At 72.6% G+C, this 57,003-nt stretch carries 51 protein-coding genes, 1 pseudogene and 1 riboswitch (2 of these 53 running past the window's edge); of the genes and pseudogenes, 36 read left to right on the plus strand and 16 right to left on the minus strand.

From position 1 onward, the window contains the following. The 5 genes from ACEZDE_RS26795 to ACEZDE_RS26815 all read left to right on the plus strand — a co-directional run. Positions 1-385: the 3' end of a L,D-transpeptidase gene (locus ACEZDE_RS26795; protein WP_380541034.1), read on the plus strand. 830 nt of this gene lie to the left of the window's left edge; 385 of the gene's 1,215 nt are visible here — the last part of the coding sequence; its start codon lies off the left edge, out of view; it ends in the stop codon at positions 383-385. 129 nt (positions 386-514) lie between these two features. Beyond that, positions 515-1,843 carry a L,D-transpeptidase gene (locus ACEZDE_RS26800; protein ID WP_380541037.1) on the plus strand — a complete coding sequence of 443 codons (1,329 nt, stop codon included), beginning with the start codon at positions 515-517 and terminating at the stop codon, positions 1,841-1,843. 170 nt (positions 1,844-2,013) lie between these two features. Further along, positions 2,014-2,787 (plus strand): enoyl-CoA hydratase/isomerase family protein, encoded by a 774-nt coding sequence (locus ACEZDE_RS26805; RefSeq protein WP_380541040.1) that lies wholly within the window; start codon positions 2,014-2,016, stop codon positions 2,785-2,787. Positions 2,788-3,027: 240 nt separating this feature from the next. After that, on the plus strand, positions 3,028-3,621 hold the full coding sequence (locus tag ACEZDE_RS26810) for an ATP-binding protein (protein ID WP_380541043.1): 594 nt from the start codon (positions 3,028-3,030) through the stop codon (positions 3,619-3,621). Positions 3,622-4,003: 382 nt separating this feature from the next. Next, complete coding sequence (locus ACEZDE_RS26815) at positions 4,004-4,573, plus strand: GNAT family N-acetyltransferase (protein WP_380541046.1); 570 nt, start codon at positions 4,004-4,006, stop codon at positions 4,571-4,573. Positions 4,574-4,624: 51 nt separating this feature from the next. Here the strand turns inward: ACEZDE_RS26815 and ACEZDE_RS26820 are convergent, their stop codons facing one another. Beyond that, on the minus strand, positions 4,625-4,999 hold the full coding sequence (locus tag ACEZDE_RS26820; protein WP_380541049.1) for a MazG-like family protein: 375 nt from the start codon (positions 4,997-4,999) through the stop codon (positions 4,625-4,627). A gap of 130 nt (positions 5,000-5,129) precedes the next feature. After that, a complete protein-coding gene (locus tag ACEZDE_RS26825) occupies positions 5,130-5,390 on the minus strand; it encodes a hypothetical protein (protein ID WP_380541052.1) in 261 nt (86 codons plus the stop codon). Between the two features lie 138 nt (positions 5,391-5,528). Here ACEZDE_RS26825 and ACEZDE_RS26830 point away from each other — a divergent pair, with 138 nt between their 5' ends. Beyond that, on the plus strand, positions 5,529-6,527 hold the full coding sequence (locus ACEZDE_RS26830; RefSeq protein WP_380541055.1) for a carbohydrate kinase family protein: 999 nt from the start codon (positions 5,529-5,531) through the stop codon (positions 6,525-6,527). Positions 6,528-6,561: 34 nt separating this feature from the next. Here the strand turns inward: ACEZDE_RS26830 and ACEZDE_RS26835 are convergent, their stop codons facing one another. Continuing rightward, a complete protein-coding gene (locus tag ACEZDE_RS26835) occupies positions 6,562-7,572 on the minus strand; it encodes a helix-turn-helix transcriptional regulator (RefSeq protein WP_380541058.1) in 1,011 nt (336 codons plus the stop codon). A 209-nt stretch (positions 7,573-7,781) separates the two neighbouring features. On the opposite strand from ACEZDE_RS26835, the gene ACEZDE_RS26840 reads away from it, so the two are divergent. Together ACEZDE_RS26840 and ACEZDE_RS26845 are read left to right on the plus strand one after the other, a co-directional pair. Further along, a complete protein-coding gene (locus ACEZDE_RS26840; RefSeq protein WP_380541061.1) occupies positions 7,782-7,958 on the plus strand; it encodes a hypothetical protein in 177 nt (58 codons plus the stop codon). 221 nt (positions 7,959-8,179) lie between these two features. Next, positions 8,180-8,845, plus strand: a complete 666-nt coding sequence (locus tag ACEZDE_RS26845; RefSeq protein WP_380541064.1) for a peptidoglycan-binding domain-containing protein — start codon at positions 8,180-8,182, stop codon at positions 8,843-8,845. Positions 8,846-9,110: 265 nt separating this feature from the next. On the opposite strand, the gene ACEZDE_RS26850 is transcribed toward ACEZDE_RS26845, so the two are convergent. The 3 genes from ACEZDE_RS26850 to ACEZDE_RS26860 form a co-directional block, all read right to left on the minus strand. Continuing rightward, positions 9,111-9,761: a GNAT family N-acetyltransferase gene (locus ACEZDE_RS26850; RefSeq protein WP_380541067.1), complete on the minus strand. Its 651-nt coding sequence runs from the start codon at positions 9,759-9,761 to the stop codon at positions 9,111-9,113. A gap of 98 nt (positions 9,762-9,859) precedes the next feature. Continuing rightward, entirely contained in the window at positions 9,860-10,069 is a 210-nt protein-coding gene (locus tag ACEZDE_RS26855; protein WP_380541070.1) for an MmcQ/YjbR family DNA-binding protein, read from the minus strand. Positions 10,070-10,316: 247 nt separating this feature from the next. Continuing rightward, positions 10,317-11,168, minus strand: coding sequence for a DUF1206 domain-containing protein (locus tag ACEZDE_RS26860; protein ID WP_380541073.1), 852 nt, complete (start codon positions 11,166-11,168; stop codon positions 10,317-10,319). A gap of 179 nt (positions 11,169-11,347) precedes the next feature. Between ACEZDE_RS26860 and ACEZDE_RS26865 the strand changes: the two genes are divergently transcribed. Further along, entirely contained in the window at positions 11,348-12,844 is a 1,497-nt protein-coding gene (locus ACEZDE_RS26865) for a phosphatase PAP2 family protein (protein WP_380541076.1), read from the plus strand. 226 nt (positions 12,845-13,070) lie between these two features. Here ACEZDE_RS26865 and ACEZDE_RS26870 read toward each other — a convergent pair whose 3' ends face one another. Together ACEZDE_RS26870 and ACEZDE_RS26875 are read right to left on the minus strand one after the other, a co-directional pair. Next, positions 13,071-13,529: a type II toxin-antitoxin system VapC family toxin gene (locus ACEZDE_RS26870; protein ID WP_380541079.1), complete on the minus strand. Its 459-nt coding sequence runs from the start codon at positions 13,527-13,529 to the stop codon at positions 13,071-13,073. Further along, complete coding sequence (locus tag ACEZDE_RS26875; protein ID WP_380541082.1) at positions 13,519-13,788, minus strand: type II toxin-antitoxin system Phd/YefM family antitoxin; 270 nt, start codon at positions 13,786-13,788, stop codon at positions 13,519-13,521. The genes ACEZDE_RS26870 and ACEZDE_RS26875 overlap by 11 nt, the downstream gene beginning before the upstream one ends. A 300-nt stretch (positions 13,789-14,088) precedes the next feature. Between ACEZDE_RS26875 and ACEZDE_RS26880 the strand changes: the two genes are divergently transcribed. Next, positions 14,089-14,256 carry a hypothetical protein gene (locus ACEZDE_RS26880; protein WP_380541084.1) on the plus strand — a complete coding sequence of 56 codons (168 nt, stop codon included), beginning with the start codon at positions 14,089-14,091 and terminating at the stop codon, positions 14,254-14,256. Between the two features lie 43 nt (positions 14,257-14,299). Here the strand turns inward: ACEZDE_RS26880 and ACEZDE_RS26885 are convergent, their stop codons facing one another. The 4 genes from ACEZDE_RS26885 to gcvT all read right to left on the minus strand — a co-directional run bounded on the left by ACEZDE_RS26885 (position 14,300) and on the right by gcvT (position 18,860). Beyond that, the gene (locus ACEZDE_RS26885; protein ID WP_380541087.1) at positions 14,300-15,667 is read right to left on the minus strand and encodes an L-serine ammonia-lyase; all 1,368 of its coding nucleotides are present in this window, start codon (positions 15,665-15,667) and stop codon (positions 14,300-14,302) included. Between the two features lie 231 nt (positions 15,668-15,898). Next, positions 15,899-17,167: a serine hydroxymethyltransferase gene (gene glyA / locus ACEZDE_RS26890; protein WP_380541090.1), complete on the minus strand. Its 1,269-nt coding sequence runs from the start codon at positions 17,165-17,167 to the stop codon at positions 15,899-15,901. Between the two features lie 28 nt (positions 17,168-17,195). Continuing rightward, positions 17,196-17,573 (minus strand): glycine cleavage system protein GcvH, encoded by a 378-nt coding sequence (gcvH, locus tag ACEZDE_RS26895; RefSeq protein WP_380541093.1) that lies wholly within the window; start codon positions 17,571-17,573, stop codon positions 17,196-17,198. A gap of 150 nt (positions 17,574-17,723) precedes the next feature. After that, positions 17,724-18,860, minus strand: a complete 1,137-nt coding sequence (gene gcvT, locus ACEZDE_RS26900) for a glycine cleavage system aminomethyltransferase GcvT (RefSeq protein WP_380541096.1) — start codon at positions 18,858-18,860, stop codon at positions 17,724-17,726. Between the two features lie 199 nt (positions 18,861-19,059). Next, a riboswitch (glycine riboswitch) is annotated at positions 19,060-19,174 on the minus strand. Positions 19,175-19,353: 179 nt separating this feature from the next. On the opposite strand from gcvT, the gene ACEZDE_RS26905 reads away from it, so the two are divergent. From ACEZDE_RS26905 to ACEZDE_RS26940, 8 genes are all read left to right on the plus strand, one after another. After that, a complete protein-coding gene (locus tag ACEZDE_RS26905; protein WP_380541099.1) occupies positions 19,354-20,151 on the plus strand; it encodes an enhanced serine sensitivity protein SseB in 798 nt (265 codons plus the stop codon). Between the two features lie 49 nt (positions 20,152-20,200). Continuing rightward, positions 20,201-20,950 (plus strand): enhanced serine sensitivity protein SseB C-terminal domain-containing protein, encoded by a 750-nt coding sequence (locus ACEZDE_RS26910; protein ID WP_380541102.1) that lies wholly within the window; start codon positions 20,201-20,203, stop codon positions 20,948-20,950. A 511-nt stretch (positions 20,951-21,461) separates the two neighbouring features. After that, positions 21,462-22,463, plus strand: a complete 1,002-nt coding sequence (locus tag ACEZDE_RS26915; RefSeq protein ID WP_380541105.1) for an ABC transporter permease — start codon at positions 21,462-21,464, stop codon at positions 22,461-22,463. 87 nt (positions 22,464-22,550) lie between these two features. Beyond that, positions 22,551-24,317 (plus strand): ABC transporter substrate-binding protein, encoded by a 1,767-nt coding sequence (locus ACEZDE_RS26920; protein ID WP_380541108.1) that lies wholly within the window; start codon positions 22,551-22,553, stop codon positions 24,315-24,317. Positions 24,318-24,423: 106 nt separating this feature from the next. Further along, the gene (locus tag ACEZDE_RS26925) at positions 24,424-25,425 is read left to right on the plus strand and encodes an ABC transporter permease (RefSeq protein ID WP_380541111.1); all 1,002 of its coding nucleotides are present in this window, start codon (positions 24,424-24,426) and stop codon (positions 25,423-25,425) included. Further along, positions 25,422-26,534, plus strand: a complete 1,113-nt coding sequence (locus tag ACEZDE_RS26930) for an ABC transporter ATP-binding protein (protein ID WP_380541114.1) — start codon at positions 25,422-25,424, stop codon at positions 26,532-26,534. The genes ACEZDE_RS26925 and ACEZDE_RS26930 overlap by 4 nt, the downstream gene beginning before the upstream one ends. A gap of 124 nt (positions 26,535-26,658) precedes the next feature. Beyond that, positions 26,659-27,741 carry an ABC transporter ATP-binding protein gene (locus ACEZDE_RS26935; RefSeq protein ID WP_380541117.1) on the plus strand — a complete coding sequence of 361 codons (1,083 nt, stop codon included), beginning with the start codon at positions 26,659-26,661 and terminating at the stop codon, positions 27,739-27,741. An 87-nt stretch (positions 27,742-27,828) separates the two neighbouring features. Beyond that, complete coding sequence (locus ACEZDE_RS26940; RefSeq protein ID WP_380541120.1) at positions 27,829-28,491, plus strand: trimeric intracellular cation channel family protein; 663 nt, start codon at positions 27,829-27,831, stop codon at positions 28,489-28,491. Between the two features lie 24 nt (positions 28,492-28,515). On the opposite strand, the gene ACEZDE_RS26945 is transcribed toward ACEZDE_RS26940, so the two are convergent. Beyond that, a complete protein-coding gene (locus tag ACEZDE_RS26945) occupies positions 28,516-29,265 on the minus strand; it encodes an IclR family transcriptional regulator (protein WP_380541123.1) in 750 nt (249 codons plus the stop codon). A gap of 99 nt (positions 29,266-29,364) precedes the next feature. Here ACEZDE_RS26945 and ACEZDE_RS26950 point away from each other — a divergent pair, with 99 nt between their 5' ends. Genes ACEZDE_RS26950 through ACEZDE_RS26960 form a run of 3 tightly spaced genes read left to right on the plus strand, consistent with a single transcriptional unit; the run spans position 29,365 to position 32,308 of the window. Beyond that, complete coding sequence (locus ACEZDE_RS26950) at positions 29,365-30,543, plus strand: cysteine desulfurase family protein (protein ID WP_380541125.1); 1,179 nt, start codon at positions 29,365-29,367, stop codon at positions 30,541-30,543. 34 nt (positions 30,544-30,577) lie between these two features. Next, the gene (mnmA, locus tag ACEZDE_RS26955) at positions 30,578-31,732 is read left to right on the plus strand and encodes a tRNA 2-thiouridine(34) synthase MnmA (protein ID WP_380541127.1); all 1,155 of its coding nucleotides are present in this window, start codon (positions 30,578-30,580) and stop codon (positions 31,730-31,732) included. A gap of 51 nt (positions 31,733-31,783) precedes the next feature. Beyond that, a complete protein-coding gene (locus tag ACEZDE_RS26960; RefSeq protein ID WP_380541130.1) occupies positions 31,784-32,308 on the plus strand; it encodes an LOG family protein in 525 nt (174 codons plus the stop codon). 70 nt (positions 32,309-32,378) lie between these two features. Here the strand turns inward: ACEZDE_RS26960 and ACEZDE_RS26965 are convergent, their stop codons facing one another. Then, positions 32,379-34,601: an NAD-binding protein gene (locus tag ACEZDE_RS26965; RefSeq protein ID WP_380541133.1), complete on the minus strand. Its 2,223-nt coding sequence runs from the start codon at positions 34,599-34,601 to the stop codon at positions 32,379-32,381. Between the two features lie 52 nt (positions 34,602-34,653). Here ACEZDE_RS26965 and ACEZDE_RS26970 point away from each other — a divergent pair, with 52 nt between their 5' ends. Continuing rightward, the gene (locus ACEZDE_RS26970) at positions 34,654-35,343 is read left to right on the plus strand and encodes an SDR family oxidoreductase (protein WP_380541135.1); all 690 of its coding nucleotides are present in this window, start codon (positions 34,654-34,656) and stop codon (positions 35,341-35,343) included. Positions 35,344-35,400: 57 nt separating this feature from the next. On the opposite strand, the gene ACEZDE_RS26975 is transcribed toward ACEZDE_RS26970, so the two are convergent. Then, complete coding sequence (locus tag ACEZDE_RS26975) at positions 35,401-36,219, minus strand: ABC transporter permease (RefSeq protein ID WP_380541139.1); 819 nt, start codon at positions 36,217-36,219, stop codon at positions 35,401-35,403. Continuing rightward, on the minus strand, positions 36,209-37,147 hold the full coding sequence (locus tag ACEZDE_RS26980; RefSeq protein ID WP_380541142.1) for an ABC transporter ATP-binding protein: 939 nt from the start codon (positions 37,145-37,147) through the stop codon (positions 36,209-36,211). The genes ACEZDE_RS26975 and ACEZDE_RS26980 overlap by 11 nt, the downstream gene beginning before the upstream one ends. Before the next feature lie 54 nt (positions 37,148-37,201). On the opposite strand from ACEZDE_RS26980, the gene ACEZDE_RS26985 reads away from it, so the two are divergent. From ACEZDE_RS26985 to ACEZDE_RS27050, 14 genes and pseudogenes are all read left to right on the plus strand, one after another. Next, positions 37,202-37,885 carry a TetR/AcrR family transcriptional regulator gene (locus ACEZDE_RS26985; protein ID WP_380541145.1) on the plus strand — a complete coding sequence of 228 codons (684 nt, stop codon included), beginning with the start codon at positions 37,202-37,204 and terminating at the stop codon, positions 37,883-37,885. Between the two features lie 73 nt (positions 37,886-37,958). Continuing rightward, positions 37,959-38,963 carry a methionine synthase gene (locus ACEZDE_RS26990; RefSeq protein WP_380541203.1) on the plus strand — a complete coding sequence of 335 codons (1,005 nt, stop codon included), beginning with the start codon at positions 37,959-37,961 and terminating at the stop codon, positions 38,961-38,963. 15 nt (positions 38,964-38,978) lie between these two features. Then, on the plus strand, positions 38,979-41,210 hold the full coding sequence (gene ligA / locus ACEZDE_RS26995; RefSeq protein ID WP_380541148.1) for an NAD-dependent DNA ligase LigA: 2,232 nt from the start codon (positions 38,979-38,981) through the stop codon (positions 41,208-41,210). Positions 41,211-41,484: 274 nt separating this feature from the next. Beyond that, a pseudogene (locus ACEZDE_RS27000) lies at positions 41,485-43,026 on the plus strand (putative bifunctional diguanylate cyclase/phosphodiesterase); the annotation flags it as partial. 153 nt (positions 43,027-43,179) lie between these two features. After that, complete coding sequence (gatC, locus tag ACEZDE_RS27005; protein ID WP_380541151.1) at positions 43,180-43,476, plus strand: Asp-tRNA(Asn)/Glu-tRNA(Gln) amidotransferase subunit GatC; 297 nt, start codon at positions 43,180-43,182, stop codon at positions 43,474-43,476. A gap of 4 nt (positions 43,477-43,480) precedes the next feature. Further along, a complete protein-coding gene (gatA, locus tag ACEZDE_RS27010; RefSeq protein ID WP_380541154.1) occupies positions 43,481-44,983 on the plus strand; it encodes an Asp-tRNA(Asn)/Glu-tRNA(Gln) amidotransferase subunit GatA in 1,503 nt (500 codons plus the stop codon). Then, a complete protein-coding gene (locus ACEZDE_RS27015) occupies positions 44,980-45,231 on the plus strand; it encodes a hypothetical protein (protein ID WP_380541157.1) in 252 nt (83 codons plus the stop codon). The genes gatA and ACEZDE_RS27015 overlap by 4 nt, the downstream gene beginning before the upstream one ends. A 39-nt stretch (positions 45,232-45,270) precedes the next feature. Then, complete coding sequence (gatB, locus tag ACEZDE_RS27020) at positions 45,271-46,770, plus strand: Asp-tRNA(Asn)/Glu-tRNA(Gln) amidotransferase subunit GatB (RefSeq protein WP_380541160.1); 1,500 nt, start codon at positions 45,271-45,273, stop codon at positions 46,768-46,770. Positions 46,771-46,985: 215 nt separating this feature from the next. After that, positions 46,986-47,768 (plus strand): DUF4232 domain-containing protein, encoded by a 783-nt coding sequence (locus tag ACEZDE_RS27025; protein ID WP_380541163.1) that lies wholly within the window; start codon positions 46,986-46,988, stop codon positions 47,766-47,768. Between the two features lie 186 nt (positions 47,769-47,954). After that, on the plus strand, positions 47,955-48,152 hold the full coding sequence (locus ACEZDE_RS27030; RefSeq protein WP_380541166.1) for a hypothetical protein: 198 nt from the start codon (positions 47,955-47,957) through the stop codon (positions 48,150-48,152). A gap of 78 nt (positions 48,153-48,230) precedes the next feature. Next, the gene (locus tag ACEZDE_RS27035; protein WP_380541169.1) at positions 48,231-51,224 is read left to right on the plus strand and encodes a helix-turn-helix transcriptional regulator; all 2,994 of its coding nucleotides are present in this window, start codon (positions 48,231-48,233) and stop codon (positions 51,222-51,224) included. Positions 51,225-51,254: 30 nt separating this feature from the next. Further along, a complete protein-coding gene (locus ACEZDE_RS27040; RefSeq protein ID WP_380541172.1) occupies positions 51,255-52,175 on the plus strand; it encodes a 2-hydroxyacid dehydrogenase in 921 nt (306 codons plus the stop codon). 475 nt (positions 52,176-52,650) lie between these two features. Next, positions 52,651-55,560, plus strand: a complete 2,910-nt coding sequence (locus ACEZDE_RS27045; RefSeq protein WP_380541206.1) for a putative bifunctional diguanylate cyclase/phosphodiesterase — start codon at positions 52,651-52,653, stop codon at positions 55,558-55,560. Between the two features lie 225 nt (positions 55,561-55,785). Further along, positions 55,786-57,003, plus strand: the 5' portion of a protein-coding gene (locus ACEZDE_RS27050) for an acetolactate synthase large subunit (protein WP_380541175.1). 612 nt of this gene lie beyond the right edge of the window; 1,218 of the gene's 1,830 nt are visible here — the first part of the coding sequence; the start codon lies at positions 55,786-55,788; its stop codon lies off the right edge, out of view.

The raw sequence follows: 57,003 nt of genomic DNA on the forward strand, positions 1-57,003 counted from the left end.
TTACGCCGGGACCATGGTGATCTCCGAGATGGACCGGGTGACCCGGATGAACTCCGAGAGCGTCGGCCTCGGCAGCGAGTACGACATCCCGGCCGTCCCGCACGCGATGCGGCTCACCGACTCCGGCACCTTCGTGCACGGCGTCTACTGGCGGCCCGCCTCGATCTTCGGCAGCGAGAACACCTCGCACGGCTGCATCGGCCTGCAGGACGTCAAGGGCGGCTACAGCGACAGCACTCCGGCCGGCTGGTTCTACGACCACTCGATGCTCGGCGACGTGGTCGTGGTGACCGGGGCGGACGGCGGCACGGTGGCGCCGGACAACGGCATGGGCGGCTGGAACCTCGACTGGGCCCAGTGGGTGGCGGGCAGCGCGCTGCACTGAGCCGGGAGCGGATAGGCTCACCGGCACCACCTGTGACGTCGCGGTGAAGAAAGTCCGCCCCCTGAGGCAACCGGGGCCGTGCGGTCCGGCGTTCATAGAGGTGTGGTGCATCCGGGAGGGGAGAGTCGGTTGAATTCGGCACGGGCCGTCGAGGCCAGCGGGAACGTCAGGGGCGGCGACGGGAGGTCCGCCGGCGGCCGGGGACGGCGGCGCACCGCCGCCCGGCACGCGCTGCTCGCCGCGGCGGTGGGCTCGGTGCTGCTGCTGGCCACCGCCTGCGGCAGCGGCAGCACGCCGACCGCGGCGGCGGCCGGGGGCGGCTCCGCGACGGCGGGCAGCACCAGCGGCGGCGGCTCCGGCGACGCGGCGACCACCGCGCCCGCCAACTCGGCCGCGGTGGTGACCATCAAGCCGGAGAACGACGCGACCGACGTGGACACCACCGGCGCGCTCAAGGTCGGTGTCGCCTCCGGCAAGCTGACCTCGGTCAAGGTCACCTCCTCGGACGGCGCCGAGGTGGCCGGCGCCATCGCCGCCGACGGCAGCAGCTGGACCCCGTCCGGCGCGCTGCGCAGCGGCACCAAGTACACCGTGGCGACCACCGCGGTCGACAGCAGCCAGGTGACCGTCAGCGACAAGTCGACCTTCACCACGCTGACGCCGAAGAACATCAACATCGGCAACTTCAACGTCGACCCGGGCGCCGTCTACGGGGTGGGCATGGAGGTGTCGATCACCTTCACCCACCCGGTCGGCGACAGCTACAAGAAGGCGGTGCAGCAGGCGGTCAGCGTCAGCGCCTCGCCCTCGGTGCCGGTGGTCGGCCACTGGTTCGGCGACAGCAGGATCGACTTCCGCCCGCAGTCCTACTGGGCCGCAGGCACCAAGGTGACCCTGCACATGGACCTGGACGGGGTGCGGACCTCGTCCGGCACCTACGGCCAGCAGTTCAAGGACGTGAAGTTCAGCATCGGCCGGAGCCAGACCAGCGTCGCCGACAGCTCCTCGCACACGCTGAAGGTCTACCGCGGCGGCGTGCTCTACCGGACCCTCCCGGCCAGCCTCGGCGACGCCCAGCACACCACGTACAACGGCAAGATGGTGATCTCCGAGAAGGACCCGGTGGTCGACATGGACTCGCAGACGGTGGGCCTGGGCAACGCCTACCGGATCAAGGACGTGCCGCACGCGATGCGGCTGACCACCTCGGGCACCTTCGCGCACGGCAACTACTGGCGGCCGGTCTCCACCTTCGGCAGCGAGAACACCTCGCACGGCTGCGTCGGCCTGCACGACGTCAAGGGCGGCGGGGACCCGAACACCCCGGCGGCCTGGTTCTACAACAGCTCGATCATCGGCGACGTGGTCCAGGTGGTGAACTCGCACGACAAGATCGTCGCCCCGGACAACGGCCTCAACGGCTGGAACATGTCCTGGGCGGCCTGGACCGCCTCCTGACCGTCCGGAACGCCCGAGGGCCTGGAACGGACCGAGGCCCGGTACGACCCGAAGGCCCGGAACGACCGAAGGCTGTTAACGGCCCGCCCTCCTGTGTGCTCGGAGGGCGGGCCGTTAACATGCGTTCACCACCGCTCCGCAGGGGCAGAGCCGATCCATGGAGGCACCGCATGACCGCGTTCGTCACCCTCGAAGTCGAGGACGCCGTCGGTACGATCCGGCTGGCCCGCCCGCCGATGAACGCCCTGGACTCGGTGATGCAGGACCAGTTGAAGCTGATCGCGGAGGAGGCGGCGGGCCGTGCCGACGTCCGCGCGGTGGTGCTCTGGGGCGGCGAGAAGGTGTTCGCCGCGGGCGCCGACATCAAGGAGATGCAGCGCATGTCCTACACCGACATGGTGGAGCGCGGCGGCGCGCTGCAGGACGCGTTCACCGCGGTGGCTCGGATCCCCAAGCCGGTGGTGGCCGCGGTGACCGGCTACGCCCTGGGCGGCGGCTGCGAGTTGGCGCTCTGCGCGGACATCAGGATCGCCGCCGACAACGCCAAGTTCGGCCAGCCGGAGATCCTGCTCGGGCTGATCCCCGGCGCGGGCGGCACCCAGCGGCTGTCCCGGCTGGTCGGCCCGTCCCGGGCCAAGGAACTGATCTTCACCGGCCGTCAGGTACGGGCCGACGAGGCGCTGCGGATCGGCCTGGCCGACCAGGTGGTCCCGGCCGAGGAGGTCTACTCGACCGCGCTGGCGTGGGCGGCCCGGCTCGCTGCCGGTCCCGCCTACGCGCTGCGCGCCGCGAAGGAGGCGGTGGACCGCGGCCTGGAGACCGACCTCGACACCGGGCTTGCGATCGAACGACAGCTTTTCGCAGGCATGTTCGCCACCGAGGACCGCGAGATCGGGATGCGCAGTTTCGTCGAAGAGGGCCCGGGGAAGGCGAAGTTCCGCTGAACCCCGGCTGACCTGCGGCGTACCGGAGCCGGGCGGCCGAAAGCTGATCATCGCACTCTTAGGTCAGCGGCATATGCCAGACGCAATGATGATTCTTTACGCATTGTGCTCCCCAAGTGACCCCAGAGTCGCGATGATGAGGTCATGGCGGCATGGGGCGAAGTGGAACGGCAGCAGTCGGCGCTGGGCGTAAGTGCCACCGGCACTCTCGCGGATCCGGTGCGTCCGGAGGACTCGGGCGTGAGAACCGTCTGCGCGGATCCGGTCCCGGCCGCGGGGCTGGCGCCGGGTCTGACTCCGGCTTCGGGCCTGGCTCCGCTGGCGGCCGACGCGGCGCAGACGGTGCTCGCCGACGACTGGCTGGAGCTCTGGCCCGAGGTGCTGGCCGAGGCCGCCGTCACCGCAGAGGAGTTGGACCTCGCCCTGATCGGGCTGCTGACCGACCCGACGACCGACGAGGTGCGGTTACCCGCCGGGCCCGATTCCTCGTCACGTGCCCGCCGCCTCATCCTGTCCGTCCTGGAGTCCTGGGGACTGGACGGCCTGGGCGAGGTGGCGGAGCAACTGGTCTCCGAACTGATCGCGAACGTGGTCCGGCACACCGGCGGCCGTTCGTTCGGCCTCCGGGTGGCCCGCCGTCAGGGCGGCGTCCGGTTCGAGGTGCGCGACCCGTCGCGGGCGCTGCCGTGCCTGATCCTGGGCGACCCGGAGGACGACTCGGGCCGCGGGCTGCAACTCGTCAACCTGCTGTCCGACCGCTGGGGCGCGGACCTGATGTCGCGCGGCAAGTCGGTGTGGTTCGAACTGCGCGGGACGCCGGCCCGCACGGAGTGAGTAGGCACTCACTCACTCCGTTATCCGATTGCTGAGGCGCAGGAGTGAGCATTCACTCACCGGGGTAGCACGCGGGGCCCCCGGGACCGTGGTCGCATGCGGAGGCCCCGGGTGAGTGACCGCACGGCCGAGGGGGGTTTGCCGTGCGATGCGGCGGATGCGCTCGGGTCGGAGGCGTCCGCCGTCGCCGGGGGTCTGAGGCCGCCCGACCGGGTCGACTATCGCATGATTCTCACCATGTGGGCAAGCCGCATAGACGTATATAACAGACATTTGCCCCGATTGAGCCATGGATCACAAGGATAAGGTCTATTTCTGGCTTTGATTCGGTGATCAACGGGGAGTCTTGCCCGCTGGTCGATTCAGGAGGCAAGATCAGGACATGACCAAGCCGTGCACCGTCCCCGAGCCTCCGTTCCGCCTCGACGGCCAGGGCCTGGTGCTGCGCGAATGGACGGACGAGGACCTCCCGGCGATGCCCGCGCTCTTCGACGACCCCGACGTCGCCCGCTGGACCCCGCTCGCCTCCCCCTTCGACGCCGAAGCCGCCCGGCTCTATCTGGAGCGCGCCCGCGAGGCCCGCGAGGCCGGGCGCCGCCTGCAGTTGGTGGTCACCGCGGACGGCGGCGCGCCGCTCGGCGAGGTGATGCTGATGCTCAAGGACGTGGACGGCGAGGTCGAGATCGGCTACGCGATCGGCGCCGCGCACCGCGGCCGGGGGCTCGCCGCGGCAGGCGTCCGGCTGCTGACCGAGCTGGCCCACGACCGCCTCGGCGCCGACCGGGTGATCCTGCGGATCGACCCGGACAACGCCCCGAGCGCCGCGGTCGCCCGAGCAGCGGGCTTCCGGCTGGCGGACGAACCCCCGGTGGTGATCCAGGACCCCGACGGCGGCGAGATCGTCCTCCGGATCTGGGAGCGGCTCAACCCCACCGGCTCCGGCTCACACTGAGCCGGGTATTCGCCGGGCCCGGCGTGCGGGGCCCGGCCTGCAGCTCCCGGCCTACTCGGCGTCGGCGTCAGGGTTGGCGCCTTGGCCTGGGTCTGGGCCGGGGATGGGGCCGTCGCCGAGCGAGCGCAGCGCGATCCGTTCCAACTTGCCGGCGAACAGCTTGCGCGCGTCCGGGTTGATCCGGGTCAGCGCGACCATCGCGGTCACGATCACGTCGCACAGCTCCTCCTGGACGTCGTCCCAGGTGTGCGAGTAGCCCTTGCGCGGGTTCTGTCCGGTCGCCCCGATCACCGCCTCGGCGACCTCCCCGGCCTCCTCGGTGATCTTCAGGATCTGCAGGATCGTCCTGGTCTGCTCCGGCAGTTCGCTGTTCCGGTCCAGCCAGCCTGCCAGCCGCTCGACGGTGTCCCAGGCAGTCTCGTCCACGGGGGTCCTTCCGCAGGGTCGCCCCGCCCGACGCGGGATCGCACCAGCGTGGCACGGAGCGGAGGCGAGGCGGAGCCGGGGCCGGGGCGATCGCCGACGGGACGGTCGCCGATCAGACCACCCAGTCAGGTCACCGGTTCTCGGGAAGCACCGGGTTCCCCGGGGCGGCGGGGCCTGCCGGGGCGACCGGGGCGGCGGGGACGTCCACGCCGTCCTCCCTGGCCCGGTGCAGCGCCTCCTCCAGCTTGTCCATCGCGGCGGACAGCGCGCCCGCATCGTGGCTGGCCACCGCCGCCCGCACCCTGGCCCGCGCCGACTGGACCTGGTCGACCACGGCTTCCGCGTCCACCACGGCCTCCGTGCCCACCATGCCCTCGGGGTCTCCGTCCATCGCGTCCTCCCGGCAGTCGAGATACTCAGCCCTTTCCCCCCAAATCACGCCCGAACCCCCGAATCCACCCACCGGCTACGCTGCTGCCACCCGAGCGGCGAGGCCCGGGGCAGCACTTTCTTCAGGGGGAGGCGGTCAATGACGGCAGTGCCAGCAGCAGCGGCGGCGACGGCGGCGACGAACCGGATCGTGGTGGTCGGCGAGAGTCTGGTCGACCTGGTGTGGCGGGCCGGTGCGGACAGCATCCGCCCCATCCCCGGTGGCAGTCCTGCCAATGTGGCGGTGGGGCTGCACCGGCTCGGCCGTCCGGTCACGCTGGTCACCTGCTGGGGCGATGATCCGCCCGGTGCGCTGGTGGCGGAGTACCTGGCCGGCACCGGCCTCGACCTGCTCCGCGCACCCGCCGCCACCGAGCGGACCACGGTCGCCCTGGCCTATGTGGACGAGGCGACCGGCGCGGCCAGCTACGACTTCCTGGCCGCCTGGGACCCGGTGCGGATCCCGGTCGCCGAGGACACCGCGCTGCTGCACACCGGATCGCTGGCGGTGGTGGTCGAGCCGGGCGCCGAGCAGGTGCTGCGGGCCTGTCGGCAACTGCACGGCCGTCCGGGACGGGCGGTGGCGGTGGACCTCAACGTCCGTCCCGCCGTCCAGCCGGACCGGGCCGCCTACCGGGCCGCGGTGGAACGGCTGGCCGCGGTCGCCGACGTGGTCAAGGCCAGTGACGAGGACCTGGCCTGGCTGTGGCCGGAGCAGGACCCGGACCGGGCCGCGCGCGGCCTGCTCGCCCTCGGCCCGCGCCTGGTGGTGCTGACCCGGGGCGCGGACGGCGCCACCGGCTTCACCGCCGAGGCCCAGGTCTCGGTCCCGGCTCCGCGGGTGACCGTTGCCGACACCATCGGCGCGGGAGATGCCTTCCAGTCCGCCCTGCTGGCCGCCCTGCTCGGCCCGCACCCCGACGGCAACCGGGCGGTCCGCATCCCGACCGAACCGCAGGACCTGGAACGCGTCCTGCGCCAGGCCGCCACCGCCGGAGCCCTGGCCACCACCCGGCCCGGAGCCCAACCCCCCACTCTGGACGAACTCCGCAACGCGACGACGCCGGTTCAACCCCCGCCGTTCCGTCAGGTTCCCTGACTGATTTCACCGGGTACCGTGGGACCGATGCCGGTCAGTCGGTGTCGTCCCGCGGTTCCAGGAGTCCGTCGCGCTCGGCGATGACACCGGCCTGGAACCGGCTGTGTGCGTTGAGCGTGCTGAGCAGGTCGGCGATATGGCCGCGGCAGGCGCGGACGGACAGCCCCATGCGTTTGGCGATGACCTCGTCCTTGAGGCCGTTGGCCATCAGCGTGAGGATCGCCGCCTTGATCTCGGTGACCGCGCTGCGGGCGGCACTGGGGCCGGTCTGGTAGGGGGCGCCGAGGTTCCAGGCCTGCTCGAACGTGGTGCAGAGGTAGGCCAGGATGGACGGGTCGCGGACGATGACGGCGCCGTAGCGGTACTCGTGGTGCGGCAGGACAGCGGTGCGCCGGTCGATGACGATCATCTGGCAGGGGATCTCGGCGACGGTGCGAATGCGCGAACCGGCCTGGAGGACCGCCTCCGCGTACTGCTGGGTGGGGGCGTGGAAGCGCGCGGTGTGCTGGTAGAGGCTGCGCAACTCGACGCCGCGGCGTAGGAGTTCCAGGTCGCGGGGGAGTGCGTCGGCGAGCGCCGCGGGCGGTCGGCCGCCGCCGGGCTGGCAGGCCATGATCTCTTTGTCGCAGCCCGCGGTGAGGTCGGAGATGAGCGCGCGGACCGCGAACTTGTCGGTGAGGGCGTCGATTCCCGGGGCGGTGCCGTGCTGGTTGCGGTCGAGGTAGAGCGGGGTCAGCTCGGTCAGGCGGTGGCGCAGGTGCGAGGTCTGCTCGCGGGCTGCGGCCAGTTGCCGCTCGGTCTCCCGGTGCGCGCTTTCGCGCGGGCCCACCAGCGCGGTGATGGCCAGGTCGGGGCTTGCCGCGAGATACCCGTCGCCGTCGGGCAGCAGGACATGACGTCGGGTCAGTTCGGTCAGGGCCGCGTGGCACACGGCGGCGTCATGGCCCAATTCGTCTGCCATGCGCGGGACGTCGTCCGGGGTGATGTGGCGCTGTGCGACCGCCCATGCGTACACGTCGGGGAGGACGGTGTCGTTCGCAGTCATGGGTCTTCCTGTGCGGTCTTCCTGTGCGTCGTCCGTATTCGACTGGTTCGGAGGCTTTTTTCTTCCTTCCCCTTGTGCTCGCGTCACATCATGAACCATTGCCTGTCTGGTGCGGGAGTGGTTTCTGCTGCCAACGTGGGTGCGGGCGAGGGCCCGGGACGGACGGCCGACAGGCGGTCCCGTCCGGTGGAGGGGAAGGGAAGCGACGTATGCGCAAGATCGCGCTGCTGGGAATGGTGGGCCTCGCGCTGTTGGGGGTGGCCGTGGGCGCACGCGCCGAATCCGGTGGCGGCAGGGCAGTGCACGCCGTGGTCGCGGACACCGGCTGGGGGGACCCCTGCGGCGGCCTGAGTGCGACCAACCCCTTTCCCATCTGCGGAACCTGAGCCCCCGGGGGGCCTGCTCCCGGGTGTGAGGTGACCGGCGGTAGCCAGTCGCCGACGGGCGGGAGGTGGGACCTCCCCCGGAGCAGCCCCGTCCCAGTCGTCCACCTAGTCCTAGTCGTCCACCCAGTCGTCCACGCGTCGTGGTCTCCCGCTCGCCTTGCGGAGGGGGTGGAGTCCAGCGCGCTTTCTGTCATGCCCAGGAAAGAACGAGGGAGATCGCCATGAAGTCACGCCTGTTGCGACCCGTCACCGTCCTTGCGACGCTTGCGATGTGCGGGACCGGCCTGGTGCTCGGTGTGGCGCCCGCCCAGGCCGACCCGGGCACGGTGGAGGCGCTGCAAGGAGCCGAGTGTCCGCCGAACATCACCCAGGGCAGCACCAACACCTGGTGCGTGGACACCCTGCAGTACGCGTTGCAGACCCTCGGGTTCACCCTGCAGATGGACGGCCAGTTCGGCCCGCAGACCGTGGCCGCGGTCAAGTGGGTGCAGACCAAGGCCCACCTGCAGAGCAGCTCGGTCGGCATCGACGGGCAGGTCGGACCGGTCACCAAGGCCTGGCTGGTGCACTTCGTGGAGAACCGGTCGATCGACCTCGGCCAGGGTTGCGGCCTGGGCCTGGTCGCCTGGCCGAACAGCGGCAGCGGCACCGCGCAGGCCACCATCTCCGAGTACGACACCTCCGGGAACGACCACTGCACCGGCTACCTGGAGCGTTCCACCGACGGCGGCAAGAACTGGAACACGGTCTCCAGCGAGCACACCGAATCCGGCACCCAGAGCGTGACGACGTACGCCTACGCCGACAACTCCGGCGAACTCGACAAGGTCTGCGGCCAGAGCGTCAGCACCACCCTGGTCAACGGCGGCTGCACCGACGCCTTCTGACGGTTCCTCCAGTTCCTTTCAATTCCCTCCAGCTCCCTCCGTTCCCCTCTGCCTCCTCCCATTCCTCCCTGTTCCCTCCCGCCCGTCGACTTCCGAGAAGCACCACCCATGCACAAGCGCGTCAAGGCGGCCGTCGCGGCGACCGCGCTGGGCCTGGTGCTGGCCGGCACCGGCACCGCCTCCGCGGGGGAGAAGCGGTGACCGGTGGCAGTCGGCGCTGTGTCCGGGTGTTGCGGTCGAGGCAACTACGCCCAGTCGACGACGCCTAGGCGGAGGGCTCGTACCAGAGGCTCGCCATCGGGGAGCGGGTGGTCCAGCCCAGCGCCGAGTAGAGCGCCTGCCCCTCGGGGGTGCCGACCAGAAGCCCGGTGCGCGCGCCGGACTCGTACGCGACGTTCTGGAGGGTGCGCATCACCAGGCTGCCGAGGCCCTTGCGCTGGTGGTCGGCGGCGGTCTCGATCTGGTCGGCGACGGCCGTGACGGCGCCGGTTGTGGCGATCTGGCCGCGCGCGGCGAAGTGCCCGGCGGTGGTGCGGACCAGCACGCGGGTGACACCGCCACGGGTCCAGCTGGTGAGCGTGTAGCCGGCCGGTGGCTCGGGGTTGTCGGCGGCCAGCGGACAGGTCATCAGAAAGCCGGGCTGGCCGAGGTTCCAGCCGGGGCCGATCCAGGGCAGGACGGTCTCGTCCTCGGCGAAGAGTTTCAGCCAGGTGCCCGGCGCGCTCGTCCCGGCGACCAGCTTGCGGACGTCCGGCTCGGTGGGTACGGGCAGCACGTGCCGTGAGACGTGCTTGGCCTGCCCGACGTCGATCGTCCAGCCCCACGGCTCCTCGATCGGCTCCGAGCCGCCGCGGGAGACGATCCAGCCGTCGATCCAACTCCGCACGAGTGCGCTGATGCCGTCGGCATCCGGCATGACTGCTCCTCTGTTGTAATAGGCGCTGATCGTAATAGGTGCTGATCTATTACGCACCTTACCAACGCAGGAGGGCCAGCCAGGTCGCAGGTAGTGCCTCAGCCCGCCGCCGGGCGGTCCCGTTTGGGCAACTTGGCGACCACGGCCCGGTAGGACCCGTCGACGGCCTCGATCAACTCCTCGTCCGGGATCGCACTGTCGATCCGCAGGGTGTTCCATCCGTAGCGGCCGATGTACCCGGTCGCCGAGGCGTCCTCCGGAAAGCGTGCCAGCCACTCGTCCGTCCGAGGCGACTCGGGTACGGTCACGGACGCCGGGGCGGTGGCCCGCCGTTTCGGCTTCGGCAGCCAGGTGGCCGCAGGCATGGCAAAGCGGCCGGCCTCCTGACCGCAGCGAGAATCCAGCGGCGCGCTGTCAGGGGTCACCACTACGATCAGCAGCCACCAGCGCGCCGTACTCGCTCGATCGGAACCGCCGTGCCAGACCTGACAGCACCGCTCGACTCGGACCAGAGTGCGCCCGCAGCGTCGGCCGGGGGCTGGGCTTGATTCCTCGTCAGAGCTTGCGCCAGCGGGCGGAGGCGAAGGAGAAGGCACCGAACAGGACCAGCCCCACGGCGACCAGGACCAGTAGCCAGGGGCCGACCGGGGTACGGGCGAAGCTGCGCAGAGTGGCGTCCATGCCCTTGGCCTGGTGCGGGTCGAAGCGGACGGCGGCGACCAGCAGGAAGACTCCAGCGCCGGTGAACACCGTGCCGCGGGCGACGCCGCCGGCTGTGCCGAGCCAGGTCACCGCCTTGCGGGCGCGGGCGCTCATCCGGGCCGTGTCCAGCTTCTTCAAGAACTTCTTCCGGACCGCGCTGACCGCGACACCCACCCCGACCCCCGCCAGCACCACGCCGCCGACCGCGACCAGCACCCGGCCGCCGGGGAGCTTGAGCGCGGAGGCAGTCCAGTCCTGGGATTTGGCGTCACCGCCTGACTGCCCGCCGCTGCCGGCGGCGTACGCCGCGGTGCCCCAGCACACCGAGGCGTAGAACACCGCGCGGCCCGCGCTGAGGATCCGGCTGCCGGTCTTCTTCCGGCCGTTCTCACCGAGCACCGCCAGCGAGGCACGCCACAGCGTCATACAGGCGAAGCCGACCACCAGCAGCCACAGCATCGTCAGCCCGAAGGGCTGGGCGGCGACTTGGTGCAGCGCACCTTGCCGGTCCGCCTCGGCCCCGTGCCGGCCGAAGGCGATCTCCAGGGCCAGGATCCCGATCAGGGTGTAGACCACTCCGCGCGCAACGAACCCTGCACGTCCGGCCGTTCGCAGTGCGCCCCGCTCGCTCGGCCAGGAGACCGAGGGGGTGCCGGACCGGCCGCCTCCGCCCCTGCCCGCGCTGCGTGTGGGTGACGATGCCATGGACCCGACCCTCCCCGAGAACGCGTGTGCGTGCCTCGCACATCGCTGTCGACTCCTCTGCCCGGGTCGGACCGCGGCACACCCGCGCTCCGCTCGCGCACCGGTGTTTCGCGTGTACGGGCTACTCGCCGTGTACGGGCTGCTCGCGTGCGCGGGCCTGTTGCGGGTAGCCGCCGGGCATGCGACGACGACTGCAGAGTTTCGACCTACGCCTGTTCGAGCGGGTGGCCGCCGCCCATCCCCGCGGCCTGGACCCGGTGTTGCCCCGGCTCGGGCGCAGTGCCAACTACGGCGGCCTGTGGGTGGCGGGGGCGTTGGCCCTGGGACTCTCCCGCAACCGCGGGGCCCGGCGGGCGGCCATGCGCGGTGTCGGCTCCCTGGCTCTCGCGTCCACGGCGGCCAACGTGGTGGCCAAGCAGCTGATCGGGCGCCGACGCCCGGTCACCACCACGGTGCCGATGGCCCGTCGGCTGCTGCGTCCGCCCGTCACCACCTCGTTCCCGTCCGGGCACGCCGCCTCCGCGGCGGCGTTCGCGACCGCGGTCACCCTGGAATCGCCCCGGCTGGGTGCCGTCGCCGTGCCACTGGCCGCGGCGGTGGCTGCCTCGCGGGTCTACACCGGGGCGCACTACCCCGGCGACGTGCTGGCCGGTGCCGCGTTGGGCGCGGGGGTGGCGGCGTTGACGCTGCGATGGTGGCCGCTGCGCGACGACGCCCCGGCCCATGCCGCCCGTGCGCGGGTCCGGGTGCCGGCCCTGCCGCAGGGCCGCGGGCTGGTCGTGGTGGTCAACAACTCCTCGGGCGGCGCCGGGTCCGTGGAGGCGGAGCTGCGGGACCGGTTGCCGCGGGCGGAGCTGCGGGTCCGCGAGGAGGAGCAGGACCTGCTCGTCCTGCTCCGGCAGGCCGCCGCCGACGTCCGGGCCGCGGGCGGGGCCGGCGCACTGGGTGTCGCAGGTGGCGACGGCACCGTCAACGCCGCCGCCCGAATAGCGGCCGAGCACCGGCTCCCCCTGGCCGTCTTCCCCGGCGGGACGTTGAACCACTTCGCCGCTGACCTGGGCGTCTTCACGCTCGACGACGCCGCGGCAGCCGTCGAGCTCGGCCACGGCGGATCGGTGGACCTGGGCCGGGTCACCCCCAAGGGGAGCGTCGCCGACGGCGGGGAGGAGGCTCAGAGCTCCTACTTCCTGAACACCTTCAGCATCGGGGTCTACCCGGAGCTGGTGCGAGCGCGCGAGTCGCTGCAGAAGTACATCGGCAAGTGGCCCGCGCTCGGGGTGGGACTGATACGGGTGCTGGCACAGGGCCGACCGACCCGCGCGGTCGTCGACGGCAGGGAGCGCAGCCTGTGGCTGCTGTTCGCAGGCAACGGGCGGTACGACCCGCCCGGCTTCGCCCCCAGCTTCCGGCAGAGCCTGGACGACGGCGTGCTCGACATCCGCGCCGTGGACGGCAGCCACCCCTTGGCCCGGACCCGCCTGGTCGCCGCATTCGTCACCGGCACCCTCGCCCGCTCACGCGTCTACCAGGCCGCCACCGTCTCCAGCCTGCGCATCGACGGCATCCACGACACCGCCCACTTCGCCAACGACGGCGAGATCACCCCAGCCGCCGACACCCTGATCCTCGACAAGGCGGAACGTGCGCTGAGCGTCTACCTCCCGCAGCACGACTGAGCCGCCACGCCGGGCCGCGTCCCGGTCAGGCCTCCCGGTCAGCAAAGCCACAGGTCATGGTGTGTTTCCCTAGCACTCGATCACGTTGACCGCGAGGGCCGCCGCGCGAGGTCTCCTTGTACTGGCCTTCATGTCGGCGCCAATTGACCATGACTCTGACCTGATGTTTTGCTGCCTCTGTGGCATCTCATGGCGATGCTGGGGACTTTCTGGGGACTTCTGCGCATCAACCGTCCGGCGGCAACGTAGGACGAGTGACCGGTGCAACGGTCAGTAGGTCCTCAAGACCCTTGAAGTCCTCGGGGTTGGTGGTGAAGAGCGGCAGTTCTTCGGCGATGGCGATGGCGGCGATCATCAGGTCGGCCACACGTCTGCGCGGCTTCCGTCCGGCGCCGATCACGGCGGCGCAAACGCGGCCGTAGATGCGGGCGGCCTCGGTGTCGAAGGGGATGGGGTCGAACTCGTTCTCCGCGCGCTGGAGCACATCGAGCCGACGGGCCCGCTCCGCGTGCTCGTTGTACTCCGCCTGCTCGTCGTCTCGTCTGACCTCGTGCGGGCCAGCGGACAGCTCTGCCAGGGTGATTGCGCTGATGGCCATCTCGGCCGGCAGTTCGGTCGGGTCGATCCAGCGGCGGAGGATCATGATGTTGGTGTCGAGTAGGCCCCGGACATGGTCAACGGCCATAGGGGTCGTCCGTCTCCTGAGCCGCAGTTGCGTCCTGGTCGGACCGAAAGGCTTCCAGCGAGATATCAGGGGCGCTGCGCGACATCGCCGCGAATTCAGCGCGCGGAACGAAGCGCCTGCGGCGCTTCAGTGGAACCAACTCTCCGATGCGATGGCCGTCACGGGTAACTGTGAACGACTGGCCGGCCTCGACCGCGTCCATGATCTCTCTCGACTTGCTCCGCAGGTCCCGCTGGGTAATCTCCGGCTGGGCTGTCATGCCACCAGGTTAGCGGCCGGTGCTACTCAGTGCCACGAGGTGGCGCAATGTATGCCGACGGTTTGCACTGCTGCACGCTGGCTCCGTGGAGCTGGAACGGTTCACTCTGCTGGCGTGGTCTGGTGGCCGGAGTTGGACCGCGTGACTGCCTGGATGGCTTGAAGGGAGGGTGCCAGCTTCTGGACCGGCACGTCGGCCCCACTTCACTCGCACCGAGACCAGACGCAAGGCGCCCCGTCCTTAGACGGGACGCCCGGCGGGCGACCTGGCTCCCCGCGCGAGGCGGCGAAGGCGTGGGGAGTGCCGAGGGAGGGGCTGAGCAACACTGCTGAGCAGATCCGTCAGATCCGGGCCGGGATCGACCGGGCGATCGCACGTGACCGGCCGCGCTGCCCGGAGCCGGTCACCTCCTTCTACGGATTCCCCTGCAAGGTGCCGGTGGAGACGGACATGGAGGTCTGCCACTAGCACCGCCGGATCAAGGCGAACCCGCAGATCAGGGTGTGTTTCCTCAGCACTCGATGACGTTGACCGCGAGTCCTCCGCGACTCGTCTCCTTGTACTTGACCTTCATGTCGGCGCCGGTCTCCTTCATGGTCTTGATGGCCTTGTCCAGGGAGACGTGGTGTCGGCCGTCGCCGCGGAGGGACATGCGGGCGGCGGTCACCGCCTTGACGGCGGCCATGCCGTTGCGTTCGATGCAGGGGATCTGGACCAGGCCGCCGACCGGGTCGCAGGTGAGGCCGAGGTTGTGCTCGATGCCGATCTCGGCGGCGTTCTCGACCTGCTCCGGGGTGCCGCCCAGCACCTCGGCCAGCCCGCCCGCGGCCATCGAGCAGGCGGAGCCGACCTCGCCCTGGCAGCCGACCTCGGCGCCGGAGATGGAGGCGTTCTCCTTGAACAGCATCCCGATGGCGCCGGCGGTGAGCATGAACCGGACGATGCCGTCGTCGTCCGCGCCGGGGACGAAGTTCAGGTAGTAGTGCAGGACCGCCGGGATGATCCCGGCCGCGCCGTTGGTCGGGGCGGTCACCACCCGGCCGCCGGAGGCGTTCTCCTCGTTCACCGCCATCGCGTAGAGGGTGACCCACTCCATCGCGTTGGCCGGGCTGATGCCCTCGACCCGCAGCGCCCGGGAGGCCGGGGCCGCCCGGCGGCGGACCTTGAGGCCGCCGGGCAGGATGCCCTCGTGGTTCATGCCGTTGCGGACGCACTCCTGCATCACCCGCCAGATCTCCAGCAGCCCGGCCCGGATCTCCGGCTCGGTCCGCCAGGCCTTCTCGTTCTCCAGCATCAGCGAGGAGACCGAGAGGCCGGTCTCGGACGACCAGCGCAGCAGGTCGGCACCGGTGCGGAAGGGGTAGCGCAGCACGGTGTCGTCCGGCTTCACCCGGTCCGCGCCGATCGCGTCCTGGTCCACCACGAAGCCGCCGCCGACCGAGTAGTAGGTCTTCTCCAGCAGCGGGGCGCCGGCCGCGTCATAGGCGCAGAGGGTCATCCCGTTCGCGTGGTACGGCAGCGACCTGCGGCGGTGCAGGATCAGCTGGCTGTCGGCGTCGAAGGCGATCTCCTGGGCGCCGAGCAGCCGCAGCCGCCCGGTGGCCTTGATCCGCTCCACGTCCTGGTCGGCCTGGAGGATGTCGACGGTCCGCGGCGAGTTGCCCTCCAGGCCGAGCAGCACCGCCTTGGGGGTGCCGTGGCCGTGGCCGGTCGCGCCGAGCGAGCCGAACAGTTCGGCCCGGACCGACACCGTCTGCGCCAGCACGCTCTCCGACTTCAGCCGCCGCGCGAACATCCTGGCCGCCCGCATCGGGCCGACGGTGTGCGAGCTGGACGGCCCGATGCCGATGGAGAAGAGGTCGAAGACGCTGATGGCCACGGTGACGCCCTTGTCTGTGGAGGTGCGGGTGAGCGGTGGGGTACCGGGTGGGTACCGGTGGGGTACGTGGTGCGGGGCACCGCGCTCACTGGTCCAGTGTGCGCGGTGCCCCGGGGAAACGGACGGCGGATGGTGGGTGCCGTCCGTACCGGTCGAGCAAGGGAGCGGTCGAGCAAGGGAGCGGTGGGGCAGGAGAGCGGTGGGCCAGGGGAGCCCCGGCCCGCCGGGGCGCTACAGCTCCGGGTACAGCGGGTGCTTCGCCGCCAGCGCCGCGACCCTCGCGGCCAGCGCCTCGCGCACCGCGTCGTCGAAGGACGGCTTCAGCGCCTCCGCGATGACGTCGGCGACCTCGGCGAAGTCCTCGGCGCCGAAGCCGCGGGTGGCCAGCGCCGGGGCGCCGATCCGCAGGCCGGAGGTGACCATCGGCGGACGCGGGTCGAACGGCACGGCGTTGCGGTTGACCGTGATCCCGACCGAGTGCAGCCGGTCCTCGGCCTGCTGGCCGTCCAGCTCGGACTTGCGCAGGTCGACCAGCACCAGGTGCACGTCGGTGCCGCCGGACAGGACGGAGACGCCCGCCTCGGCCGCGTCGGGGCGGGTGAGCCGGTCGGCGAGGATCCGGGCGCCTTCCAGGGTCCGGGTCTGCCGGTCCTTGAACTCGTCCGTCGCGGCGACCTTGAAGGCCACCGCCTTGGCGGCGATCACGTGCTCCAGCGGGCCGCCCTGCTGGCCGGGGAAGACCGCGGAGTTGATCTTCTTGGCCCACTCGGCCTTGGACAGGATCACGCCGCCGCGCGGACCGCCGAGGGTCTTGTGCGTGGTGGTGGTGACGACGTCGGCGTAGGGCACCGGGTTGGGGTGCAGCCCGGCCGCGACCAGGCCCGCGAAGTGCGCCATGTCGACCATCAGCAGCGCGCCGACCGAGTCGGCGATCCGCCGGAACGCGGCGAAGTCGAGCTGCCGCGGGTAGGCGGACCAGCCCGCGATGATCAGCTGCGGCTGGTGCTCCTTGGCGAGCCGCTCGACCTCGTCCATGTCGACCAGGTTGGTCTCGGCGTCCACGTGGTACGCGGCCACGTTGTAGAGCTTGCCGGAGAAGTTGATCTTCATGCCGTGGGTCAGGTGGCCGCCGTGGGCCAGGTCCAGGCCCAGGATGGTGTCGCCCGGCTTGATCAGCGCGAACATCGCGGCGGCGTTGGCCGAGGCGCCCGAGTGCGGCTGGACGTTCGCGGCCTCGGCCCCGAACAGCTCCTTGACCCGGTCGATCGCCAGCTGCTCGACCACGTCGACGTGCTCGCAGCCGCCGTAGTAGCGGCGGCCGGGGTAGCCCTCGGCGTACTTGTTGGTGAGTACCGAGCCCTGCGCCTCCAGCACCGCGACCGGGGCGAAGTTCTCGGAGGCGATCATCTCCAGGGTGGACTGCTGGCGGTGCAGCTCGGCGTCCACCGCGGCGGCGACCTCGGGGTCGAGTGCGTGCAGGGACTGGTTCAGAACCGTCATGGTGGTGGTCTTTCCCTCAGAAGCGGGCTCAGGCGCCGGTGTGGGCGGCGTACTCTTCGGCGGTCAGCAGCCCCTCGGGGGCGCCGTCCAGTCGGATCTTGAACAGCCAGCCCTCAGCGAAGGGGGCGGAGTTCACCAGCGCGGGGTCGTCCACCACGGCCTGGTTGACCTCGACGATCTCGCCGGTGGCGGGGGTGTAGAGGTCGCTGACCGACTTGGTCGACTCCAGCTCGCCGCAGGTCTCGCCCGCGGTGACGGTCTGGCCGACGTCGGGCAGCTGGACGTAGACGACGTCGCCGAGCGCGTCAGCGGCGTACGCGGTGATGCCCACGGTCGCCACGCCGTCCTCGACGGCGGTCAGCCACTCGTGTTCCTTGCTGTAGGTGAGGTGCTGGGGGTTGCTCATGGGGAGATTCTCCAGGATCGGTCGTGGTCGAGGTGAAACGGACCAAAAGGCGGGAAGGTGCAGGTCGGCGGGCGGGCGGGAGGGCCCGGCCCGGCGGGAGTGCGGCAGCTCGGCGGGCGGGAGGGCCCGGCCCGGCGAGGGCGCCGCGGCTCAGCGGGCGCGGCGGTAGAACGGCAGGGCGACCACCTCGACCGGCTCGCGGGTGCCGCGGACGTCCACCGCGACGGTGCTGCCGGGCTCGGCGTGCGCGGTGTCGACGTAGGCCATGGCGATCGGCTTGCCGAGGGTCGGCGACGGGGCGCCGGAGGTGACCGAGCCGATCACCGTGCCGTCCTCGGCCGAGACCACGTCCATCTCGGCGCGCGGCACCCGGCGGCCGGAGGAGACCAGGCCGACCAGCACCCGTCCCTTCCCGCTGCCCCCGGCCGGCACCGCGGACTCGGCCGCGGCCTTCTCCAGCGCGGCCCGGCCGACGAACGCGCCGCCGTTGGTGGTCTTGTCGAAGCGGACCACCCGGCCGAGCCCGGCGTCGAAGGGGGTGAGCGCGGTGCTCAGCTCGTGCCCGTACAGCGGCATCCCGGCCTCCAGCCGCAGCGTGTCGCGGCAGGAGAGCCCGCACGGGACCAGCCCGGCCGGGGCGCCCGCGGCGGACAGCGCGGACCACAGGTGCTCGGCGTCGCCGGGGGCGGTGAACAGCTCGAAGCCGTCCTCGCCGGTGTAGCCGGTCCTGGCCAGCAGCGCCGGACGGCCGGCCACGGTGGCGGGGAGGCAGGTGTAGTACTTCAGCCCCGGCAGGTCCGCGTCGGTGAGCGAGGCCAGGATCGCGGTGGCCTCCGGGCCCTGGATCGCGATCAGCGCGTAGGCGTCCCGGTCGTCCCGTACGACGGCGTCGAAGCCCTCCGCGCGGGCGGTCAGCTGGTCCAGCACCAACTGGGCGTTGGAGGCGTTGGCGACGACCAGGAACGCGTCCTGGTCGGTGCGGTAGACGATCAGGTCGTCCAGGATGCCGCCGTCCTCGGCGCAGATCATGGTGTAGCGGGCGCGGTTCAGGCCGAGCGCGGAGACGAAGCCGACCAGCGCGTGGTCCAGCAGTTCCCCGGCCTGCGGGCCGACCACGGCGATCTCGCCCATGTGGGAGAGGTCGAACAGCCCGGCCCGGGTACGGACGGCGATGTGCTCCTCGCGCTCGCTGCCGTACCGCAGCGGCATGTCCCAGCCGGCGAAGTCGGTCATGGTCGCGCCGAGGGCGCGATGGAGGGTGTCGAGTGCGGTGTGTCGCAGGCTCATGGGGGCGCTCCTAAGCTCTCAAGGACATGCTGCGGCAGGGCTCCCCCTCTGTCGCTGCGACCTGAGAGCTTCACCGCGTCCGTCCGGCCCCGGGGCGGTGCCGCGAGCGGCGGGTCGGGGGCGGGCGGGGTGCGGCTTGCACCGTTGGTGGGCCGGGCTCGCTGCTCCGAGGAGCGCGCCGGCCGCTTTCCAGATATGCCTCACCCGTGCGGTAGCTGTGCCTGAGAGATTCCGGGGAGGGCTTGCTCCTTCGGCGCCGACTGCGCCCCTCCGGACGGGTCCGGGGGACGGCCTGGCTCTCCCGCGCGGGCTGAAACGGCCTGTGTGAAGTTGTGGACCGCGCCCATCATGGCATGCCCGGCCCCCGGACCGTGCGACACGCTGACCCGGCCCGGCCCTCCCGCTACCCTGGCCTGCGGGCACGACCGTGCGGCGACGACACGGCAGAGCGCACGGCAGAGCGAACGGCAGAGCGAACGGCGGTAGCAGACAGATGCAGCACCCGACGATCCCGGCGCAGGCCCAGGGCTGGCCCGCGAACGAGCTGGAGCGGGTGCTGGTCGCCGCGGTCGGCGACCCGGGGGCGACCCCCCGGGTGGTGGAGGTGCTGCGGCGGAGCCAGGTCTGGGTCCCGCTGCCCGGCGGCCGCGGCCCGGACGGCGGGACGCTGGCGCTGCCGACCACCGAGCTGGCCGGACAGCCCTTCGTGCCGGTGTTCAGCTCCGAGGACCAGTTCCGCCGGATCGCCGGGAACATGGCGTTCACCGTCGCCCCGGTGCACGAGCTGGCGCTGGGGATGCCGCTGGGCGTCGGCATCGTGGTCAACCCGGAGGGCGCGGTGGGCATCCCGATCCCCGCGGCCGGGGTGGTCGAGCTGCGGGCGGGCGCGGTCGTGGCCGGACCGGTGGTCGGTTCGCACGGCGCCCCGCTGCCGGAGGGCGCCAGGGTCGGCCTGCGCCAGCCGGAGCCCCATGAGGAGCCGCTCGGCTTCCTCGCCGCCGCGGTCAACGAACTCGCGGGCACCGGGCTGGTGCTGACGGCCCGTCGGGTGCTGGCGCAGGTCGAGGCCGAGCCGGAGAAGCTGTTCGTCGGGGTCGAGTTGGACCGCGCGCTGCCGGAGACCCCGGAGCTGCGGGACGCCGTGGTGGCCGCGCTGGGCCGGGCGCTCGGCGCGGAGCCGCTGCCCTGGGCGCTGGACGTGGTCCTGCTCGACTCCGCCTACGACCCGGTCGGTGACTGGATGCGGATGTCGGTCGCCCCGTTCTTCGAACGCGACCGCTCCGGGCACTAGGCTTGCCGTTCGAACGCACGGCGCGGCACGGCCAGGGGAGCGGGTAGCAGTGGTCCAGTCAGGCGGCGGGGGCGCCATCGAGCAGGCTCTGCGCGAGGTCGCGCCGGGACGGTTCGACACCTACGAGTCGCTGCTCCGCGCGGTCGGCGACGGCCAGGTCTGGATGCTGCTCTGGCACGGCGAACCCGGCCGTCCCGACGCCCAGTACGGGAACATGGAGGTCGGCGGCGCGGGCTACGCGCCCTGCGTGACCTCGCCGGAGCAGCTCGCCGCCAGCGGCTGGAGCCGCGCGTACCAGGTCAGCCCCGGGCGGGAGATCGCCGCCGCGCTCTACCGCGAGCGCTGGGGGCTGTGGCTGAACCCGCATCAGCCCGGCGGCGGGGTCGGCCTGCCCTGGGCCGACCTGCGCCGGATCGCCGGTGGCCTGGACCGGCTGCCGGCCGGTCCGCTGCGGATCAGCGAGCCCGCCGTCCCCGCCGACCGCTTCTACGCGCTGCTGAACCAGGCGGCCCACGGCACCCCCGCGGTCCGCTCGCTGCGCCGGGCCTGGGTCGAACCCGCCTGGGGCAGCCCGTACCTGGTGATCGGTCTGGACCTGTACGACTCCAGCCCGCCCGCGGTGGAGTCGGTGCGGCAGATGATGCGGCACGCCCTGCCCGGCGCCCCGGAGGGGGTGGCGGTGTCCACGGTGGCGATGTCCGACCCGTTCGACCCGGTGGCGCTCTGGCTCCAGGTCCGCGCGCTGCCCTTCTTCGACCGCCCGGTGACCGGCGGCGGATACGGCTACCCGCGGCTCTGACGGTTCACCCGACGCCGAACCCGGCGCCATGAACCCGACGCCGTGAACCGGTCCTCGGAGCCGGTGGTTCCGGCTGCCCGCGGTGCCATGACACTCGGGGCAGTGGTGACAATTGTGCGCCTGACCTGCGGGAATGTCGTCTACACGCGTCAATCTGCTGCGCATAGCGCATGTAACGGACATGTGAAGAAGCGTATTCGGGCCATGCGATCATGTATCTCCGCAGGTCACGGTTATGCATCCTTTAACCGGGGAGTCTGGCGAAGGCTTCCCGCCGTGTTGAAGAGTGACGCAGATGCGGCAGCGGAACGGGGAGCCAGGATGTCCGGTTCGTCACTGCATGTCAGCAAATGTCTGATGCATCGTCACCGCAATCCCGTTCCACAGCACTTGGCACCAACTGTGAACTTCGACCACGTCGATCGGTCCGCGTCCTGACCAGGACTCACGACCTGGCGGGTCGACCGGGCACCGTGTGCCGGTCACCACCGGCTTGGGGGTCTCTCCACTCATGACTGCGCCACTTCACGACTCCGGAACCGCGACCCTGGAGGTCACCGCCGACCCCACGGTCGCGCCCGAGAAGATCGTCGGCCGCTCGCCCGGCCGGATCGCCTGGGAGCGCCTCAAGCGCGACAAGGTGGCCCTCGGCGGCGGCGTGGTGGTCCTGCTGCTGATCCTGGTGGGCATCCTCGCTCCGCTGCTGGTCCGGATCGAGGGCCAGAACCCGGACGACTTCCACTCCGACCAGCTGGACATCGGGGACCTGGGGATCGGCCTGCCCAAGGGCTTCCTCGGCGGCATCAGCGGCTCGCACTGGCTCGGCCTGGAGCCGAGCAACGGCCGCGACATCTTCGCCCGCGTCGTCTACGGGGCCCAGGTCTCGCTGATCGTCGCCTTCGGGGCGGCGGCGCTGGCCGTGGTCATCGGCGTACTGCTGGGCATGGCCGCCGGCTTCCTCGGCGGCTGGGTCGACACCGTGGTCAGCCGCTCGATGGACGTGCTGCTCTCGTTCCCGCAGCTGCTCTTCTCGATCGCGCTGGTCTCGGTGGTCCCGGCGAAGATCTTCGGCATGGGGGGCAGCACCCCGAGGGTCCTGGTGCTGATCTTCGTGATCGGCTTCTTCGGCTGGCCCTACATCGGACGCATCGTCAGGGGGCAGACCCTGTCCCTGCGGGAGCGGGAGTTCGTGGAGGCGGCCCGCAGCCTCGGGGCCGGCCGGATCCACATCCTGATCAAGGAACTGCTGCCCAACCTGGTCGCCCCGATCCTCGTCTACACCACCCTGATGATCCCGACCAACATCCTCAACGAGGCGGCGCTGAGCTTCCTCGGCGTGGGTGTGGAGCCCCCGACGCCCTCCTGGGGGCAGATGCTCTCGGACGCGACCCAGTACTACACGATCGACCTGCCCGACCTCGTCATCCCGGGCCTGGCGATCTTCATCACCGTCCTCGCCTTCAACCTGTTCGGCGACGGTCTGCGTGACGCCCTGGACCCCAAGGGCAACTAGCACGTCCCGCCCCGGCGTTTCCCGCCCGGTACGGCACTTCACCACTGACCAGGCGTTCCACTGGTCACTCTCGGAGGTTGGCATCCAGTGAACAAGCGCACCATGGCACTCGCGGCCGTCGGCATCGTCGGCGTCATGACCGTCTCGGCCTGTGGCAGCAGCAGCAAGAGCACCGGAGGCGGCGGCTCGTCGAAGTCCGGCGGCTCCACCTTCAACGCCGCGGCCACCAGCATCGTGAACCCGTCCACCAAAAAGGGCGGCACGATCAAGTTTCTGAGCACCCAGGACGTGGACTCGCTGGACCCGGCGATCGGCTACTACGCCTTCGTCTGGGACCTCCAGCAGCTCTACACCCGCACCCTGGTCGCCTACCCGATGCAGCCCGGCGCGGCCGGCACCACGCTGGCGCCGGACCTGGCCGCGGCCATGCCGACCATCTCCGCGGACGGCAAGACCTACACCTTCAAGCTGCGCAGCGGCATCAAGTTCGAGGACGGCAACCCGATCACGTCCAAGGACATCAAGTACGGCATCGAGCGCAGCTTCGCGCAGGACGTCCTGCCCGGCGGCCCGACCTACCTGATCCAGGACCTGGACGAGGGCCAGAAGTACCCCGGCCCGTACAAGGACACCGACCCGAACAAGATGGGCCTGAAGTCGGTGGAGACCCCCGACGACAGCACCATCGTGTTCCACCTGTCCGAGCCCAACTCGGACTTCCTGTTCCACCTGGCCATGGGTTCGGCCTCGCCGGTCGAGCCGAGCAAGGACACCGGCGCCAAGTACGCCCTGCACCCCGAGTCCAGCGGCCCGTACAAGATCGGCTCGTACACCCCGCAGAAGTCGCTGACCTTCGTCCGCAACCCGCAGTGGGACGCCAGCACGGACCCGATCCGCAAGGCCCTGCCGGACGCCTACGACTTCACCATCGACACCAACGCCGACGACGTCGACAGCCAGCTGCTGGCCGGCACCGCCGACATCGACGCCGGCCAGCGCGGTGTGCAGACCGCCGCCCAGGCGAAGATCCTGACCACCCCGTCGCTCAAGAACAACGCGGTGGACGCCCCGGCGTCGACCATCCGCTACATCTCGATCCAGACCAAGGTCGCCCCGTTCGACAACATCCACTGCCGCAAGGCCGTGGAGTACGCGACCAGCGGCACCGACCAGCAGACCTCCCGCGGCGGCAAGTGGGCCGGCGCGCTGGCGACCAACATGCTGCCGCCCACCACCCTCGGCTCGGACAACTACGACCCGTACGGCCTGGCCGCGGGCAAGGCGCAGGACGACAAGGCGAAGTCGGAGCTGGCCCTCTGCGGCAAGCCGAACGGCTTCAGCACCGTCATCGCGGCGCGCAGCACCAGCCCGAAGGACGTCAAGCAGGCCGTCGCGCTGCAGAACTCGCTGAAGCAGGTGGGCATCAACGCCACCATCTTCCAGTACGACGGCTCCAAGTCCAGCTCCACCGTGGGCGTTCCGGCGATCATGCACCAGAAGGGGATCGGCCTCAACGTCTTCGGCTGGGGCTCCGACTACCCGACCGCCTCGGGCTTCCTGGGCGTCCTGGTGGACGGCTCGCAGATCCTCCCGGCGGGCAACAACAACTTCACCGAGATCAACGACCCGCAGATCCAGGGCTGGATCGCGGACGCCAAGAAGGCCACCGACCCGAAGGTCGCCGCGGCCGACTACACCAAGATCAACCACCGGGTGATGGACCTCGCGCTCTACTTCCCCGGTGTGGTCGAGCAGTCGCTCAACTACTACAACCCGCGTCTGACCAACGTGATGTTCTCGGACGAGCTCGGCATGATCAACTTTGCCGCGCTGGGCACCTCCGACGGTAAGTGATCTCACTTCACCTGTAACAGCCAGACCGAAGGGCAGGTGAAGGCAGGCCGCGGTCGGCCGCCGTCCCCACAAGGGAGGGCGGCCGGCCGCGGGCGAGCCGAGCGCAGTGCTTCTCTACCTCATCCGGCGACTCATGCACGTGGTCGTCATGCTGCTGGTGGTCTCCATGATCACCTTCGGCATCTTCTTCATAGTGCCCAAGCTCACCCACGTCGACCCGGTGATGCTCTACGTGGGCAAGAACGCCAACCCGGTCGCCATCGCCGGCCTGAAGGTCAAGCTCGGCCTGGACAAGCCGCTGTACGAGCAGTACGGGCTGTTCCTCAAGGGCATCGTCGCCGGCCGGCACTACAACAACGGCCCGGACCAGACCTTCTGCCCGGCTCCCTGCCTCGGCCTGTCCACCACGGACAACCAGCCGGTGTGGCCGACCCTGCTCGGCGCGCTGCCGGTCACCGCGTCGCTGGCCGCCGGTGCGGCCGTGATCTGGCTGCTGTTCGGTGTCGGCACCGGCGTGCTCTCGGCGCTGCGCAAGCGCAGCTTCCTGGACCGCGCCACCATGGCCACCGCGCTGGCCGGCGTCTCCCTTCCGGTCTACTTCACCGGCCTGCTGGCCTCGGCGATCTTCGTGTACAAGCTGAACTGGCTGCCCAACAGCAGCGGCATCAGCTTCGCCGACGATCCCGGGGGGTGGTTCCAGGGGATGCTGCTGCCCTGGATCAGCCTCGCCTTCCTCTACGCCGCGACCTATGCCCGGCTCACCCGCGCGACCATGCTCGACGTGATGGGCGAGGACTACATCCGCACCGCCCGCGCCAAGGGCCTGGCCGAACGGGTGGTGGTCGGCAAGCACGCGATGCGCTCGACGCTCACCCCGATCCTCACCATCTTCGGGATGGACCTGGGCGGCCTGCTCGGCGGCGCGATCCTCACCGAGAACGTGTTCAACCTGCGCGGTCTCGGCTTCTGGGCGCTGACGGGCATTCAGAAGAGCGACCTGCCCATGATCATGGGCGTCACCCTCTTCGCCGCCTTCTTCATCATCGTCGCCAACCTGGTCGTCGACCTGCTCTACGCGGTCGTCGACCCCCGTGTGAGGCTCGCATGAACATCCGCAAGAACGTCCCCGCGGAGAGCGGCACCGACCTGGTCGAGCTCGGCAAGGACGGGCCCGAACCGACCCGGCCTGGCTCCTTCCTCGACGTCCGCGACCTGCGGGTGCACTTCCCGACCGACGACGGCGTGGTCAAGTCCGTGGACGGGCTCAGCTTCTCGCTGGAACGCGGCAAGACCCTCGGCATCGTGGGCGAGTCCGGTTCCGGCAAGTCGGTGACCTCGCTCTCGATCATGGGCCTGCACAGCGTCGGCAAGAAGCGCTCCGCGCGGATGACCGGCGAGATCTGGCTGGACGGCCAGGAGCTGATCGGCGCGGCGCCGGACGAGGTCCGCAAGCTGCGCGGGCAGCAGATGGCGATGATCTTCCAGGACCCGCTGACCGCGATGCACCCGTTCTTCTCGATCGGCCAGCAGATCATCGAGGCCTACCGGGTGCACCACCCGGACGTCTCCAAGAAGGCCGCCCGCGAGCACGCGGTCAACATGCTCGACCGGGTCGGCATCCCGCAGCCGAACAAGCGGGTGGACGACCACCCGCACCAGTTCTCCGGCGGGATGCGGCAGCGCGCGATGATCGCGATGGCGCTGTCCAACGACCCCTCGCTGCTGATCGCGGACGAGCCCACGACCGCCCTGGACGTCACCGTCCAGGCGCAGATCCTGGACCTGATCCGGGACCTGCAGCAGGAGTTCGGCTCCGCGGTCGTCATCATCACGCACGACCTCGGCGTGGTGGCCGAGCTGGCCGACGACATCCTGGTGATGTACGGCGGCCGGTGCGTGGAGAAGGGCCCGGCCTCGCAGATCTTCACCTCGCCGGAGCACCCGTACACCTGGGGCCTGCTCGGCTCGATGCCGCGCATCGACCGGGAGATCCAGGACCGGCTGGTCCCGGTGCAGGGCAACCCGCCCAGCCTGATCAACCTGCCGACCGGCTGCGCCTTCCACCCGCGCTGCCCCTACGCGGACCGCACCGGGGGGCGCTCGCTGACCGAGGTGCCGGAGCTGGTGCGGACCGGCCCCGACCACGCGGCGGCCTGCCACCTGCCGTTGGAGACCAGGCACACGATCTTCGCCGAGGAGATCGCCCCCCGGCTCTAGCCGTCACCGGCCGGCCGACCCGAGCACCGGCCCCCTCCCGCGGAGGGGGCCAAGGGGCACCGACCCCGACAGAGCACCGCACTGCGGCAGCACCCGCCGCACGTCGAGGAGACGAGAACGAACCATGGCTGATGACAGCACCGCTGACGGCACCACCGCTGACAGCGCCGCCGCGACGGCGACCGTCCCGGCGCCCGCACCCGTGCCGGCGGCCGAAGGCGAGCCGCTGCTGAAGGTCAACGGGCTGGTCAAGCACTTCCCCATCAGGAAGGGGCTGCTGCAGCGCCAGGCCGGGGCGGTCCAGGCCGTGGACGGGCTCACCTTCGACGTCCGCCAGGGGGAGACCCTGGGCGTCGTCGGCGAGTCCGGCTGCGGCAAGTCCACGATGGGCCGGCTGATCACCCGGCTGCTCGAACCCACCGACGGCACGGTCGAGTTCGAGGGCGTGGACATCACCCACCTGGGGACCTCGCAGATGCGCCCGCTGCGCCGGGACATCCAGATGATCTTCCAGGACCCGTACTCCTCGCTGAACCCCCGGCACACCGTCGGCACCATCGTCGGCGCGCCGTTCCGGCTGCAGAACATCAAGACCGAGCACGGGGTCAAGCGCGCGGTCCAGGACATGCTGGAGCTCTGCGGCCTCAACCCGGAGCACTACAACCGCTACCCGCACGAGTTCTCCGGCGGCCAGCGGCAGCGCATCGGCATCGCCCGCGCGCTGGCGCTGCGGCCCAAGATGATCGTCGCCGACGAGCCGGTGTCCGCGCTGGACGTGTCGATCCAGGCCCAGGTGGTCAACCTGCTGGACGACCTGCAGTCGGAGCTCGGCCTCACCTACGTGGTCATCGCGCACGACCTCTCGGTGGTCCGGCACGTCTCGGACCGGGTCGCGGTGATGTACCTCGGCAAGATCGTCGAGCTGGCCGACCGGGAGGCGCTCTACGCCAACCCGATGCACCCCTACACCAACGCGCTGATGTCGGCGGTCCCGGTGCCGGACACCTCGCGCCGGGGCGAGGGCCGCCGCGAGCGGATCCGGCTCACCGGAGACGTCCCCTCGCCGATCAACCCGCCCAGCGGCTGCCGCTTCCGCACCCGCTGCTGGAAGGCCCAGGACCTCTGCGCCTCGCAGGAGCCGCCGCTGCAGGCGCTGCAGACCGGACACCAGGTGGCCTGCCACTTCCCGGAGAACGCCCCGGCCTAGGCCGGACCAGGACCGCACCGGCCCCCGGGCCGGACACCGGCGGGGCGGCGTGCGGCGCCGTCCCGCCGACCCGGTAGAACTGGGGGTGTGTCCTCGCAGATCTTCGCCCCCGACGTGCAGCAGGTCCTCGACCTGATCGGGATCTTCGTCTTCGCCCTCTCCGGAGGGCTGCTCGCGGTCCGCAAGAACCTCGACATCTTCGGCATCGCGGTGCTCGCCGAGGTCACCGCGCTCGGCGGCGGGGTGTTCCGGGACCTGATCATCGGCGCGGTGCCGCCGGCCGCGTTCCAGAACATGGGCTACTTCTTCACCCCGCTGGTGGCGGCCCTGGTGGTGTTCTTCCTGCACCCCGAGGTGCAGCGGATCAACGGGACGATCCAGCTGCTGGACGCCGCCGGGCTCGGCCTGTTCTGCGTCACCGGCACCGCCAAGGCGCACGACTACGGCCTCGGCCCGGTCGCCGACATCGCCCTCGGCATGCTCACCGCCGTCGGCGGCGGCGTGGTCCGCGACCTGCTGGCGCACGAGCTGCCCTCGCTGCTGCGCTGGGACCGGGCCCTGTACGCGGTCCCGGCCCTGGTCGGCGCGGGCATAGTGGCGCTGCTGATCTGGATGAACCGGCTGGACGGCTACACCGGCACGGCCGCCGCGCTGGTCGCCTTCGCGCTGCGGATGCTGGCGCTGCGCTACGACTGGCGCGCGCCCAGGGCCTGGCACCGCGGCAGCGAGGCCACCGGCGACGGGAGCTGACCGGCGACGAGAGCTGACCGGGCGTCAGCCCTCGGCCCGGCCGCCGTACTCCTGGGACACCGCCTCGGCGGTCCGCAGCAGCTCCGGGACCAGCCGGCGCAGCGTCCCCATCGGTGCCACCACGGTCGGCGTGGAGATCGAGCAGGCCGCGATCACCCGTCCGTCGATCCCCCGGATCGGGACCGCCACGCAGTTCACCGTCTCCTCGTACTCGCTGCGGTCTGCCGCCCAGCCCTGCTCCCGCACCGTCGCCAGCTCGGCCAGCAGCGCCTCCGGGGTGCGCAGCGAGCGCGCGGTGTAGGCCGGGTACTCCAGCCCCGCGGCGAGCTCGCGCCGCCGTGCGTCCGGGAGCCCGGCCAGCAGCACCTTGCCCACCGCCGAGGCGGTCAGCGGGGCCCGCTTGCCGATCCGCGAGTACATCCGGACCGGGTAGCGGCTCTCCAGCTTGTCGACGTAGGTCACCTCGCCGTCCTCGTACACGGCCAGGTGGACGGTGTGGCCGCAGCGCTCGTTGAGCGCGGCCAGGTGCGGGGCGGCGACCACCCGCACGTCGATGCTCTCCAGCGCCAGCTGGGCCAGCGAGAACAGCTTGCCGCCGAGGCGGTAGCGGTAGTCCGGCTGGCGGTGCACGAAGCCGTGCTCCTCCAGGGTCCGCAGCAGCCGCATCGCGGTCGACTTGTGGACCCCGATCCGGTTGGCGGCCTGCTCCAGCGAGGCGGGCCCCTCGGCCAGCGAGGCGAGGATCACCAGCGCCCGGTCCACCGTCTGTGTCATTCCTGGATCCTAGGCACGCGTTGCACGGAGTGCAACGCGCGGCAGTGTGCCGGACCCTGGCGCGGAGGCGCCGCCCGTCCCCCTACACTTGATCCCGCCATGCCCTATCTCGACCATGCCGCGACCACCCCGATGCTCCCCGAAGCGGTCAGCGCCATGACCGCACACCTCGGCAGCACCGGCAACGCCTCCTCCCTGCACGCCGCCGGCCGCCGCGCCCGCCGCGTGGTCGAGGAGTCCCGGGAGACCCTCGCCCTCGCCCTCGGCGCCCGTCCCAGCGAGGTCGTGCTGACCGGCGGCGGCACCGAGTCCGACAACCTCGCGGTGAAGGGCCTGTACTGGGCCCGCCGCGACGCCGACCCGGCCCGGGTCCGCATCCTCTGCAGCCCGGTCGAGCACCACGCGGTGCTGGACGCGGTCGAGTGGCTGGAGCGGCACGAGGGCGCCCGGGTCGACTGGCTGCCGGTGGACGGCCACGGCCGGGTGCACCCGGAGGCGCTGCGCGAAGCGATCGCCGCCGACCCGTCCGATGTGGCGCTGATCACCGTGATGTGGGCCAACAACGAGGTCGGCACCATCCAGCCGATCACCGAACTGGCGGCGGTGGCGCGGGAGTTCGGCATCCCGATGCACGCCGACGCGGTGCAGGCGTTCGGCCAGCTGCCGCTGTCCTTCGCCGACTCGGGCCTGGACGCGCTCACCGTCACCGGCCACAAGATCGGCGGCCCGTACGGGATCGGCGCGCTGCTGCTGGCCCGCTCGGTCACCCCGGTCCCGCTGCTGCACGGCGGCGGCCAGGAGCGGGACGTCCGCTCGGGCACGCTGGACGTGCCGGCCGCGGCCGGGTTCGCGGCGGCGGCGGCGATCGCCGCCGAGCGGCAGCCGGAGCACGCCCGCGCGCTGGCCGCGCTGCGGGACGACCTGGTGCTCGCGGTGCACAAGGCGGTCCCCGACGCGGTGCTCAACGGCGACCCGACGGCGGACGGACGGCTCTCCGCCAGCGCGCACTTCTCCTTCCCCGGCTGCGAGGGCGACGCCCTGCTGATGCTGCTGGACGCCCGCGGCATCGAGTGCTCCACCGGCTCCGCCTGCTCGGCCGGGGTCCCGCAGCCCAGCCACGTACTGCTGGCGATGGGCGTCGAACCGGCGCTGGCGCGGGCCTCGCTCCGCTTCTCGCTGGGCCACACCTCCACCGAGGGGGACGTGGCGGCGCTGGCCGCGGCGATCGGCCCGGTGGTCGAGCGGGCCCGGCTGGCGGGCGCGGCGGCCCGGCGGTAGGACGGCGGGTGCGGAACGTACCCTGGTAGGCATCATGACTGACTTCCCCGGTGCCCCCGACGTCTCCGACCCCGCCAGCGCACCCCTCGGCGGCGGACGGCTGCGTGTCCTCGCCGCGATGTCCGGCGGCGTGGACTCCGCCGTCGCCGCCGCGCGCGTCGCCGAGGCCGGGCACGAGGTGACCGGCGTGCACCTCGCGCTGTCCAGCAACCCGCAGTCGTTCCGCACCGGCGCCCGCGGCTGCTGCACCCTGGAGGACTCCCGCGACGCCCGCCGGGCCGCCGACGTGATCGGCATCCCGTTCTACGTCTGGGACCTGGCCGAGCGCTTCCGCGAGGACGTGATCGACGACTTCGTGGCCGAGTACGCGGCCGGCCGCACCCCCAACCCCTGCCTGCGCTGCAATGAGAAGATCAAGTTCGCGGCGCTGCTGGACAAGGCCGTCGCGCTCGGCTTCGACGCCGTCTGCACCGGCCACTACGCCCGCATCCTGACCGGCCCGGACGGCGCCCGCGAGCTGCACCGCGCGGTCGACCCGGCCAAGGACCAGTCGTACGTCCTCGGCGTCCTGGACGCGGACCAGCTGGCGCACGCGATGTTCCCGCTCGGGGACACCCCCAAGGAGCAGGTCCGCGCCGAGGCCGAGCGGCGCGGCCTGGCCGTCGCCAAGAAGCCGGACAGCCACGACATCTGCTTCATCGCCGACGGCGACACCCAGGGCTTCCTGGAGCAGCGCCTGGGCACCGCCCCCGGCGAGATCATCGACGTGGACGGCACCCGGCTCGGCGAGCACAGCGGCGCGTACGGCTTCACCATCGGCCAGCGCAAGGGCCTGCGGATCGGCCACCCGGCCGCGGACGGCAAGCCGCGCTACGTGCTGGACATCTCACCGGTCGACAACCGGGTCACCGTCGGCCCGATCGAGGCCCTGGACGTGGCCGCGCTGACCGGGATCAAGCCGCGCTGGTGCGGCGAGCGGCCGTTCGCCGCCGGCGCGTACGAGGTGCAGCTGCGGGCGCACGGCGACCCGGTCCCGGCCACCGCCGCGCTGGTCGGCGACGAACTGCGGGTCGACCTCGCCGAGCCCGCCCGCGGCATCGCGCCGGGGCAGGCGGCGGTGCTCTACGACGGCACCCGGGTGGTCGGCTCGGCCACCATCGCCAGCACCGAGCGCGCCGCGGCCCTGTGACCCCGGCCCTGTGACCCTGCTCCGTACTGTCTCCACTGGGGGGAACCACCCGTGAACATCACCGTCTTCTGCTCCGCCAACGCGCTGGACGAGCGCTACACCGCGCCCGCGCGGGACTTCGGGCGGCTGCTCGGCGCGCAGGGCCACACCCTGGTCTGGGGCGGCTCCCACGCCGGCCTGATGGGGATCGTCGCGGACGAGGCCAAGGCAGCCGGGGCCAAGCTGGTCGGCATCTCGGTCGAACTGCTCAGCCACAAGGCCTACCAGGGCGCGGACGAACTGGTGACGACCGGTGACCTGGCCGAACGCAAGGCGGTGCTGCTGGCCCGCGCCGACGCGGTGGTGGTCCTGGCCGGCGGCCTGGGCACGCTGGACGAGGTCACCGAGGTGATTGAGCTGAAGAAGCACGGCCTGCACGTCAAGCCGATCGTGCTGCTGGACACCGAGGGCTTCTACGAGGGGCTGCGGGTCCAGCTCGCCCGGATGGAGGCGGAGGGCTTCCTGCCCAGGCCGCTGGACGAACTGGTCCGCTTCGCCGCGGACCCGGCCGAGGCACTGGCCCTGCTGGAGGGCTGAGCCGGGATCCTGGCGGGTTCTGGCAGTTCCTGTCGGGTTCTGGCGGGTCTTGGCGAGTCTTGGCGGGGCGTCAGCTCCGGTGGTCGGCCTGGTCGGGGTAGGGCGGGCTCGGCTGCGCCCGGGGGAGCCGGGGCAGGGCGCCGGGGGCGCCGTCCCCGTCGGCTCGACCGGGGACGGCCCCGGCGCCGGAACCGGCCGGTGCCGCGCCGAGCGGCTCGGGTGCGGGCCGGGGGATGCCACCGGGGCGCTGCCCCTGACCTCCGCCCGGAGACGGCTCAGCCCCGGGTGCGGGCCCGGGTGCCGACCCCGGCTCCGGGGCTGCCCCGGACCCCGGTCCGGGCCCGGGTCCGGGCCCGGCCGCAGCCCCGTCCCCGGAACCGGACCCGCCGCCCGCTTCCTCCACCGCCCTGCCGTCGCCGCCCGCGCCCTCCTCCGCCGGGTCCTCGCCGCCCGTGCCGCCCGTGCCGCCCGCGCCGCCCGCGCCCTCCGCTGCCGCGACCGCGTCGCGGCGCAGCAGCAGGCCGAGGCCCTCCCGGGTGGCGACCACCACCACCCGGTCGTCGTCCGTCAACTGCCGGTCCGGGGCCGGGTTCCAGCGGAAGGAGCCGTCCTCGGAGCGCAGTCCGACCACGCGCCAGCCGCCCGCGCGGAACGCCTCGCCGACGGTCCGCCCGGCCAGGGCGACCCGGTGCCGCACCTCGATCGTGGCGACCAGCAGCATCTGCCGTTCCACCGGGATCGCCGCCAGCACCTGACGCCCCATCATCGCCGCCGCGAAGGCCGGTGCGGCGAGGTAGGAGACGCTGCGGCTGCGGGTGGGGGCCTGCGGATAGGAGGCGTTGAGCGCGCGGTAGACGGTGCTGGCGAAGGCGTCGTCGAACAGCCGCAGCACCACCCGCAGATCGGGCCGCTGTTCCCTTGCGTACAGCACCGCCTCCAGATTGACGCTGTCGTTGCTGGTCAGCGCCATCAGCGTGCGGCAGCGGTTGATCCGGGCGGCGCGGTGGACCTCGCTCTGCGAGATGTCGCCGATCACCACCGGCACGCGCAGCGCGCGGGCCCTGGCCACCCCGGGCGCCGCCGGGTCCCGCTCCACCGCCACCACCGGCACCCGCATCTCGGCCAGCCGCTCCATCACCCGGCTGCCGACCTTGCCGAGGCCGATGATCACGATGTGGTCGCCCAGGCTGCGCCGGGGGCGGTCCAGCGCGCTGATGTTGTGCAGCGCGCCCAGGCTCTCCAGGACCAGCGCCAGCACCAGCGGCATGATCAGCATCCCGGCGAACACCGACAGCACCTGCAGCAGCTGCCGGGCCAGGGGCGCGCCCTCGGCCGGGTTCCCGGCCGCCGCGACGTCCATCAGCACCTGGTAGAGCGAGTACAGCAGCGACTGCCCGGTCGCCAGCCAGGTGGCCAGGGTGATCGCGGCGACGAAGCCGGACAGGCCGAGCGCCGCCCTGCGGACCCGGCGCGAGAACACCGCGCGCAGCGGCAGCCGGCGGAGCCTGGGTCCGGGCAGGGCGGGCGGGTCGGGGTCGTGCCGCAGCCGCAGCACCGCCCGGGTGGTGCCGGGGCCCGCCGCGGCGGCGGCGTCCGCGGCGGGGAGCAGCACGTGCACCGGGTTGTCGCCGGAGCCGACCCGGCCGCCGGTGCGCGGGGCGAGCAGCGCCAGCGGGACGGCGTCGCCCCCGTCGGAGTCCTGGTCGTCCCCCTGGTCCGGGCTCGCGGTGGGGGTCTCCACCACCGAGAAGGTGCCGCCGTTGACCGGGATCAGCTGGTGGCGGTCGGTCACCGCGGCCGAGACCAGGGCCGGGGCCACCGTCTCCGAGGCCGACAGCACGGTGCTGGAGCCGCCGGAGGAGGGGTCGAGCTGGTCGGCGGCCCGGTCCAGCAGGTTCTCCAGCCGCTGGCCGAGCCGGCTGCCGAAGATCCGGATCACCAGCCGCAGCCGGGGGTTGAGCCCGCGGGCGAGCAGTGCGGCCTGGGTGACCGCGGGGTCGTCGTCCATGGTCAGCGCGAGCGCGGTGGCGTCGGCGATCCCGGCCGCGAGCAGGGTGGGCTCGTCCGGGCTGCGCCCGGTGATCACGGTGACCGAGCCGTCCGCGGTGGCCAGCGCGGCGAGCTGCGGGCCGTGGCCCCGGTCCGGTTCCGGGATGACCAGGGTCACCCGTTCGCGGTAGAGGTGGATCAGTTCGAGCGCCAGCCGGTGGGTCAGCGCGTCGCCGCCGCAGACGATCATGTGGCCGGGGGGATGGGGAGCCGCCGCCGTGGTGGTGGCCTGATGATCCGTCACCCGTCCATCTTGGTGGATCACCGTCCGCACCGGGCGTGATACCAATGAACACATGGCTATTCACCTGATCACCGGCGCGGGCTCCGGCATCGGCGCGGCGGTCGCCGCACGGCTCGCGGAGCGCGGTGACGAGCTGTGGCTGCTGGCCAGGGACGCCAACCGGGCGACCGTGCTGCGGAAGCGGTACCCGGGCGCCAACACCCTGATCGGCGACCTGGCGGCGCCGGACCGGCTGTCCTGGGCGCTGGGCCAGCAGACCCAGCCGGTCCGGCTGGACTCGCTGCTGCACATCGCCGGCGTGGTGGACCTCGGCGCCATCGGCGACCTGGGCACCAAGGTCTGGAACAGCACCCTCGCGGTCAACCTGGTCGCCCCGGCCGAACTGACCCGGCTGTTCCTGCCGACGCTGCGGGTCTCGCAGGGGCAGGTGGTCTTCGTCAACTCCACGTCCGGGCTGGCCACGTCGGCGGAGTGGGGCGTCTACTCGGCCTCGAAGTCCGGGCTCAAGGCGGTCGCCGACGCCCTGCGCGCCGAGGAGCACGGCAACGGCGTCCGGGTCACCAGCGTCTACCCGAGCCGCACCGCCACCCCGATGCAGGCCAGGGTGCACGCCCAGGAGGGCAGGGAGTACGACGCCGCGGCCTGGATCGACCCGGAGTCGGTGGCCACCGCGATCGTGACCGCGCTCGACCTGCCCCGCGACGCCGAGATCACCGACCTGACGGTCCGTCCGGGCCGCTGACGGCTCCGGGGCGGCGGGCCCGGCTCCGGCGACGGGTCCGCCCTCGGCGACCCGCCGTCAGAGCACGCTGCGGGAGGACGCCCGGCGCAGCCCCCGCACCGCCAGCAGGCCCGCCGCCAGGGTGAAGCCGAGCAGCACCGCGCCGCAGGCCAGCACCCGGGAGACGTCGCCGGCCAGGGCGGCGTGCAGCGCGGACACGCCCCAGTAGCCGGGGGAGGCGGGCGCCACCGCCCTGACCCAGTGCGGCAGCGCGGCCAGTGGGACGAACGCGCCGCCGAGGCTGCTCAGCAGCATCCCGCCGATGTCGTACGCGGCGGACAGCTCGCCGTGGGTGCGGGCGGCCACGCCCAGCGCCGAGCCGATGCCCAGCAGCGTCAGTGTCCAGCACAGCAGCGCGAGTCCGAGCAGCGGCAGGTGGTCCAGGCGCATGCCCAGCACCGCCGCGCCGAAGCCCAGCACCAGCACCTGCTGCGCCAGCAGCGCGCCCAGGACCGGCAGGGCCTTGCCGGTGAGGATCTCCAGCGGGTGCGCGGCGCTGCTGCGCAGCCGCTCCCAGGTGTGCCAGAGCCGTTCGGTGAGGATGGCGCCGCCGACGATGCTGAGGGCCAGCAGCGAGAAGGTGACCAGGGTGCCGGTGACGGCCTGGACCGTGCCCGCGGCGGTGCCCTCGGCGGCGGTGTAGAGCGGGCGCAGCAGGGTCACGAAGACCAGCGGCAGGATCATCCGGCTGGCCAGCGGGCCGGGTTCGCGCAGCAGCAGCACGGTGTTGTGCCGGACCAGGGCGGTGGTGCGCAGCGCGGTGCCCCGCGGCGAGGTGCCCCGCGGCGAGGTGCCGGGCTGGGCGGTGGTCCGCAGCGCGGTGGTGTCAAGCAGCACGGGAGGCCTCCGGGGCGGAAGGGGTGGCGGCGAGCGAGCGGTAGAGGTCGTCCAGGTCCGGGCGGCGGATGTCGACGGTGCTGGGGGTGCAGCCGGCCGCCAGCACCGCAGCCAGGTCGGCCGGGGCGTCGGTGCTGCTGATCCGGATCTCGCCGCCGCTCCCGCCCGCGATCTCGCCGCCGCTCCCGGCGGCCCGTGCCCGGAACCGCTCCGGCAGCGGTGCGCTGTCGGCGCCGAGCCGCAGCCGCAGTTCCCCCGGCAGGCCGCGGGTCAGCTCGGCCCGGCTGCCCCTGGCGATGATCCGCCCGGCCCTGGCCACCGCCAGGGTCGCGTCCAGGTCGGTGAGTTCGGGCAGGTAGTGGGTGGTGTAGAGGACGGCGGCGCCACGCGCGGCGCGGGTCCGTACCGCGTCCAGCAGGGCGGCCCTGGTCTCCGGGTCGGCCCCGGCGGTGGGCTCGTCCAGCAGCAGCAGCGGCGGGTCGCCGATCAGCGCGGTCGCGGCCTGCACCCGGCGGCGCTGGCCGCCGGAGAGCAGGCCGGTCTGACGGTCCAGCACCTCGGTGAGCAGCAGCTCCTCGCCGAGTGCGGTGATCTGCTTCGAGAGCACTGCTCCGCGCAGCCCGACCAGCGCGCCGAACAGCCGCAGTTGCTCCCGGGCGGTGGCGGACGGGTACAGCGCGATCTCCTGCGGGGCCGCGCCGATCAGCCGCCGGGCCCGGCGCGGTGCGCGCAGCGCGTCCAGGCCGCCGACGGCGACCGTGCCGGAGTCGGGGAGGGTCAGGCCGGTGACCGCCTCGACGAAGGTGGACTTGCCGGCCCCGTTGTGGCCGATCAGACCGGCGATCTCGCCGGGGGCGAGGTCCAGGCTGAAGCCGTCCAGGGCGGCGGTGCCGCCGTAGTGCTTGACCAGTGCGCGGGCGGAGAGCATCGGGGAGGCTCCTCAGTAAATGATCTACACTGTATAGATCTACACTGTAGAGTCATGGCCGACCGAAAGCAAGAGATCCTGGACGCCGCCCTGCTGATCGCCGACGAACGGGGCCTGGCCGGCGTCTCCATGCGGGCCGTCGCGGAGCGGGTCGGGGTCACCCCGATGGCGCTCTACCCGCACGTCGGCAGCAAGTCGGCGCTGCTGGACGGCATGGTCGGACGGCTGCTCGGCGGCCTGGTCCCGGCGATGGCGGCCGAGCAGGACTGGGCCGACCAGCTGTCCGCGTACGCCCGGCAGGCGCGGGAGATGACCCGGCTGCACCCCTGGGCGGCGACCCTGCTGTTCGGCCGCCCGGCGGTGACCGCCGAGGCGGTCCGGTTTGTGGACGCGATCTACACCGCGCTGCTCGCGGCGGGTGTGCCGCCCGCCCTGGTGCCCCGGATCGAGCGGCTGGTCAGCACCTTCATGCTCGGCTTCGGCGCCTCCCAGGCAGGCGGCCGGTTCGGCCAGGGCGCGCTGGACCCGCGCGGACGCCGCGGCCAGCTCCCCGAGGGCGACCTGCCGGGACACGCGGCGCTGGCCCGCTGGCTGGACTGCCCGGTCGACTGGACCGCCGAGTTCGAGGCCGACCTGGCCGATCTGCGGCGCATGATCGCCGCCATCGCGGCGGAGGCAGCAGCGGGGGCTGAGGCCGAGACAGAGGCGGGGACGGGGACAGAGCCGGGCCAGGGGTAGCCGCCGCCGACCCGGTCCAGGGCGGTTCGAGCGCCGGGCGCCGGGACTCCCGTACGCTGCCCGGGTGAGCTCTGTGAATACGTTCCCGCAGTTGACCGGCCCAGGGGCGACCGGCGTCGGATCGATGCCGGGGACGGACGCCCGGGAGGCCGCGAAGACCGTCATCGGCTCGCTGGACGTACTCCCGCACCTGCCCGAGCTCCCGGCCCGCGGGCCCGGCGCGGACATGGTCGGCCGCAGCCTCGGCCTGCTGGTCGAGCTGTTCGCCCGGGTCGAGCCGTCCGGCTGGCGCTTCGGCGACCACCCGGGACGGGACACCCGCCGGGCCCGCTCCTGGCTCGGCGAGGACCTGGACGCGCTGGAGGAGCACACCCAGGGCTGGACCGGGCCGCTCAAGGTCCAGGCGGTCGGCCCGTGGACGCTGGCCGCCGCCGTGGAACTGCAGCGCGGCGAGAAGGCCCTGGCCGACCCCGGCGCGGTCCGCGACATCGCCGCCTCGCTGGCCGAGGGCCTGCGGCTGCACCTGGACGACCTGCGCCGGCGCGTCCCCGGGGCGCAGTTGCTGCTGCAGCTCGACGAACCGTCACTGCCGTCGGTGCTGGCCGGCCGGGTGCCGACGGCCAGCGGCTGGCAGCGGCTGCGCGCGGTGGACCGCCAGGTCGCCGAGGAGACGCTGCGCTCGCTGACCGGCCCGCTGGACGTCCCGGTGATCGTCCACTGCTGCGCCCCGGACGTGCCGCTGGCCCTGCTCCGCCGCGCGGGCGCGGCCGCGGTCTCGCTGGACCTCGCTCTGCTGACGGAGCGTGACGACGACGCCGTCGGTGAGGCGGTGGAGGACGGCACGGTGTTCCTCGCCGGTGTGGTGCCCTCCGTCGACGGCCCGTTGTCAGACCCTGCCGGTAGTGTCAGCGGTGTCAGGACGTTGTGGCGCAGGCTCGGGCTCGATCCGGGGCTGCTGGCACAGCACGTCGTGGTGACCCCTGCCTGCGGTCTGGCAGGGGCGTCTCCGGCGTACGCACGGCGCGCGCTGTCGCAGAGCGTGACCGCGGCGCGGAGTCTGACCGACAACCCGGAGTAGACGAAGGAGAGTGGCGTGACCGACGCGGACCGGGCAAGGCACGCGCAGTTGGCGCAGGAGCTGGACGAGCACCGCACCCGCTACCACACCCGGGACGCGGCCATCATCAGCGATGCCGAGTACGACGTCCTGATGCGCGAGCTGGAGGCGATCGAGGCGCGCCGTCCGGAGCTGCGCACCCAGGACTCGCCGACCCAGAAGGTCGGCGGCGCGGTCTCCGACGACTTCGTCAAGGTCACCCACCGGGAGCGCCTGCTCAGCCTGGACAACGCCTTCACCGACGAGGAGTTGGACGCCTGGGGCGAGCGGATAGAGCGTGACCTGGCCGGCCAGCCGTACCACTTCCTCTGCGAGCTGAAGATCGACGGGCTGGCCGTCAACCTGACCTACGAGCACGGGCGGCTGGTCCGCGCCGCCACTCGCGGCACCGGCCGGGTCGGCGAGGACATCACCGCCAACGCCCGCACCATCGCCGAGATCCCGGAGCAGCTCGCGGGCGACGACCTGCCCGCGCTGGTGGAGATCCGCGGCGAGGTCTACATGTCGACCGAGGACTTCGAGCGGTTCAACGCCGCGCTGGTGGCCGAGAACGAGCGGCGCGCCGAGGAGAACGTCCGGTTGCTCGCCGAGGGGAAGCGCCCGCTGGCGCTGGAGAAGCTCTATTCCAACCCCCGCAACACCGCCGCCGGCTCGCTCCGGATGAAGGACCCGAAGGCCACCGCCTCCCGGCCGCTGCGGATGCTGGTGCACGGCATCGGCGCCCGCGAGGGCTTCGACATCGACTGCCAGTCGCACGCCTACGAGCTGCTGCACGCCTGGGGCCTGCCCACGGCGAGGCACAACAAGGTGGTCGGCTCGCTGGCCGAGGTGAAGGAGTTCATCGCCTACTACGGCGACAAGAACCGGCACTCGGTCGAGCACGAGATCGACGGCGTGGTGGTCAAGGTGGACGAGATCGCGCTGCAGGGGCGGCTCGGCGCCACCTCCAAGTCGCCGCGCTGGGCCATCGCCTGGAAGTACCCGCCGGAGGAGGCGGTCGGCAAGCTGGACCGGATCATGGTCGGCATCGGCCGCACCGGCCGGGCCACCCCGTTCGCGGTGCTGGCCGAACCGGTGCTGATCGCCGGGTCGATGGTGCAGTACGCCACCCTGCACAACCAGGAGGTGGTCAAGAGCAAGGGGGTGCTGCTCGGCGACACCGTGGTGCTGCGCAAGGCGGGCGAGATCATCCCGGAGATCCTCGGCCCGGTGGAGGACTCCAGGGACGGCACCGAGCGCGCCTTCGTGATGCCGACGCACTGCCACGAGTGCGGCTCCGAGCTGCGCCCGATGGCCGAGGGCGACATCGACCTGCGCTGCCCCAACGCCCGCTACTGTCCGGCCCAGATCCGCGAGCGGATCGCCTACCTCTGCGGCCGGGAGTCCCTGGACGTCGACAACTTCGGCTACGTCGCCGCGGTCGCGCTGACCCAGCCGCTGGAGCCGGCCGTGCCGCCGCTGACCAACGAGGGCGACATCTTCGACCTGTCGCTGGAGCAGCTGCTGCCGATCCGGGCCCTGGTCCGCGACCCCAAGACCGGTCTGCCCAAGGTCGACGAGACCACCGGCGAGCAGAAGGTCGTCTCGTTTTTCGCCAATCTCAAGGGCGAGCCCAAGAAGACCGCCGAGCTGATGCTGAAGAACCTCGAAGCCGCCAAGCAGCAGCAGCTCTGGCGCTTCGTCAACGGGCTCTCCATCAGGAGGGTCGGCCCGGTCGCCGCACGGGCCCTGGCCAGGGAGTTCCGCGACCTGGACCGGATCGCCTCGGCCTCCGAGGAGGAGCTGGCGGCGACCGAGGGGGTGGGCCCCGGCATCGCCGCGGCGATCACCGCCTGGTTCGCCGAGGACTGGCATCGGGAGATCATCGAGAAGTGGCGCGCGGCCGGCGTCCGCTTCGTCGACGAGGACGCCGCGGAGGAGGGCCCGCGCCCGCTGGAGGGGCTGACCGTGGTGGTCACCGGCACCCTCGCCTCGCACACCAGGGACGGCGCCAAGGAGGCGCTGCAGTCCCGCGGAGCCAAGGTCACCAGCGCCGTCTCCAAGAAGACCGACTTCGTCGTGGTCGGCGACAACCCCGGCTCCAAGTACGACAAGGCGATGCAGCTGAAGCTCGCGGTGCTGGACGACGACGGCTTCGCGGTGCTGCTCGCCGAGGGTCCGGAGGCGGCCCGGGAGGCGGCACTCCCGGTGACCGAGGAGGCGCCCTGAACCGCCGTCACCTGTGACCTAACGCCTCGTCAAGTTACTTAACGCAAAGGCAAACCAGGCAAACGGTAGGATTTCGCTGCGACGACCCGGCGGTAACGACACCGCTGGGTCACAGCCTGTCCGATTCACTGCCCCTCCAGAAGTCCCCGCTTTACCCTGGAACACAACCCGCTCCCTCAGCGGGCGAACGGGGAAGCAAGAGGAACCCTCCATGGAGCGCACGTCGAGGCTCGGCCGCGCCGCACGTCCGGGCAGGGCCGGACGGTCGGCCAGGGCTGTCGTCCTGACCGGCATGCTGGTCGCCGGGGCAGTACCGCTGCTGCCGCTGGCCCTGCTCACCTCCGACCACGACCCCCGACTCCTGCCGCTCTTCGCGGCCCCGCTGGCCGTCTGCTACGCCGCCTGGCGGATCGCCAGGGGGCGGGCCAGGGACCAGGCCACCGACCCGCTCACCGGCCTGGCGAACCGGGACGCGCTGCTGCGGTCGGCCCGCGAGGCCATCGCCGCCGACCGCCCCGGCGCGGCCGGGCCCGGTCGCCGGGTCGCGCTGGTGGTCCTCGACCTGGACCGGTTCCGCTCGCTCAACGACACCCTCGGCCACCGCGCCGGGGACCGGCTGCTGGTCCAGGTCGGCGAGCGGCTCCGGCGCGCCGTGCGGGAGCTGCCCGCGCCGCCGCCGCGGCGTCCCGGCCGGTCGGGCCGGTCGGCCGGGCAGCCGCTGGTGGCCCGGCTCTCCGGCGACGAGTTCGCGGTGCTGCTGCCGGAGGCCGGGGACGACCCGGTCCGCACCGCCCGCGGCCTGGTCGCCGCGCTCGCGGCCCCGCTGCTGCTGGACGGGCTACAACTGGTGCTCGAAGCCAGCGCCGGGGTCGCGGTCAGCCCCGCCGACGCCGACGACGCCGAGACCCTGCTCCGCCGCGCCGACGTCGCCATGGCGCACGCCCAGAACACCCGCAGCGGCGTCGCCGGGTACCGCCCCGAGCAGGACGCCGACACCCCGCAGCGGCTCGGCCTGCTCGGCGACCTGCGCCGGGCCCTGGACACCGGGCAGGTCCTGATCCACTACCAGCCCAAGGTCGCCTTCGACGGCCATGTGGTCGGCCTGGAGGCGCTGGTCCGCTGGAACCGTGAGGGTCACGGCCCGGTCAGCCCCGAGGAGTTCGTCGGCCTGGCCGAGTCCAGTGGGCTGATGCCCCGGCTCACCGACTACGTGCTGGAGGCCGCGGTCAGCCAGCTCGCCGCCTGGCGGGCCGAGGGGATGACGGTCCAGGTCGCGGTGAACGTCTCGCCGCGGGACGTGCTGCGGCCCGCCTTCGCCCGCTCCATCGCCGACCGGCTGCGGCGGCACGGGGTGCCGCCGGGCGCGCTCCAGCTGGAGATCACCGAGCGGCTGCTGCTGGAGGACGGCCAGCTGGCCGCCGACACCCTGGAGGAACTGCGCGGGCACGGCGTCGGGATGTCGCTGGACGACTTCGGCACCGGCTACAGCTCGCTGGTCCGGCTGCGCCGGCTCCCGGTCGGCGAGCTGAAGATCGACCGCTCCTTCGTCAGCCGGATGGTCGCCGACGACCACGACGAGGCGGTGGTCCGCTGCTCGGTCCAGCTGGCCCACTCGCTCGGGCTGACCGTGGTCGCCGAGGGCGTCGAGGACGACGAGACCTGGGAGCGGCTGCACGCCATGGGCTGCGACGCGGTCCAGGGCTGGCTGGTCTCCGCGGCGCTGCCGGCCGACCAGGCCACCGCCTGGCTGCGGATCCGCAACGCCGCCGCCCCGCTGATCCCGCCGGAGCCGTACGGCTTCGTCGCGCCGGGCTGAGCCGCTCACGGAAAGGACCCGCCCGCGGAAAGGACCGCTCACGGAAACGGCGGTGCGACCCGGTCCGCGGCGTCCGTAGGATGGGCCCTGCCCCGCTGTCAATAGACTGGGGTCGGTAACCCGGACACTCACCACCCCAAAGGGGATCGCTGCATGCCTGGCATTACGCGCGAGGAGGTCGCCCACCTCGCCCGGCTGTCGCGGCTGGAGCTCAAGGCCGAAGAGCTTGACCACTTCGCCGAGCAGCTCAACGACATCGTCGACGCGGTCGCCCGCGTCAGCGAGATCGCCGCCGACGACGTCCCGCCGACCTCGCACCCGCTGCCGCTGACCAACGTCATGCGGCCGGACGTGGTCCGCCCGTCGCTCACGCCCGCCGAGGCCCTGGCCGGCGCGCCCGCCGCGGAGGAGCAGCGCTTCCGCGTGCCCCAGATCCTCGGGGAGGACTAAGAGCATGACCGACCTGACCCGCAGCACCGCCGCCGACACGGCCACCGCCATCGCCAAGGGCGAGGTCTCCGCCGTCGAGGTGGCCCAGGCGCACCTGGACCGGATCGGCGCCGTCGACGGGAAGGTGCACGCCTTCCTGCACGTCGACACCGAGGGCGCGCTCGCCGCCGCCCGCGCGGTGGACGACCGGCGTGCCAAGGGCGAGGAGCTGGGCCCGCTGGCCGGCGTCCCGCTCGCGCTCAAGGACGTCTTCACCACCAAGGGCGTGCCCACCACCGCCGGATCGAAGATCCTGGAGGGCTGGGTACCGCCGTACGACGCCACCGTGACCAGTCGGCTGAAGCAGGCCGGCGTGGTCGTCCTCGGCAAGACCAACATGGACGAGTTCGCCATGGGGTCCTCCACCGAGAACAGCGCCTACGGCCCGACCCGCAACCCCTGGGACCTCTCCCGGATCCCCGGCGGCTCCGGCGGCGGCTCCTCGGCCGCGCTGGCCGCGTACCAGGCCCCGCTGGCGATCGGCACCGACACCGGCGGCTCGATCCGCCAGCCCGGCGCGGTCACCGGCACCGTCGGCGTCAAGCCGACCTACGGCACGGTCTCCCGCTACGGCCTGATCGCCTTCTCGTCCTCGCTGGACCAGGGCGGCCCGTGCGCCCGCACCGTGCTGGACGCGGCGCTGCTGCACGAGGCCATCGCCGGGCACGACCCGCTGGACTCCACCTCCATCGACGCCCCGGTGCTCCCGCTGGTCGAGGCCGCCCGGACCGGCGCCCACGGTGACCTCAAGGGCCTCCGGGTCGGCGTGGTCAAGGAGTTCGCGGGCGAGGGCTACCAGCCGGGGGTGATGCAGCGGTTCAACGAGTCGGTGGAGCTGCTGCGGGCGCTGGGCGCGACCGTGGTCGAGGTCTCCTGCCCGTCCTTCACCTACGCGATGCCCGCGTACTACCTGATCGCGCCGTCCGAGGCCAGCTCCAACCTGGCCCGCTTCGACGCCATGCGGTACGGGCTGCGGGTCGGCGACGACGGCAGCCGCTCGGCCGAGGACGTCACCGCGCTGACCCGCGAGGCCGGGTTCGGACCCGAGGTCAAGCGCCGGATCATCCTGGGCACCTACGCCCTGTCCTCCGGCTACTACGACGCCTACTACGGCTCGGCGCAGAAGGTGCGGACGCTGATCACCCGGGAGTTCGACCGCGCCTTCGGCGAGGTCGACGTCCTGGTCTCGCCGACCACGCCGACCACCGCCTTCCCGATCGGCGAGCGCGCCGACGACCCGATGGCGATGTACCTGGCCGACCTGTGCACCATTCCGTCGAACCTGGCCGGCAACTCGGCCATGTCGGTGCCCTGCGGCCTCGCACCGGAGGACAATCTCCCGGTCGGCCTGCAGATCATCGCCCCCGCCCTGGCCGACGACCGGCTGTACCGGGTAGGTGCGGCGGTCGAGGCGGCACTCAACGCTAAGTGGGGACACCCCCTGCTGGAGGAGGCACCGGCGCTATGACCGACACCACGAGCAAGGCCAAGCAGTTGACCGGCTTCAAGCACACCAAGCCCGGCCTGATGGTCGGCCTGGGCGGCAGCGCCTGGGGCGCCTTCGGGATCGTCAAGGACATCCGCAAGGCCCGCGCGGAGGGCGACACCCTCAAGCTCGTCAACGCCGCCGTCGGCGCCCTGGCCCTGGTCACCGCGACCGCACTGCTGGTCCGCGAGCTGCGCCGGCTCGGCGACGACGACATCCTGCTCGGCTGAGCAATCCATGCACGCGAGTGACGAAGAGGGGACGCAGCAGTGAGCGTCATTGACCTGGTGCCGTACGACGACGCACTGGAGTCGTACGACCCGGTGATGGGCCTGGAGGTCCATGTCGAGCTGGGTACCGCCACCAAGATGTTCTGCGGGTGCTCCACCGAGCTGGGCGCGGAGCCCAACTCGCAGGTCTGCCCGACCTGCCTGGGGCTGCCCGGCTCGCTGCCGGTGGTGAACGCGGTGGGCGTGGAGTCCGCGGTGAAGATCGGCCTCGCGCTGAACTGCGAGATCGCCGAGTGGTGCCGCTTCGCGCGGAAGAACTACTTCTACCCGGACATGCCGAAGAACTTCCAGACCTCGCAGTACGACGAGCCGATCGCCTACAACGGCTACCTGGACGTCACGCTGGAGGACGGCGAGGTGTTCCGGGTGCAGATCGAGCGCGCCCACATGGAGGAGGACACCGGCAAGTCCTCCCACATCGGCGGCGCGACCGGCCGCATCCACGGCGCCTCGCACTCGCTGCTGGACTACAACCGGGCCGGCATCCCGCTGATCGAGATCGTCACCAAGCCGATCGAGGGCGCGGGCAGCCGCGCCCCCGAGGTGGCCAAGGCGTACGTGGCCGAGCTGCGCGAGGTGATCAAGGCGCTGGGCGTGTCCGAGGCCCGGATGGACAAGGGCCAGATGCGCTGCGACGTCAACCTCTCGCTGCGCCCGCACGGACGCGAGGAGTTCGGCACCCGCTCGGAGACCAAGAACGTCAACTCGCTGCGCAGCGTCGAGCGGGCCGCCCGGTTCGAGATCCGGCGGCACGCCGCGGTGCTGAACGACGGCGGCAGCATCGTCCAGGAGACCCGCCACTTCCACGAGGAGGACGGCAGCACCACCGCCGGGCGGATCAAGGACAACGCCGAGGACTACCGCTACTTCCCCGAGCCGGACCTGGTGCCGGTGGCCCCGTCCCGGGAGTGGGTCCAGGAGCTGCGGGCCGCGCTGCCGGAGATGCCCCGGGTCCGCCGGGACCGGCTGCAGAAGGAGTGGGGCATCTCCGACCTGGAGATGCAGTCCGCGCTGAACGCCGGTGCGATCGAGCCGATCCTGGACACCATCGCCGCGGGCGCGCCCGCGGACCAGGCCCGCAAGTGGTGGATGGGCGAGCTGGCCCGCCGGGCGAACGAGTCCGGCACCGAGCTGAGCGCCCAGCCGATCACCCCGGCGCAGGTCGCCCGGGTCTGCGCGCTGGTCGCCGCGGGCTCGCTGAACGACAAGCTGGCCCGTCAGGTGATCGAGGCCGTCCTGGACGGCGAGGGCGAGCCCGACGAGGTGGTCGCCAAGCGCGGTCTGGCCGTGGTCTCCGACGACTCGGCGCTGGGCACGGCCGTGGACGAGGCCATCGCGGCCAACCCGGCCATCGCCGACAAGATCCGCGACGGCAAGCTGGCCGCGGCCGGTGCGCTGGTCGGCGCGGTGATGAAGGCCACCCGCGGCCAGGCGGACGCGGCCCGGGTCAAGGAACTCATCCTGGAGCGCCTGGCCTGAGTTCTGACGCCCTGTGAGTTGAGGCTCTGTGCCGCTGACGCCCCGTGCGCTGACGCATCCTCAGGAGCCCCGTCCGGCCTGGTGCCGGGCGGGGCTCCGGTGCGTCGGAGACCCTGTTACGCCGCTGTGACGGCGTGGGGGAAACCACCGCGGGCCGCATGATCGTGTCCACTGGTACAGACGCCGCACGCACAGTCGAACCACGGGGAATCCACATGAACGTCCGCCGCAGCCTCCCGCTCGCGCTTCTCGCCGCCGCCACCGCCGTCCTGACCACTGCCTGCTCCTCGACCGGCGCCGCCGCCGGTGCCGCGACCGGCGGCGCGAGCGCCTCGGCCGGGCAGACCGCCGGGGCGGTCCCGGTCTCGTCCAAGACGTCCAAGACGTCCGGGAGCCAGGACGTCCGGCCGTCCCAGCCGGCGACGCCGCCGCAGGCCGCGCCCACGGCGAAGGCGCCCGGCGGCTCCGCCGGCTCCGGCGGGAACGCCACCAGCGACGCCTACGCCTGGAAGCACCCCTGCGACTCCGGCCAGGTCACCGTCGCGGTGCAGTACCAGCACACGATCGGCGACACCCGCCGGGTGATCGTGGCCACCAACCACGGCAAGGCCGCCTGCGGCCTGAGCTACTACCCGGCCGTGTCGGTCGCCGACAGCGCCAGCATCGGCGCCACCAGCGGCACCGCGAAGTTCGTCACCCCCAAGGTCCCCGGCGGGCTGGGCGGGGCCCCGTACGCCTCGATCCACGCGGGCCAGAGCCTCTACGCGGTGATCGACCTGGACCCCGGCCACACCACCTCCGGCGCGGTCCGGAGCTTCGACGAACTGGACGTCAAGTCAGCCGACTTCATGCCGGACGCGGCCACCACCAACCACCCGCTGAAGAACGAGCCGGCCGGCAGCGGCAACCCCTACGTCAAGGGCCCGATCCTCAGCCTCTACCAGCCGAGCCTCGCCGACGCGGTCGCCCAGGTGTCCGATCTGGGCGACTTCGCCTAGGCACTCGGCCAGGCACTCGGGCGGGCCTTAGGCCGTCCCACCCTCGGGGTGGGGCGGCCTGAGTGCTGTCTAAGGCCCTTCCCGGCCGGAAGATCGGGCAGTCTCCCGATGCCCGGCACCCCCCTTGCAGAGGAATCTTGAGTCCAGAAGGAAACCGGGAACCAGCAGGGAAACAAGGAGCACACCGTGTCGAACGACTACATCCAGTACCAGACCGCCAAGTACCAGCGGGACGCGCTGATCCGGGCCGCCGAGCAGCACCGCCTGGTCCGCCTGGCGGCCGAGTCCGACAGCGACGGACGGAAGGGGGGTGCGGCCCGACCGCACCCGCGGGGGGTACGCCGCTTCGGCCGCTCGCCCCGGCCCAGCGCCGGCGCCTGCTGACCGGGCGGTGACCGGCCGCAAAGCACTTCGGACCTGTCGGAGGCGTGTGCGATGCTCACTCCTGTGGAGCGCAAATCGGTGAGTCCTGTGTTCGTCGGCCGTTCCGCCGAGTTGGCGGAGCTGACCGGGGCGCTGCGGCGCGCGGGGGAGGGGCAGCCGCAGGCGCTGCTGATCGCGGGGGACGCGGGGGTCGGCAAGACCCGGCTGCTGGAGGAGTTCCTCTGCGCGGCCGCCGGGGGCGGGGCGGCGGTCGCGGTCGGCGGCTGCATCGAGATCGGCGCGGACGGCCTGCCGTACGCGCCGATGGTGACCGCGCTGCGGGCGCTGCACCGGGCGCTCGGGGCCGAGGTGGAGCAGGCGGCGGCGGGGAACGAGGGACGGCTGTCGCAGCTGCTGCCGGAGCTGGGCCAGGCCGTCCCGGAGACGCACGACGAGTTCGGCCGGGCCAGGCTGTTCGAGCACACCGCTCAGCTGTTCGAGCGCCTGGCCGCGGACCGCACCGTCGTGCTCGCCCTGGAGGACCTGCACTGGTCCGACCGCTCCACCCGGGAACTGCTGGTGTACCTGCTGCGCTCGCTGCGGCACGCCCGGCTGGTCATCGTCGGCAGCTACCGCAGCGACGACCTGCACCGCCGCCACCCGCTCCGGCCGTTCCTGGCCGAGCTGGAGCGGCTGCGCACGGTCCAGCGGCTGGAACTGCCCCGGCTCGGCCGGGCCGAGGTCGGCGACCAGCTGGCCGGAATCCTGGCCGCGGTCCCGGAGTCCCGGCTGCTGGAGCGGATCTACCGGCGCTCCGAGGGCATCCCGTTCTTCGTCGAGGAACTGGCCGCCAGCTACCAGGAGGGCTGCTCCACCGGGCTCACCGACTCGCTCAGGGACCTGCTCATGGTCCGGGTCGAGGCGCTGCCGGAACCGGTCCAACCGGTGCTGCGCACTCTCGCCCAGGGCGGCTCGGCGGTGGAGTACGGCCTGCTCAGCGCGGTCCTGGCACAGGGCGAGGACGAGCTGCTGGCCGCACTGCGGGCCGCGGTGGACGCCAACATCCTCCGTCCCACCAGCGCCGGGGACGGCTACTGCTTCCGGCACGCGCTGGTCCGCGAGGCCGTCGCCGACGACCTGCTGCCCGGCGAGGGCAGCCGGATCAAGCGCCGCTACGCCACCGTGCTCAGCGAGCAGCCGCAGCTGGTCCCGGCCGAGGAGCGGATCACCCGGCTCGCCAACTACTGGTACAGCGCCGGGGATCCGGCCCGCGCCCTGCCCGCGGCGCTGGAGGCCGGACGCGAGGCCCGCCGCCGCAACGCCTTCGCCGAGCAGCTGCAACTGCTGGAACGCGCCCTGGAACTGTGGGACCGGGTCCCGCCGGAGGTCCTGGCCGAGCTGCGCCCGGCCGACTACGCCGAGTCCTACCCGCCCTGCAGCTGCGACGACGACCCGGACGCCAGCTGCTGCGAACGGCTCCGGCTGGTCGACGTGTTCGCCGAGGCGGCGGTCGCCGCCCGGCTCTGCGGGGAGCGCGAACGCTGCCTCAGCCTGTGCAAGCAGGCGCTGCGGCTGGTCGACGAGACCGCCGACCCGTCCCGCGCGGCCTGGTTCTGGGCGATGCGCTCCCGGGTCGGCGGCACCCTGGTCCGCGACGGCGGCCGGGCCGACCTGGCGCACGCCCGCGCCCTGGTCGAGAACCGCCCGCCGAGCGCGGTGCAGGCCGAGGTGTTCAGCCGGCTCGCCGGCTGCGGCATGGTCGACTGGCCCGCGCCGGATGACGTCGCGCTGGCCGAGCGCGCGGTGCTGATCGCCCGTCAGGTCGGCGCGGAGACGGTGGAGCTGCACGCCCGGGTCACCCTGGGCACGCTGCTGGCGCTGCTCGGCCGCCAGGAGCAGGGCCTGACCGAGCTGACCGAGGTCCGCCGCCGGGCCCTGGAACTGCAGGAGCCGGACCTGATGTCCCGGGTCCACGTCAACCTCTCGGACGTCTACGAGGGCCTGGGCCGCTCCGCCGAGGCGGTCGAGGCGGCCAGGGCCGGCTGCGAGATGGCCCGCAGCAACGGCCTGCTGGGCGCGGCCGGACCCATCCTGCGCGGCAACCTGGTCGAGTCGCTGCTGTCGGTGGGCGAGCAGGCGGAGGCCGCCGAACTGCTCGACTCCGCGCCCGGCCACCTGGGCGGCCCCGCCGACCAGAGCTTCCTGGACCGGCTCAGGGCCGAACTCGCGCTGCTCAGGGCCGACCTCCCGGCCGCCGCCGAGCACCTGGCCCGCGCGGTGGAGACCACCGACCCGGCCAAGGCACAGAACTGGCTGCCGCTGTCCGCGCTGGTGATCCGGCTGGCCGCCGCGGACGGCCGGTTCGGCGACGCCCGTGCCGAACTGCTGAAGACCCTGGACCGGGGCTTCCCGATGGGCAAGGAGCGCTACATCTGGCCGATGCTGGTGCACGGCGCCGCCGCCGAGGCGGACTCCCGCGGGCTGCCGGGGTTGGACGCCGGACGGGCCGAGGTACTGGAGCGGATCCGCGCGTCGACCGCCGGACTGGGCGGCTGCTGGCCGCTCACCCCCGGCTGGACCGCCCTGCTGGATGCCGAACTCGCCCGTGCCGAGGGCGTACTCGACCCGGCCGGGCGGCTGCGCGCGGTCGAGGCGCTGGAACCGGCCGGACTGCCGTACCCGCTCGGGATCGCGCTTCTCCAGGCCGCCGAGGCGTACGCGGCGCAGGGCGACCGCGGCGCCGCCGCGGACCTGCTCCGGCGCGCCGAGCAGCAGGCCGAGCGGCACGGCGACCTGCGGCTGCGGCAGGAGGCGGCCCGGCTGGCCGATCGGGCCCGGCTGCACGGCGCCGCCGACCCGGCCGGTCCTGGCCCCGCGGCGGACGAGCCGCGGAGCCGGTTCCATCTGACACCGCGTGAGCAGGCGGTACTCGGCCTGGTCGCGCTGGGCCGGACGAACCGCCAGATCGCGGACGAGCTCTACATCTCGCCCAAGACCGCCAGCGTGCACGTCTCCAACATCCTGGCCAAGCTGGAGGTCACCGGCCGGGGCGAGGCCGCCGCGCTGGCGCACCGGCTGCACCTGGTCGGCTGACGCCGGAGCGGTTCCGCTAGCGTCGGCGGTATGACTCCGCGCTACCTGCTGCCCTACCCGCCCGAGCAGATCGGCGGCCTGCCCGCCGACCTGGACGCCCTGGTCTGGGACGGGACGGCCGAACCACCGGCCCAACGGGAACTGGACCGGGTCGAGTTCTACTGCCTCCCCTACATGCGGCACCGGGCGGCCGTCGCGCTGCTGCCGCGGCTGCCCGCGCTGCGCACCGTGCAGACGCTGACCGCGGGAATGGACGACGTGCTGCCGCACCTGCCGCCGGGGGTGACCGCGTGCAACGCCAGGGGGCTGCACGACGCCAGCACCGCCGAGCTGGCGGTGGCGCTGACGCTGGCCTCGCTGCGCGGCATTCCCGGCTTCGTCCGCAACCAGGCGGACGGCGTCTGGGACCAGTCGTTCCAGTCCGCGCTGGCCGACCGGACCGTGCTGATCGTCGGCTACGGCTCGATCGGCGCGGCCCTGGAGCAGCGGCTGATCCCGTTCGAGTGCCGGGTGGAACGGGTCGCCCGCAGCGCCAGGGAGTCCGCGCACGGCCCGGTGCGTGCCCTGGCCGAGCTGCCCGGACTGCTGCCGGAGGCGGACGTGGTGGTGCTGCTGACCCCGCTCACCGAGGCGACCCGGCACCTGGCCGACGCGGAGTTCCTGGCCCGGATGAAGCCGGGGGCGCTGCTGGTCAACGTCGCCAGGGGCGCGGTGGTGGACACCGCGGCGCTGCTGGCGGAGCTGGAGTCGGGCCGGCTCAGGGCCGCCCTGGACGTCACCGACCCCGAGCCGCTGCCCGCCGAGCATCCGCTGTGGCGGGCCCCCGGCGTGCTGATCACCCCGCACGTCGGCGGCCCCAGCTCGGCCTTCCTGCCGCGCGCGCTGCGGCTGCTCCGGGCCCAACTGCTGCGCGCGCACGAGGGTCTGCCGCTGGCCAACGTGGTCGGCTGAGGCGCGCGTCAGGGCGCACACCGCGGCCACCCGCGCCCCTGGCGTGCGCCCGGCCATTCGGCCGATTCCCCGCGCTCGGGGCCGCCTTTCCGGTCCGATCCCGTGCTGCGCCCACCCCCCGCTCCATTACTCTGAGTTGAGTGTGGATGTCGCAGAGTGACGAGAGTGGTGTAAGGTCCCGACCGGGAGAGCCGGTACGGAGCGTTCCGCACCGCCGTTGCACCCGCACCCGGGACCGGAGGGGGAGTTGCCGGTGACGAGTACCGAGACCGTGCTGCCCGGCCCGCCCTGGGCCGAGGAGCAGGCCCCGCCGAGGTCGAGGCCGGCCCTGTTCGCGGACGTCCGCACCGGGTTCCCGCAGCGCCTGGTCGGGGCCGGACTGCTCGGCGAGGCCCCGTCCGCCGTGCTCGACCCCGCCGACCCGGACGACGACGCCGGGCCCGAGGACGGCGAGCCGGTCCAGCACGCGCCGCGGCTGCCGCGGCTGCTGATCCTGCTGGTCTGCCTCGGCTACCTGGCCGGCGCCGCCACCGGCTGGGGCTCCCGCGGACTGGCCGACTTCATGGGCGACTTCGGCCTGGCCGCCGCCGCGCTGACCGCCTCGCTCTCCTGCCTGGTGCACGGCTGCACCGCCGCCGGACGGCACCGCCCGGCCTGGCTCTGCTTCGGTCTCTCCTCGCTGATGGTCGCCCTCGGCAACGGCACCTGGGGCTGGTACGAGGTGGTGCTGCGGGTCCCGATCCCCAGCCCCTCGTTCGCCGACTACGCCTTCCTGCTGTTCGCGCCGCCCGCCATCCTCGGCCTGCTGCTGCTCTCCAGCCGCCCCCGCAACGCCGCGGGCTGGCTCTGCCTGGCGCTGGACGGCTGGCTGATCGCCGGTTCGCTGCTGACCCTCAGCTGGAGCCTGGCGCTGGCCCGCACCGCCCGCGGCGACCAGGGCAGCCCGTTCCGGCTGTCGATGGCACTGGCCTACCCGGTGCTGGACATCCTGCTGGTCAGCATGGTGCTGGGGCTGCGCTTCCGGAGCCGGGACGGCAACCGCGCCGCGGTGCACACCGCCATAGTGGCCCTCGCCCTGACCGTGCTCTGCGACGCGCTGTTCACCAGTCAGGCCCTCGACGACTCCTACCACTCGGGGCAGTTGCTCGACGCCGGCTGGTTCACCGGCAGCATGCTGCTGGCCTGGGCGCCCTGGGCCCGTCCCGGCAGCAGCACCGCGCACGCGGTGGCCAACGTGGTCCGCTCGCCCCGGGTCGCGTCCACCTTCAGCGCGCTGACGCCCTACGCCGCCGCCGCCGTCTGCACCGTCGGGCTGCTCTACAACGCGTTCGGGCAGGACCGGCTGGACCGCTTCGTGCTGATCGTGGCCTGCACCGTGGTGTTCGCGCTGATCCTGCGTCAGGGCATCATGCTGCTGGACAACCTGGCGCTGGCCCAGCGGCTCTCGCACCAGGAGAACCACTTCCGCTCGCTGGTCCAGGGCTCCAGCGACGTCATCATGATCGCCGACCCGGACGGGGTGCTGCGCTACGTCAGCCCGGCCGCCGCCGGGGTCTACGGCCGCCCGGCCGAGGAGCTGATCGGCACCAGGCTGCCGGAGATGGTCCACCCCGAGGACCTCGGGCACGTGCTCTGGGAGGTCCAGCGCTACCTGGCGCAGAGCCCCTCGGTGGAGCCCACCGCCAGGATCGAGTGCCGGATCCGCTCCGGCGCGGGGGAGTGGCTCGACGTCGAGTCCACCGTCAACCGCTACCGCGACGGGCTGATCTTCAACTGCCGCGACGTCTCCGAACGGGTGCGGCTGCAGGCCCAGTTGGAACACAACGCGTTCCACGACACGCTGACCGACCTGCCCAACAGGGCGCTCTTCCTGGACCGCGGCCGGGCCGCGCTGGCCGCCCCGGGCGGGCCGGCCGACACCGAGGCCGGCGTCGCCGTGCTCTTCCTCGACCTGGACGGCTTCAAGGCGGTCAACGACAGCGCCGGACACCAGGTCGGCGACGAACTGCTGGTCCAGGCGGCCCGGCGGCTGCAGGACACGGTCCGGGCCGGCGACACCGTGGCCCGGCTCGGCGGCGACGAGTTCGCGGTGCTGCTCGGCGGCCTCGGCCCGAGCCAGGCCGAGGATGTCGCCGAGCGGCTGCGGGCCGCGCTGGGCGCCCCGTACTGGATCGGCGGCGAGGAACTGGGCGTGGCCGCCAGCATCGGGATCGCCTTCGCCGAGCCCGGGATCACCCCGGCCGCGCTGCTGCGCAACGCCGATCTGGCCATGTACCAGGCGAAGAAGAGCGGCAAGGGCCGGGTCGCGGTCTACGACCCGGAGCTGCGCGGCGACCTGCGCCGGCGCACCGAGCTGGAGCAGCGGCTCCGGGTCGCGGTCCGCGAGGGCCGGTTCGCGCTGCTGCACGAGCCGGTGGTCGACCTGGAGACCGGCACGGTCGCCGCGCTGTCCGCGCAGGCCCGCTGGCGCTCGGCGGACGGGCTGCTGCTCACCCCGGCCGAGTTCCTGCGCGCCTCCGAGGGCGGCGACCGGGCGGCCCGGTTCTCCCGCTGGATGGTCGAGGAGGCGGTCCAGCTCGCGGTCGAGCGCCGGGAGCGGCTCGGCGCGACCCTCGGCCCGGTCCCGGTCGCGGTCCGGCTCTCCGCCCGGCGGCTGGCCGCGCCCGGCCTCTGCGAGTCACTGGAGGCCCTGCTCCGGCGGACCGGCCTGCCGCCCGCCTGCCTGCTGCTGGAGATCACCGACGGCGCCGCCGCGGACGACCGCGGCGACCGGTTCGACGACGACGCCCACGCGGTGCCGCGGACCCGCGGCGGGGGCTTCGACGAGACGGTGCGCCGGCTCAACGCGCTGCACCGGCTCGGCGTCGGCCTCGCCCTGGACGGCGTCGGCGGCCCGTCCGCACCGCTCAGCGGGCTGCGCAGGCTCCCGGTCGACCTGATCAAGCTGGACCGCGGCCTGGTCGAGGGCCTGGTCGAGTCCGCCTTCCTGCGCACCCTGGCCACCAGCGTGCTGCGACTGGGCCGCGAGCTGGGCTTGACCACGGTGGCCGAGGGTGTGGACCACGCCGCCCAGGCGGCACTGCTCCGCGACCTCGGCTGCCGCCGCGGCCAGGGCGCCTTCTTCTCCGGGCCGCTGGAGGAGGCGCGGCTGGACGCGCTGCTCCGCGGTCCCGGCTTCGCGCTGCCGCGCCCCGCGGCGGCCGAACTGCCCCGGCTTGTCCACCCTTCGAGTGAACTTCGCGGCGACCTGCGGGGTGACCTGCGGCATCACCGCTCCGCCCACCCACGCCCCGCCCCGGACCAGCCGGTACGCCCCGGCCCACCGGTCCAGGGGAGCCATCTCGGAACGGGTCCGCATGATGAGACGTCGTTACCCCCGGCTTGACACTCCGCAGGGTGCCGGAGGAAGGTCGATGCCATGCGCACCCGAATTCTCGTACTTGGCGGGCGCGTCGGCTGATCCGGAGTCCCTTCGACCCGGAATCCGAAGGCCGACGCGCCACCCCTCGCATGCCCATGGGCACGAGGGGTTTTTTGTTGCCCACTCCCCCTCAAAACGCCGTGCTGCGAGTCTTGTCGAAGCAGTACCCCTCCGAGAAGGAACCAGCAGATGACTGAGCAGGCAGCCGCCGCCCCGCAGCGGGGCGAGACCCCGATCGCCGAGCCCATGACCGGGGCGCAGTCGCTCATCCGCTCGCTCGAAGCGGTCGGGGCCGAGACGGTCTTCGGCATCCCCGGCGGGGCGATCCTGCCGGCCTACGACCCGCTGATGGACTCCACCAAGGTCCGCCACATCCTGGTCCGGCACGAGCAGGGCGCGGGCCACGCCGCGACCGGCTACGCGCAGGCCACCGGCAAGGTCGGCGTCTGCATGGCGACCTCGGGTCCGGGCGCGACCAACCTGGTGACCCCGATCGCCGACGCCTACATGGACTCGGTGCCGATCGTCGCCATCACCGGCCAGGTCGCCAGCGCCGCGATCGGCACGGACGCCTTCCAGGAGGCGGACATCTGCGGCATCACCATGCCGATCACCAAGCACAACTACCTGGTCACCGACCCGTCCGAGATCCCCCGGGTGATCGCCGAGGCGTTCCACATCGCCGCCACCGGGCGTCCGGGCCCGGTCCTGGTCGACATCGCCAAGGACGCGCTGCAGGCCCGGACGGTGTTCCGCTGGCCGGTCGAGCAGCAGCTGCCCGGCTACCGCCCGGTGACCAAGCCGCACGCCAAGCAGATCCGCGAGGCGGCCCGGATGCTGACCTCGGCCAAGCGCCCGGTGCTCTACGTCGGCGGCGGGGTGATCAAGGCCGGCGCCACCGCCGAGCTGCGGATCCTGGCCGAGCTGACCGGCGCGCCGGTGGTCACCACGCTGATGGCGCTCGGTGCCTTCCCGGACACCCACGACCAGCACCTGGGCATGCCCGGGATGCACGGCTCGGTCGCCGCGGTGACCGCGCTGCAGAAGTCCGACCTGCTGTTCGCCCTGGGCACCCGCTTCGACGACCGGGTCACCGGCCGGCTGGACGGCTTCGCCCCGCTCGCCAAGATCGTGCACGCGGACATCGACCCGGCCGAGATCGGCAAGAACCGCATCGCGGACGTGCCGATCGTCGGCGACGCCAGGGAGATCCTGGCCGACCTGATCCAGGCGGTCCAGGCCGAGTTCGCAGCCGGCACCGCGGTCGACTACGGCGACTGGTGGGTGCAGCTGAACGGCTGGCGGAAGACCTACCCGGTCGGCTGGGACCCGGCCCCGGACGGGATGCTCAGCCCGCAGCAGGTGATCGAGCGGATCGGCCAACTGGTCGGCCCGGACGCGATCTAC

Origin of the sequence: Streptacidiphilus cavernicola, assembly GCF_042510955.1 — a bacterium.
Taxonomy (GTDB): domain Bacteria; phylum Actinomycetota; class Actinomycetes; order Streptomycetales; family Streptomycetaceae; genus Streptacidiphilus; species Streptacidiphilus cavernicola.

Coding starts and splice junctions, on each gene's coding strand:
- ACEZDE_RS26905 (WP_380541099.1), top strand. CDS start 19,354: ATGCAGCACCCGACGATCCCGGCGCAGGCCCAGGGCTGGCCCGCGAAC.
- ACEZDE_RS26875 (WP_380541082.1), bottom strand. CDS start 13,788: ATGACAGCCCAGCCGGAGATTACCCAGCGGGACCTGCGGAGCAAGTCG.
- ACEZDE_RS26870 (WP_380541079.1), bottom strand. CDS start 13,529: ATGGCCGTTGACCATGTCCGGGGCCTACTCGACACCAACATCATGATC.
- ACEZDE_RS26985 (WP_380541145.1), top strand. CDS start 37,202: ATGGCCGACCGAAAGCAAGAGATCCTGGACGCCGCCCTGCTGATCGCC.
- gcvH (WP_380541093.1), bottom strand. CDS start 17,573: ATGAGCAACCCCCAGCACCTCACCTACAGCAAGGAACACGAGTGGCTG.
- ACEZDE_RS26825 (WP_380541052.1), bottom strand. CDS start 5,390: ATGGACGGAGACCCCGAGGGCATGGTGGGCACGGAGGCCGTGGTGGAC.
- gatC (WP_380541151.1), top strand. CDS start 43,180: ATGCCTGGCATTACGCGCGAGGAGGTCGCCCACCTCGCCCGGCTGTCG.
- ACEZDE_RS26935 (WP_380541117.1), top strand. CDS start 26,659: ATGGCTGATGACAGCACCGCTGACGGCACCACCGCTGACAGCGCCGCC.
- ACEZDE_RS26815 (WP_380541046.1), top strand. CDS start 4,004: ATGACCAAGCCGTGCACCGTCCCCGAGCCTCCGTTCCGCCTCGACGGC.
- ACEZDE_RS26950 (WP_380541125.1), top strand. CDS start 29,365: ATGCCCTATCTCGACCATGCCGCGACCACCCCGATGCTCCCCGAAGCG.
- ACEZDE_RS27040 (WP_380541172.1), top strand. CDS start 51,255: ATGACTCCGCGCTACCTGCTGCCCTACCCGCCCGAGCAGATCGGCGGC.
- mnmA (WP_380541127.1), top strand. CDS start 30,578: ATGACTGACTTCCCCGGTGCCCCCGACGTCTCCGACCCCGCCAGCGCA.
- ACEZDE_RS26930 (WP_380541114.1), top strand. CDS start 25,422: ATGAACATCCGCAAGAACGTCCCCGCGGAGAGCGGCACCGACCTGGTC.
- ACEZDE_RS26840 (WP_380541061.1), top strand. CDS start 7,782: ATGCGCAAGATCGCGCTGCTGGGAATGGTGGGCCTCGCGCTGTTGGGG.
- ACEZDE_RS27025 (WP_380541163.1), top strand. CDS start 46,986: ATGAACGTCCGCCGCAGCCTCCCGCTCGCGCTTCTCGCCGCCGCCACC.
- ACEZDE_RS26860 (WP_380541073.1), bottom strand. CDS start 11,168: ATGGCATCGTCACCCACACGCAGCGCGGGCAGGGGCGGAGGCGGCCGG.
- ACEZDE_RS26805 (WP_380541040.1), top strand. CDS start 2,014: ATGACCGCGTTCGTCACCCTCGAAGTCGAGGACGCCGTCGGTACGATC.
- glyA (WP_380541090.1), bottom strand. CDS start 17,167: ATGACGGTTCTGAACCAGTCCCTGCACGCACTCGACCCCGAGGTCGCC.
- gcvT (WP_380541096.1), bottom strand. CDS start 18,860: ATGAGCCTGCGACACACCGCACTCGACACCCTCCATCGCGCCCTCGGC.
- ACEZDE_RS26915 (WP_380541105.1), top strand. CDS start 21,462: ATGACTGCGCCACTTCACGACTCCGGAACCGCGACCCTGGAGGTCACC.
- ACEZDE_RS26980 (WP_380541142.1), bottom strand. CDS start 37,147: ATGCTCTCCGCCCGCGCACTGGTCAAGCACTACGGCGGCACCGCCGCC.
- ACEZDE_RS26850 (WP_380541067.1), bottom strand. CDS start 9,761: ATGCCGGATGCCGACGGCATCAGCGCACTCGTGCGGAGTTGGATCGAC.
- ACEZDE_RS26865 (WP_380541076.1), top strand. CDS start 11,348: ATGCGACGACGACTGCAGAGTTTCGACCTACGCCTGTTCGAGCGGGTG.
- ACEZDE_RS26970 (WP_380541135.1), top strand. CDS start 34,654: ATGGCTATTCACCTGATCACCGGCGCGGGCTCCGGCATCGGCGCGGCG.
- ACEZDE_RS26845 (WP_380541064.1), top strand. CDS start 8,180: ATGAAGTCACGCCTGTTGCGACCCGTCACCGTCCTTGCGACGCTTGCG.
- ACEZDE_RS26945 (WP_380541123.1), bottom strand. CDS start 29,265: ATGACACAGACGGTGGACCGGGCGCTGGTGATCCTCGCCTCGCTGGCC.
- ACEZDE_RS27015 (WP_380541157.1), top strand. CDS start 44,980: ATGACCGACACCACGAGCAAGGCCAAGCAGTTGACCGGCTTCAAGCAC.
- gatA (WP_380541154.1), top strand. CDS start 43,481: ATGACCGACCTGACCCGCAGCACCGCCGCCGACACGGCCACCGCCATC.
- ACEZDE_RS26835 (WP_380541058.1), bottom strand. CDS start 7,572: ATGACTGCGAACGACACCGTCCTCCCCGACGTGTACGCATGGGCGGTC.
- ACEZDE_RS26830 (WP_380541055.1), top strand. CDS start 5,529: ATGACGGCAGTGCCAGCAGCAGCGGCGGCGACGGCGGCGACGAACCGG.